At 72.1% G+C, this 43,919-nt stretch carries 39 protein-coding genes, 3 pseudogenes and 1 riboswitch (1 of these 43 only partly in view); of the genes and pseudogenes, 22 read left to right on the top strand and 20 right to left on the bottom strand.

Going from position 1 to position 43,919, the window contains the following annotated elements; all coding sequences use genetic code 11:
* Positions 1-243 precede the first annotated feature (243 nt).
* Positions 244-1,053 (bottom strand): histidinol-phosphatase, encoded by an 810-nt coding sequence (gene hisN, locus IG02_RS0128540; RefSeq protein ID WP_030754230.1) that lies wholly within the window; start codon positions 1,051-1,053, stop codon positions 244-246.
* A 195-nt stretch (positions 1,054-1,248) separates the two neighbouring features.
* On the opposite strand from hisN, the pseudogene IG02_RS0128535 reads away from it, so the two are divergent.
* Positions 1,249-1,728, top strand: a pseudogene (locus IG02_RS0128535) (TetR/AcrR family transcriptional regulator); the annotation flags it as partial.
* A 505-nt stretch (positions 1,729-2,233) separates the two neighbouring features.
* Here IG02_RS0128535 and IG02_RS0128530 read toward each other — a convergent pair.
* From IG02_RS0128530 to IG02_RS0128515, 4 genes are all read right to left on the bottom strand, one after another.
* Positions 2,234-2,557, bottom strand: coding sequence for a DMT family transporter (locus tag IG02_RS0128530; protein WP_030754225.1), 324 nt, complete (start codon positions 2,555-2,557; stop codon positions 2,234-2,236).
* A 138-nt stretch (positions 2,558-2,695) separates the two neighbouring features.
* Positions 2,696-3,706: a ribosome small subunit-dependent GTPase A gene (gene rsgA, locus IG02_RS0128525; RefSeq protein ID WP_030754223.1), complete on the bottom strand. Its 1,011-nt coding sequence runs from the start codon at positions 3,704-3,706 to the stop codon at positions 2,696-2,698.
* Positions 3,707-3,710: 4 nt separating this feature from the next.
* On the bottom strand, positions 3,711-5,111 hold the full coding sequence (gene aroA, locus IG02_RS0128520; protein ID WP_030754221.1) for a 3-phosphoshikimate 1-carboxyvinyltransferase: 1,401 nt from the start codon (positions 5,109-5,111) through the stop codon (positions 3,711-3,713).
* 110 nt (positions 5,112-5,221) lie between these two features.
* Complete coding sequence (locus tag IG02_RS0128515; RefSeq protein ID WP_420707799.1) at positions 5,222-5,944, bottom strand: M50 family metallopeptidase; 723 nt, start codon at positions 5,942-5,944, stop codon at positions 5,222-5,224.
* Positions 5,945-6,007: 63 nt separating this feature from the next.
* Here IG02_RS0128515 and IG02_RS0128510 point away from each other — a divergent pair, with 63 nt between their 5' ends.
* From IG02_RS0128510 to def, 8 genes and pseudogenes are all read left to right on the top strand, one after another.
* On the top strand, positions 6,008-6,823 hold the full coding sequence (locus tag IG02_RS0128510; protein WP_030754219.1) for an SOS response-associated peptidase: 816 nt from the start codon (positions 6,008-6,010) through the stop codon (positions 6,821-6,823).
* Between the two features lie 217 nt (positions 6,824-7,040).
* The gene (locus tag IG02_RS0128505; RefSeq protein ID WP_030754216.1) at positions 7,041-7,664 is read left to right on the top strand and encodes an alpha/beta family hydrolase; all 624 of its coding nucleotides are present in this window, start codon (positions 7,041-7,043) and stop codon (positions 7,662-7,664) included.
* 378 nt (positions 7,665-8,042) lie between these two features.
* A complete protein-coding gene (locus tag IG02_RS0128500; protein ID WP_030754214.1) occupies positions 8,043-8,726 on the top strand; it encodes a sigma-70 family RNA polymerase sigma factor in 684 nt (227 codons plus the stop codon).
* Entirely contained in the window at positions 8,723-9,064 is a 342-nt protein-coding gene (gene rsrA, locus IG02_RS0128495; RefSeq protein WP_030754212.1) for a mycothiol system anti-sigma-R factor, read from the top strand. The genes IG02_RS0128500 and rsrA overlap by 4 nt, the downstream gene beginning before the upstream one ends.
* 334 nt (positions 9,065-9,398) lie before the next feature.
* Positions 9,399-10,772, top strand: a pseudogene (locus tag IG02_RS0128490) (HD-GYP domain-containing protein); the annotation flags it as partial.
* Positions 10,773-11,068: 296 nt separating this feature from the next.
* The gene (locus IG02_RS0128485; RefSeq protein WP_234314939.1) at positions 11,069-12,379 is read left to right on the top strand and encodes an HD-GYP domain-containing protein; all 1,311 of its coding nucleotides are present in this window, start codon (positions 11,069-11,071) and stop codon (positions 12,377-12,379) included.
* A 95-nt stretch (positions 12,380-12,474) separates the two neighbouring features.
* Positions 12,475-13,479 carry a tetratricopeptide repeat protein gene (locus IG02_RS0128480; protein WP_030754205.1) on the top strand — a complete coding sequence of 335 codons (1,005 nt, stop codon included), beginning with the start codon at positions 12,475-12,477 and terminating at the stop codon, positions 13,477-13,479.
* A 215-nt stretch (positions 13,480-13,694) separates the two neighbouring features.
* A complete protein-coding gene (gene def / locus IG02_RS0128475; RefSeq protein ID WP_030754202.1) occupies positions 13,695-14,381 on the top strand; it encodes a peptide deformylase in 687 nt (228 codons plus the stop codon).
* Positions 14,382-14,556: 175 nt separating this feature from the next.
* Here the strand turns inward: def and IG02_RS0128470 are convergent, their stop codons facing one another.
* On the bottom strand, positions 14,557-15,522 hold the full coding sequence (locus IG02_RS0128470) for a helix-turn-helix domain-containing protein (protein ID WP_030754201.1): 966 nt from the start codon (positions 15,520-15,522) through the stop codon (positions 14,557-14,559).
* 92 nt (positions 15,523-15,614) lie between these two features.
* Here IG02_RS0128470 and IG02_RS43985 point away from each other — a divergent pair, with 92 nt between their 5' ends.
* Entirely contained in the window at positions 15,615-15,836 is a 222-nt protein-coding gene (locus tag IG02_RS43985; protein WP_030754198.1) for a hypothetical protein, read from the top strand.
* 22 nt (positions 15,837-15,858) lie between these two features.
* Here IG02_RS43985 and IG02_RS43980 read toward each other — a convergent pair.
* From IG02_RS43980 to IG02_RS0128455, 3 genes and pseudogenes are all read right to left on the bottom strand, one after another.
* Positions 15,859-16,134: pseudogene (locus IG02_RS43980) on the bottom strand (DUF2809 domain-containing protein); the annotation flags it as partial.
* 55 nt (positions 16,135-16,189) lie between these two features.
* Positions 16,190-17,248, bottom strand: a complete 1,059-nt coding sequence (locus tag IG02_RS0128460; RefSeq protein ID WP_051765838.1) for a ribonucleotide-diphosphate reductase subunit beta — start codon at positions 17,246-17,248, stop codon at positions 16,190-16,192.
* Positions 17,248-19,788, bottom strand: a complete 2,541-nt coding sequence (locus IG02_RS0128455) for a ribonucleoside-diphosphate reductase subunit alpha (protein WP_030754193.1) — start codon at positions 19,786-19,788, stop codon at positions 17,248-17,250. Before IG02_RS0128455 ends, IG02_RS0128460 begins: the two co-directional genes overlap by 1 nt.
* A 168-nt stretch (positions 19,789-19,956) precedes the next feature.
* Positions 19,957-20,035: riboswitch (cobalamin riboswitch) on the bottom strand.
* A gap of 121 nt (positions 20,036-20,156) precedes the next feature.
* On the opposite strand from IG02_RS0128455, the gene IG02_RS43150 reads away from it, so the two are divergent.
* The gene (locus tag IG02_RS43150; RefSeq protein ID WP_324604755.1) at positions 20,157-20,291 is read left to right on the top strand and encodes a hypothetical protein; all 135 of its coding nucleotides are present in this window, start codon (positions 20,157-20,159) and stop codon (positions 20,289-20,291) included.
* Between the two features lie 76 nt (positions 20,292-20,367).
* Here the strand turns inward: IG02_RS43150 and mctP are convergent, their stop codons facing one another.
* The 3 genes from mctP to IG02_RS0128435 all read right to left on the bottom strand — a co-directional run bounded on the left by mctP (position 20,368) and on the right by IG02_RS0128435 (position 23,267).
* Positions 20,368-21,999, bottom strand: a complete 1,632-nt coding sequence (mctP, locus tag IG02_RS0128445; RefSeq protein WP_030754191.1) for a monocarboxylate uptake permease MctP — start codon at positions 21,997-21,999, stop codon at positions 20,368-20,370.
* A complete protein-coding gene (locus IG02_RS0128440) occupies positions 21,999-22,253 on the bottom strand; it encodes a DUF3311 domain-containing protein (RefSeq protein ID WP_078854903.1) in 255 nt (84 codons plus the stop codon). The genes mctP and IG02_RS0128440 overlap by 1 nt, the downstream gene beginning before the upstream one ends.
* 249 nt (positions 22,254-22,502) lie before the next feature.
* Positions 22,503-23,267, bottom strand: coding sequence for a GntR family transcriptional regulator (locus IG02_RS0128435; RefSeq protein ID WP_030754186.1), 765 nt, complete (start codon positions 23,265-23,267; stop codon positions 22,503-22,505).
* A gap of 373 nt (positions 23,268-23,640) precedes the next feature.
* Here IG02_RS0128435 and IG02_RS0128430 point away from each other — a divergent pair, with 373 nt between their 5' ends.
* The 4 genes from IG02_RS0128430 to IG02_RS0128415 all read left to right on the top strand — a co-directional run bounded on the left by IG02_RS0128430 (position 23,641) and on the right by IG02_RS0128415 (position 28,392).
* A complete protein-coding gene (locus tag IG02_RS0128430; RefSeq protein WP_030754183.1) occupies positions 23,641-24,915 on the top strand; it encodes an extracellular solute-binding protein in 1,275 nt (424 codons plus the stop codon).
* Between the two features lie 112 nt (positions 24,916-25,027).
* Entirely contained in the window at positions 25,028-26,008 is a 981-nt protein-coding gene (locus IG02_RS0128425; RefSeq protein WP_030754181.1) for a carbohydrate ABC transporter permease, read from the top strand.
* The gene (locus IG02_RS0128420) at positions 26,005-26,835 is read left to right on the top strand and encodes a carbohydrate ABC transporter permease (RefSeq protein ID WP_030754178.1); all 831 of its coding nucleotides are present in this window, start codon (positions 26,005-26,007) and stop codon (positions 26,833-26,835) included. The genes IG02_RS0128425 and IG02_RS0128420 overlap by 4 nt, the downstream gene beginning before the upstream one ends.
* A gap of 6 nt (positions 26,836-26,841) precedes the next feature.
* Positions 26,842-28,392, top strand: coding sequence for a glycoside hydrolase family 3 protein (locus IG02_RS0128415; RefSeq protein ID WP_030754174.1), 1,551 nt, complete (start codon positions 26,842-26,844; stop codon positions 28,390-28,392).
* Between the two features lie 92 nt (positions 28,393-28,484).
* On the opposite strand, the gene nagB is transcribed toward IG02_RS0128415, so the two are convergent.
* Positions 28,485-29,267 carry a glucosamine-6-phosphate deaminase gene (gene nagB / locus IG02_RS0128410; protein ID WP_030754172.1) on the bottom strand — a complete coding sequence of 261 codons (783 nt, stop codon included), beginning with the start codon at positions 29,265-29,267 and terminating at the stop codon, positions 28,485-28,487.
* A gap of 232 nt (positions 29,268-29,499) precedes the next feature.
* Here nagB and IG02_RS0128405 point away from each other — a divergent pair, with 232 nt between their 5' ends.
* On the top strand, positions 29,500-30,570 hold the full coding sequence (locus tag IG02_RS0128405) for an SIS domain-containing protein (RefSeq protein WP_030754170.1): 1,071 nt from the start codon (positions 29,500-29,502) through the stop codon (positions 30,568-30,570).
* 413 nt (positions 30,571-30,983) lie between these two features.
* Positions 30,984-32,483 (top strand): PAS domain-containing sensor histidine kinase, encoded by a 1,500-nt coding sequence (locus tag IG02_RS0128400; RefSeq protein ID WP_030754168.1) that lies wholly within the window; start codon positions 30,984-30,986, stop codon positions 32,481-32,483.
* A gap of 291 nt (positions 32,484-32,774) precedes the next feature.
* Here the strand turns inward: IG02_RS0128400 and IG02_RS0128395 are convergent, their stop codons facing one another.
* Together IG02_RS0128395 and IG02_RS0128390 are read right to left on the bottom strand one after the other, a co-directional pair.
* Complete coding sequence (locus tag IG02_RS0128395) at positions 32,775-33,032, bottom strand: WhiB family transcriptional regulator (protein ID WP_004937597.1); 258 nt, start codon at positions 33,030-33,032, stop codon at positions 32,775-32,777.
* Positions 33,033-33,361: 329 nt separating this feature from the next.
* Positions 33,362-34,330, bottom strand: a complete 969-nt coding sequence (locus IG02_RS0128390) for a diacylglycerol/lipid kinase family protein (RefSeq protein WP_030754164.1) — start codon at positions 34,328-34,330, stop codon at positions 33,362-33,364.
* 270 nt (positions 34,331-34,600) lie between these two features.
* Between IG02_RS0128390 and IG02_RS0128385 the strand changes: the two genes are divergently transcribed.
* Positions 34,601-35,050, top strand: coding sequence for a hypothetical protein (locus tag IG02_RS0128385; protein ID WP_030754163.1), 450 nt, complete (start codon positions 34,601-34,603; stop codon positions 35,048-35,050).
* A 119-nt stretch (positions 35,051-35,169) separates the two neighbouring features.
* Here the strand turns inward: IG02_RS0128385 and IG02_RS0128380 are convergent, their stop codons facing one another.
* The 3 genes from IG02_RS0128380 to IG02_RS0128370 all read right to left on the bottom strand — a co-directional run bounded on the left by IG02_RS0128380 (position 35,170) and on the right by IG02_RS0128370 (position 37,097).
* Positions 35,170-36,162, bottom strand: a complete 993-nt coding sequence (locus IG02_RS0128380) for an RNA polymerase sigma factor SigF (protein WP_078854902.1) — start codon at positions 36,160-36,162, stop codon at positions 35,170-35,172.
* On the bottom strand, positions 36,162-36,575 hold the full coding sequence (locus tag IG02_RS0128375; protein ID WP_030754160.1) for an anti-sigma regulatory factor: 414 nt from the start codon (positions 36,573-36,575) through the stop codon (positions 36,162-36,164). Before IG02_RS0128375 ends, IG02_RS0128380 begins: the two co-directional genes overlap by 1 nt.
* Before the next feature lie 261 nt (positions 36,576-36,836).
* Entirely contained in the window at positions 36,837-37,097 is a 261-nt protein-coding gene (locus tag IG02_RS0128370; RefSeq protein WP_030754158.1) for a UBP-type zinc finger domain-containing protein, read from the bottom strand.
* Between the two features lie 206 nt (positions 37,098-37,303).
* Between IG02_RS0128370 and IG02_RS0128365 the strand changes: the two genes are divergently transcribed.
* Complete coding sequence (locus tag IG02_RS0128365; RefSeq protein ID WP_030754155.1) at positions 37,304-38,902, top strand: Na+/H+ antiporter; 1,599 nt, start codon at positions 37,304-37,306, stop codon at positions 38,900-38,902.
* Positions 38,903-39,107: 205 nt separating this feature from the next.
* Here the strand turns inward: IG02_RS0128365 and IG02_RS0128360 are convergent, their stop codons facing one another.
* Together IG02_RS0128360 and IG02_RS0128355 are read right to left on the bottom strand one after the other, a co-directional pair.
* Complete coding sequence (locus IG02_RS0128360) at positions 39,108-40,061, bottom strand: 1-aminocyclopropane-1-carboxylate deaminase/D-cysteine desulfhydrase (protein WP_030754152.1); 954 nt, start codon at positions 40,059-40,061, stop codon at positions 39,108-39,110.
* A 100-nt stretch (positions 40,062-40,161) separates the two neighbouring features.
* Positions 40,162-40,752: an N-acetylmuramoyl-L-alanine amidase gene (locus tag IG02_RS0128355; RefSeq protein ID WP_030754149.1), complete on the bottom strand. Its 591-nt coding sequence runs from the start codon at positions 40,750-40,752 to the stop codon at positions 40,162-40,164.
* 333 nt (positions 40,753-41,085) lie between these two features.
* On the opposite strand from IG02_RS0128355, the gene IG02_RS0128350 reads away from it, so the two are divergent.
* The 3 genes from IG02_RS0128350 to IG02_RS0128340 form a co-directional block, all read left to right on the top strand.
* Positions 41,086-42,489: a family 2B encapsulin nanocompartment shell protein gene (locus IG02_RS0128350; protein ID WP_030754146.1), complete on the top strand. Its 1,404-nt coding sequence runs from the start codon at positions 41,086-41,088 to the stop codon at positions 42,487-42,489.
* A gap of 120 nt (positions 42,490-42,609) precedes the next feature.
* On the top strand, positions 42,610-43,674 hold the full coding sequence (locus IG02_RS0128345; protein ID WP_030754143.1) for a family 2 encapsulin nanocompartment cargo protein polyprenyl transferase: 1,065 nt from the start codon (positions 42,610-42,612) through the stop codon (positions 43,672-43,674).
* A 91-nt stretch (positions 43,675-43,765) separates the two neighbouring features.
* On the top strand, positions 43,766-43,919 hold the beginning of the coding sequence (locus IG02_RS0128340) for a DUF6304 family protein (protein ID WP_030754140.1). 290 nt of this gene lie beyond the right edge of the window; the window shows 154 of its 444 coding nt (coding positions 1-154); the start codon lies at positions 43,766-43,768; the stop codon falls past the right edge of the window.

The following is a 43,919-nucleotide window of genomic DNA, read 5'->3' as shown; positions in this document are numbered from 1 at the left end:
CGAGTGAGCCGAAGGGGGCGCGGCCGCTGTCGAAAGGGAGAGCGCGCGGAGGTTTGTGAGGTACGAGCAAACCGAGCACGGTCGACCGTCGACAGTGGCATAAAGCGCCCCGGAGGCGAACCGAGCCCTCAAAAAAAGGGGGCTCGCGGCGGTAACCGAAACCTCCCGGGGGCCGTCGGGGGTTCCCCGGCCACCGCCACCGCCACCGCCACCACTCCGCCCCGACGGCCGACCACACCCCGGTTATCGGCCGGCTGTCCCCTCCCGCAGGTAGCCCAGCAGCTCCTCGTGCAGGATCCCGTTGGACGCCGCCGCGTTGCCGCTGTGCGGGCCCGGGGTGCCGTCGAGGCCGGTGAACGTGCCTCCCGCCTCCCGCACGACGATCGCCGGGGCCGCCATGTCCCACAGGGACAGCTCCGGCTCCGCGCACAGGTCCACCGAGCCCTCGGCGACCATCATGTACGGCCAGAAGTCGCCGTAGCCCCGGGTGCGCCAGCAGGCCCGGGTCAGGTCCAGGAAGCCGGGCAGCCGGCCCGTCTCCTCCCAGCCGCTCAGCGAGGAGTACGCGAACGAGGCGTCGCTGATCCGCGCGACCTTCGAGACGCCCAGCCGGGTCGCGGAGGACAGGCTGCGGCCCGTGTAGGCGCCGCCGCCCTTGGCGGCCCACCAGCGGCGGCCCAGCGCGGGGGCGGAGACCACGCCGACGACCGGCTCGTAGCCGCCCTCGGCCGCCACCATCAGGGAGATCAGGGTCGCCCAGACGGGCACGCCGCGGACGTAGTTCTTCGTGCCGTCGATGGGGTCGATGACCCAGCGGCGCGGGCCGGAGCCCTCGATGCCGTACTCCTCGCCCAGGATCGCGTCGCGCGGCCTGGCCCGCTGGAGGTTGCCGCGGATGAGTTCCTCGGCCGCCTTGTCGGCCTCGCTCACCGGAGTCATGTCCGGTTTCGTCTCGACCTTCAGGTCGAGGGCCTTGAACCGGTCCATCGTGGCGGCGTCGGCGGTGTCCGCCAGGACGTGGGCGAGACGCAGGTCATCGTGGTAGTCGGGCATGGTCGTCACAGTATCCACCGCCGGCCGCGCGGGGCCACGGGACCCGTTCCGGAGAGTGACCGGTTCCGGCGGGCGAAGGGCGGTCCGGTGCCCCGGCCCAGGCCTCGCGCGCCATGGCTGATCCATGGCCTTGACAGTGCGCTACCGCCCGTCAACTCTGTGCCCAGAGCTCACCCGGTCCCCGAGGCGGCGACTATGTCTACTGCGTCTACTGCGCGTGAAGCCTTGCTCAGTGCTGCTCTCGCGGCGCTCACCGAGCTCCCCTGGTCCTCGGTGCGCATGGTCGACGTGGCGTCGGCGGCGGGGGTGTCCCGGCAGACCCTCTACAACGAGTTCGGCAGCAAGGACGGCCTCGCCCGCGCGCTGGTGCGCAGGGAGGCCGATCTCTATCTCCACGGGGTGGAACGGCTGCTGGACGGGGGCGGGGACCGCCCCGCTCCCGACCGGCTGGTGGCCCTGGCCGAGTGGACCGTGGGGCAGGCGAGGGCCCGGCCGCTGCTGCGGGCCCTGCTCACCGGGTGCTGGGGGGAGTGGCTGCCCGCGCCGCGCCCCGTGCGGGCCGGGGCCGCGCAGTCGCTCGTCCCGGCCCAGCGCCGGGCGGACGCCGGGGCACCCGCGACCACCGACCTGGTGGCGCTCGTACGGGACAGAACCGCGGCGGCGCTGCGTCACTCCCGTACGGGAGACCACGCACGTCCGGGAGATCGCTCGCGCACCGGCGACCGGTCCTGGCCCACGGACCCGGTCCGGCCCACGGAGCACTCGCGGGCGGCGGACCGTACGGCGGAGCCCGCCCGCCTTCCCAGACGGCCGGTCCGGGGCCGGACGGCCCCCTCCCCGGCTCAGGCACCGGCCCCGCCTCCGGCGGTTCTGGAGCCGGCCGGGAAGGACGCGCCGGGTTCGTGGGGACCTCTGGGACAGCAAGGGCCACAGGGGCAGCAAGGGCTACGAGGGCAGCAATCGCTACAAGGGCAGCAAGAGGCTCAGGCGCCGCAAGGGGTTCAGGGAGCGCCAGGGACTCAGGGAGCGCCGGGGGCGCAGGGAGCGCCGGGCTCGCTTTCTGGCCGGGCCGACCTGCTCCACCGCTGTGAGCTGGCCATACGGCTCGCCCTCGCTCATGTGATCGCGCCGGGCGCGGAGCCGTTCGGGCCCTTCGTCCGTACGGCCGTCACCGCGCGGATCAGTGCGCCGACCCCGAGAGCTGGAGCCCGATGACGCCGACCACCACCAGCGAGATGGAAATGAGCTTGAGCGTGGACACCACGTCCCCGAGGAAGACCATCCCGTAGATCGCGGTACCCGCGGCGCCGATGCCCGTCCAGACCGCGTAGGCCGGACCGACGTCGAGCTTCTTCAACGAGAGCGTCAGCAGCCCGAAGCTGCCCAGCGCGAAGGCGGCGAAGGCGATCGTGGGCCACAGGCGGGTGAAACCGTGGGAGAGCTTGAGACAGACCGCGAAGCCCGTCTCCAGGAGACCGGCGACCACCACCAGCAGCCACGCCATCGTCCAAGACCTCCCCGTTCGTGACCGCTCGGTCCGTCCCGTCCGGTCCGGTCGCCGACGTCCCGTTCGCTCCGTCCCGGCTGGTGCGATTATGCCCTCACCAGCCCTTGCGGGCGGCGATCTCCGCGGTATTCGGTTTCAGTCGCCCTCGCGGCGCTCCCGCGTGGCGAGAAGGCGCCGCAGTGAGTAGAGCCTGGCGGGATCGGCGTGCCCCTCGGCCACCCAGTCGTCGAGCGCGCAGTCCGGTTCGTCGTGGCCGCACGCCCGTGGGCAGCCCTCCGTACCCGGTACGAGATCGGGGAAGGCGAGGATCACCCGGGACGGGTCGACGTGGTGCAGCCCGAAGGAGCGGATGCCCGGGGTGTCGATCACCCAGCCGTCACCCTTGGCCAGCGGCAGCGCGAGAGCGGAGGTGGTGGTGTGCCGGCCGCGCCCCGTGACCGCGTTGACATGGCCGGTGACCCGCCGCCGGTCCTCCGGCACCAGTGCGTTGACCAGCGTCGTCTTGCCGACACCGGAGTGCCCGACGAAGGCGGTGGCCCGGCCGTCGAGGTACTCGCGCATGCGGTCCGCCGCATCCCCGTCCTCCAGCTCGTCGCGCTGGGTGACGACATAGCGGATGCCGAGGGGCCGGTACGTCTCCAGGAGGGCGTCGGGCGGGGCGAGATCGGACTTCGTCAGGACGAGCAGCGGTTCCAGCCCGCCGTCGTAGGCGGCGACCAGACAGCGGTCGATCAGCCGCGGGCGCGGTTCCGGGTCGGCGAGCGCGGTGACCACGGCGAGCTGGTCGGCGTTGGCGACGACGACGCGTTCGTAGGGGTCGTCGTCGTCCGCCGTGCGGCGCAGCACCGAGCGGCGCTTGCCGATCCGTACGATGCGCGCCAGCGTGTCCTTGCGGCCCGACAGGTCCCCGACGAGATCGACCTCGTCGCCCACCACGGCGGCCTTGCGGCCCAGTTCGCGGGCCTTCATCGCGAGGACGGGCCGGTCCTCGACGAGGCAGGTGATCCGGCCGCGGTCGACGGTCAGCACCATGCCCTGGGACGCGTCCTCGTGCTTGGGCCGGATGTTCGTGCGCGGCCGGTTGCCCTTGGGGTTGGGGCGGGTGCGGATGTCGTCCTCGTCGGGGTTCTTGCCGTAGCGCCGCATGCCGTCAGGCTCCCGATCCCGCCAGCATGTCGGCCCACATCCGCGGGAAGTCGGGCAGGGTCTTGGCGGTCGTGCCGACGTTCTCGATCTCCACCCCGTCCACCACGAGCCCGATGATCGCGCCGGCCGTGGCCATGCGGTGGTCGTCGTACGTGTGGAACACGCCTCCGCGCAGCGGGCGCGGGCGGATGTGCAGACCGTCGGCGGTCTCCGTCACATCCCCGCCCAGCCCGTTGATCTCCTTCGTCAGTGCGGCGAGGCGGTCCGTCTCGTGCAGCCGCAGATGGGCGACGCCGCGCAGGGTGGAGGGCGAGTCGGCGAGCGCGGCGACCGCCGCGACACCGGGCGTCAGCTCGCCCACCTCGCTCAGGTCCACGTCGATGCCGCGGATCCGGCCCGTCCCCGTGAAGGTGAGGCTGGAGCCGCCCGCCGTCACGCTGAACTCGCAGGAACCGCCCATCTCGGTGAAGATCTCGCGCAGCGCGTCGCCCGGCTGCGTGGTGCGCTCGGGCCAGTCGGGCACGGTGACCCGGCCGCCGGTCACCAGCGCGGCGGCGAGGAACGGCTGGGCGTTGGACAGGTCCGGCTCCACGGTCAGATCGCGCCCGAGCAGCGCGCTGGGGGAGACCCGCCAGACGTTCGGCTCGCCGCCGGTCTCGGGCTCGTCCACCTGCGCGCCGACGCCGCGCAGCATGTCGACGGTCATCCGGATGTGCGGCAGGGAGGGCAGTACGGCGCCCACGTGCCGCACCTCCACGCCCTGGTTGAAGCGCGCGCCGGAGAGCAGCAGCGCCGAGACGAACTGGGAGGACGCGGAGGCGTCGATCTCCACCGGACCGCCGTCCAGGGCGCCTCCGCCGTGCACGGTCAGGGGGAGCGCGCCCCGGTTGTCGTCGTCGATCCGCGCGCCCAGGGCGCGCAGGGCGTGGATGACGCTGTGCAGGGGGCGTTCGTACGACCGCGGGTCGCCGTCGAAGCGGACGGTGCCGTCGGCGAGCGTCGCGACCGGGGGCAGGAAGCGCATCACCGTACCGGCGTTGCCCACGTCGACCGCGGCCGGCCCGTGCAGCCCTGAGGGGATCACCCGCCATGCCTCGCCGGTGCCGGTGGGCTCGGGGCCGGAGCCCATGCCGCCGGTGGTGGCCGCGCTGGACGACGAGACGGTCTCCTCGATGCCCACTCCCATGGCCCGCAGCGCGTCGGCCATCAGGAGCGTGTCGCGGGAGCGCAGCGGGCGGCGCAGCCAGCCGGGCTCGGCGGCGAGCGCGGCGAGGACGAGGCCACGGTTGGTGACCGATTTCGATCCGGGCACGGCGACCGTCGCCTGGACGGCCCCCTTCGCGTGGGGGGCGGGCCAGAGGGCGGGCTGCACGGACCCGGCGGGCTGCACGGAGCTTTCGGTCATGGCCTTTACTTTAGTGGTTCCCGGATCGCCGCGATCGTGATCAATTGCGGGGAAACAGGGGCGTAATCAGTGAGTGGTAGAGGGGCGGGCGGTGGCCGCCGGACGTACGGTCACAGCCCGAGCAGCCAGCGGCCGCCGCCGATCAGCGAGCAGAGCGACACCGCGTGGAAGAGGAACAGCCACAGCGCGGGCGGGACATGCGTCAGCCGGCCCAGCTGGTCGGCGTCCGAGTCCCCCGCGTGACCGTACCGGCGCTTGGACTGGAGCTCGAACGCCGGGCGCACGCCTCCCAGCAGCAGGAACCAGACACAGGCGTACGCGAACGCCGCCTGCACGTCCGGGCCGGTCAGCCAGGATATGAGCAGGAAGGCGGCGCCGGTGAGGATCACGGTGAGCGCCCCGTACGCATTCCGGATCATCACCAGCATCGCCAGCAGCAGGGCTGTCGTCACCCACAGCAGCAGCGTGATGTGGTGCGCGGCCAGCAGCCAGGCGCCGCCGAGGCCCAGCAGCGGCGGAGCGGTGTAGCCGGCCGCCGCGGTGAGGATCATGCCGAGGCCGGTCGGCTTGCCACGGCTGACGGTCAGTCCCGAGGTGTCCGAGTGCAGCCGGATGCCGTCGAGCCGGCGACCGGTGACCAGGGCGATCAGTCCGTGGCCGCCCTCGTGGGCGATGGTGATCGCGTTACGGGAGAGCCGCCACAGCGGGCGCGGGACGACGACGAGGAGTGCGACGGCGGCGGTCACGTACACCAGCCAGGCCTCAGGGGCGGGCTGCGTTCCGAAGACGCGGGCCCACAGATCTCCGATCGGAGTGGTGTCGATACTGACCATGTGTCGGGCGTGCTCCTCACCTGTGTGCGTCACCTGTGTGCGCGTCGTGGCAGTGTGGCATCTATGTGCGGACGTTATGCGGCGAGCCGGAGACCCGAAGACCTCACCGGCCTGTTCGGGGTGGAGAAGTGGGAGCCCGAGGAGACCCTCGCCCCGGACTGGAACGTGGCCCCGACCAAGGAGGTCTTCGCGGTTCTGGAGCGTCCGTCGAAAGACGCGGCCGAGCCCCGTCCGGTTCGCCAGCTTCGGATACTCACCTGGGGCCTCGTACCGTCCTGGGCGAAGACCCCCGAGGGCGGAGCACGGATGATCAACGCGCGGGCGGAGACCGTGCACGAGAAGCCGTCGTTCCGCAGGGCCTTCGCCGCCCGGCGCTGCATCCTGCCCGCCGACGGGTACTACGAGTGGGTCACCGGCTCCGACGAGCGGCAGCTGGAGGAGCGGGGCAAGCGGAAGCGCCCGCGCAAGCAGCCCTATTTCGTCACTCCGGCCGACGGTTCCGTCATGGCGATGGCGGGCCTGTACGAGTTCTGGCGCGACCGGACCCTGCCGGACGAGCATCCGCGCGCCTGGTGGGTGACCTGCTCGGTGATCACCACGGAGGCGGAGGCCACCCCGCTGGGCGTGGCCCCGGCCGAGGGGCCCGCGTCCCTGGCCGACATCCATCCGCGGATGCCGCTGATGCTGACGCCGGACCGCTGGGACGACTGGCTGGACCCGTCCCGTACGGACCCGGACGACCTGCGGGAACTGCTCGCGCCACCGCCGGCCGGACTGATGCGGGCCTATCCGGTGACGACCGCCGTCAGCAATGTCCGCAACAACGGCCCCGAGCTGCTGGCGGAACTGCCGGCTCCGGAGGAGGCCACGCTGTTCTGACGGCGGTGTCCGTGTGCGTGTGGTGTGTGCGGGGCCTCGCCGGCGGTGCGTCGGCGGTGTTCCGACGGCGGCCTCGGCGGGTGACCTGGGGCGGCGGGGGTGTGTGCGGGCGGCCCCGGGGCGCGCCACCCGGCAGGATGGCCGTGTGACGAGCGAGACAGCAGGCGAGAGCCGGACGGCGGCCGGTGGGCGGTCGGAGCCGCAGCCCCCCGACACCATCGACACCCCCGACACCCCCGTGGGACCGGCCCGGATCACCTGGCACCGGGCGGCGCGCCCCCGGCTGGTCCTGGCCCTGGGGCACGGCGCGGGCGGCGGCATCGAGGCGCGCGACCTGGTGGCCCTCGCCGGGGCGCTGCCCCCGCTCGGGGTGACCGTGGCGCTGGTGGAACAGCCCTGGCGGGTGGCGGGGAAGAAACTGGGGCCGGCGCCCAAGACCCTCGACCACGCCTGGCGGGCGCTGTGGCCCGCCCTGGAGCGAACGGGCCTGCCGGTGGTGGCGGGCGGGCGCAGCGCGGGGGCGCGCGTGGCCTGCCGCACGGCGCGCGAGCTGGGCGCACGGGCCGTCCTCGCGCTGAGCTTCCCGCTGCATCCGCCGGGCAGGCCCGAGAAGTCCCGGGCGGCCGAGCTGCTGGGGGCGGGCGTACCGGCCCTGGTCGTCCAGGGCGGGAACGACCCGTTCGGAAAGCCCGCCGAGTTCCCCGACGAGGCCGGGTACGAGCTGGTTGAGGTGGCGTACGGCGATCACGGGTTCGCCGTACCGAAGAAGGCACCGCTCGGCCAGGACGAGGCGCTGCGGGTCATCACGGGCGCGGTGGCCGGCTGGCTCGACGGCCTGTAGAGGCGCGAGGGTCCCGGCGGCCGCCGGGGGCTCGACGGCCTCCAGGGTTTCGGCGGGCAGCCCGGCTGGGGCGGCCCCCGCGGTGCGGCTCGGCGCCGGGAATGTTACGGGCGGGGTCCCTGTTGTGCTGATCGTCGGTACCGGAATCGGTATCGGCTTCGGCAGGCAGGAACACGAAAGGGAGTCCGTCGTATGGGTTCGACCATGTGCCCGCGTCGTTCGGAAGCCGCTGACCTGGAATGGACGGTGCTTTCCGCGGGCAGGAGCGCTTCCGCCCGGACGTCCGGCGGGGCGAACCGAGAGGCCTCCGGACGGCAAGGTCGACTATTCTCCGACTCACGTGGGTCCGGTTTCGGCCCCGCCACAGCGTTGGAGGAGGTGGGTCAGGTCACTGGGAGCGACGGAGCGACCGACGACGGCCGCGGCGAGATCGAAGAGACGGCGGAGGCGACCGAGACGACCGCCGAGCGCAACGCGAGGTTCGAGCGGGACGCCCTGGGCTACCTCGACCAGATGTACTCGGCGGCGCTGCGCATGACGCGCAACCCGGCGGACGCCGAGGACCTGGTGCAGGAGACCTACGCCAAGGCGTACGGCTCCTTCCACCAGTTCCGCGAGGGCACGAACCTCAAGGCGTGGATGTACCGCATCCTCACGAACACCTTCATCAACTCGTACCGCAAGAAGCAGCGGGAGCCTCAGCGCAGCGCCGCCGAGGAGATCGAGGACTGGCAGCTGGCGCGCGCCGAGTCGCACATGTCGACCGGTCTGCGGTCCGCCGAGTCGCAGGCTCTCGACCACCTGCCGGACTCCGATGTGAAGGAAGCGCTCCAGGCGATTCCCGAGGAGTTCCGCATCGCCGTGTACCTCGCCGATGTCGAGGGGTTTGCCTACAAGGAGATCGCGGACATCATGGGGACACCCATCGGTACGGTCATGTCGCGACTGCACCGCGGCCGCCGTCAGTTGCGCGGCATGCTGGAGGACTACGCCCGTGACCGCGGGCTGGTACCGGCGGGTGTCGGAGAGTCGTCGAACGACGGGAAAGGCTCGGGCTCATGAGCTGCGGAGAGCCGCACGAGACGGATTGCGCCGAGGTTCTCGACCATCTCTACGAGTTCCTCGATCATGAGATGCCCGACAGCGACTGCACCAAGTTCGAGGTGCACTTCGAGGAGTGCTCGCCGTGCCTGGAGAAGTACGGCCTGGAGCAGGCCGTGAAGAAGCTGGTCAAGCGGTGCTGCGGGCATGACGACGTGCCGGCCGACCTGCGGTCCAAGGTGATGGGCCGGATCGAACTGATCAGGGCGGGGCAGACCGTGCCCGAGCATGACGTGACCGCGACAGCGGGCGTCGATTTCCCGGCGTCGCCCGGGGAACGGGGCGCGGGCACGGCGTAACGGGCCGCGGACATGGCGTAACGGGCCGCGGGGCGCGTACAGGGGCGTGTGGCAGGGGGCGGATCGCATCGTGTGCGGTCCGCCCCTTCCGCGTGTCCGTCCGACTCCACCGCTGTTCGCCGTCGGCGTGCCGTCCCGCCGCATGACGTCTTCTGCGCGCCGTCTTCGCCGTCTTCTGTGCCCCGTCTTCTCCATGACGTTGTTGTGCTTATAGCACCGCATGTCGCGGTGTATGTCACTCGAAGGTGCTAATCGCCGCTGTACACCGGTTCCTGATCGCACAACTCGCTAGCCTGACCGTCTGTTTGGGCCCGGCCGAGAGGGGCGAGGACGCGTGAGGGCCATTCCGGGCGTGGCACGGGCGTACATCCTGCTCACCGCCGTATGCGCCGCGGCCTGTGCCGGACCGGCGCTGCGCCCCGGCACCCCCTGGTGGACGGTGGCCCTGCTCGCCGCTCTCTACGCGATCTGCGAGCTGCCCGTACGCCGCCGGCTCCTGGGGCGGGTGCTCGGCGGCGCGGCGCCGGTCATGACCGGCGCGTTCTTTCCCGTCCTGCTCGCGGCGGCCTTCCTGCTGCCGCCCGCGGCCGCGGCGCTCGTGGCCGTGCCCGGCGCGCTCCTCGGCCGGGTCGAGCGGCGGCCGAAGGGCGCCCGGCGTCTCTGGCGGGCCGCACAGCTCTCCGTCGCGACCTGGGCGGCCGCCCGGGCACAGGCGCTGTGCGGCGGGCCGCCTCCGCTCGGCGGAGGCGCCGACGGCGCCGGGGCGCCCGACTTCCCGTACGTCCTGCTGCCCACGGCCGCCGCCGCGCTGACCTTCTGGGCGGTGCTGACCACGCTGGACCGCGGCATCCTCGTCACCGCGGAACGGATGCCCCCGGCCGCCGCCCGGCGCGGGCCGCTGCTGCACTCGCTCGTCCCGCACGGCGTGCACGCGCTCGCCGGGCTGATGATGGCGGTGCTCTGGCGCGGTCCCTACGGCCCGTTGTCCGCGTTCTTCGTGCTGCTCCCGATGTACATCTCGTGCTGGGTGCTCGCCCAGTACCACCACGAGCGCGCCGCCCACCAGGCCACCATCCGGGCGCTGGTCCAGGCGGTCGACATCAAGGACGCGTACACGCGCGGGCACAGCGAGCGCGTGGGCCACGCCTCCGTACTGATCGCCCGCGAGCTGGGCATGGGGAGGGGGCGGATCGAGATGCTCCGCTTCGCCGGGATCCTGCACGATGTCGGCAAGCTCGGCGTGCCGACCCGGGTGCTGCGCAAGGACGGCCCGCTGACGCCGGAGGAGCGGCGGGTGATCGAACTGCATCCCGAGTACGGGCACGAGATGGTGCGCGGCATCGACTTCCTGGGCGAGGCGCGGGCGGCGATCCTGCACCACCACGAACGGCTGGACGGCAGCGGCTATCCGCACGGCCTCGCGGGGCGCCGGATCCCCGAGTCCGCGCGGGTGGTCGCGGTGGCGGACGCCTTCGACGCGATGACCTCGACCCGCTCCTACCGGCGGGGGCGCCCGGTGGCCGCGGCGGTGGCGGAGCTCCAACGGTGCGCGGGGACGCAGTTCGACCCGGACATGGTGGGGGCGCTGGCGCGGGCGCTGGACCGGCACGGCTGGCGGCCGGAGGTGACGGCGGACGAACCGCGGGGCGCGGGGCCGGTGCCGGGATCGGGCGGGGCAGCCGGGACCGTCGGGGGCGTGGGAGCCATGGGGAGCGATCGGTACGGTGGGCCCGGACGGGCCGGGGGGCCGAGAGGAAACGTCCCGGCGGACCGTGCCGCTCCCGGAGTGGCCGAGGACCGCCGCGCCGTCGGCAGCGGCGCGGCGGTCGCGGACGACGGTCGCGCCGGGAACGGCGACGCGGCGGCGAACAGCGGTGCCGCCGGGGACAGCGGTGCCGTCCGGAACGGTGGCGCGGCCCGGAGCGACGGGGCGGCCAGGGGCGGTGACGCGGTCGCGGCCCGTCGTACGGCGGCGGGCGGACCCACTCCCCACGGAGGACCGCGATGAGCGCCGCCCTGCTCGGGACGGTGCCCCGGCGCGGGCGCCGGCGCGCCGTCCTCACGGTCGTCACCGTCCTCACCCCGCTCGGCGTGTACTGCGCCGCCGGCGCGCTCGCCGTCGCCGCGCTCACGCACACCCTCCGGCACGGGCTCGTCGAACCCCGGGCCGCCCTCGCCTTCGGCGTACTGATCGCCCTCGGTGAGCTGGTCCGCGGCGGCGCGCTGCCGGGGGAGCGGGAGCCCGCGCCCCTCGGCGCCGCCGGGGCCCTCGCGTACACCCTGCTCGGTCAGAACGCCGGGCAGCCGACCGGGCACGGCGTGTTCCAGACCGTCGCCGTCGTCCTGGTGGGCTCCCTCGCCGGCGCCGCGCCGCACGCCGTCCGGAGCCGCGGCCGTGGCCTCGACCACCTGGCGCGACGGCTGATCGCCGTCGGATTCGCCGCGGTGTGCTGCCGGCCGCTGTACGGCGCGGCCGGTCTGCGGGAACGGTTCGGCGAGGGCCCGGGCCATGCCGCCGTGCTGCTTCTGCTGCCGGCCCTGACCGCGCTCTGCGACGCCGTACTCACCGCGCTCCTGCTGCGCGCCCGCACCCGCCACCCCTACGGGCCGCTGCTCCGCGACGAGCTCAGGGCGCTGCCGCACCTCGGTTCCGCGGTCTGCGCCACGGGCGTGGTGATCGCGCTCGGCGTCGCCGTCGCCGGGCTCTGGGCGCTGCCGGTGTGCTGTGTCCCCCTGCTGGTGACGCAGCTGTCCTTCCGGCGGTACGCCGCGGTGCGCGCGACGTACCGCCAGACCATCGCGTCGCTGGCGCGGGCCACGGAGATCGCCGGCCACACCCCCGAGGGCCATGCCCGCAGGGTCGCCGAGCTCAGTCTGGCCGTGGGCCGTGAGCTGGGACTCTCAGGGACCGAGCTGACGGTCCTGGAGTACGCGGCCCTCATGCACGACATCGGCCAGCTCTCCCTGGTGGACCCCGTACCGAAGGGCGCCACGGCCCTCCTGCCCGTCGTCGAACAGCGGCGCATCGCCCTGCTCGGCGGCGCGGTGGTCCGGCAGACGGGCGTCCCCGCCGCGGTGGCGGTGGTGGTGGAGCGGCAGGCCGACCCGTACCGGGAACAGCCGTTGCCGGCCCGGATTGTCCGCGTCGTCAATGCGTACGACGACCTGGCCGGGGAATGTGCCTCAGCGAGCGGCCCGCTCGACGCGCTGGAGCGGCTGCGCCTCGGGACGGGGTACGACTATCAGCCCGAGGTGGTGGAGTCTCTTGCGCGGGTCCTGTCCCGAGGCGGTCCGGCCCCAGGTGGGACGGGTTGACCCATGGGTAATGAGCGGGCGTCCGACCGAGCATGGTTGGATGCGAAGAAGAGGATGTCCGGGGCACTGACCCGAGCGACCGGCAGGCGGGAATCGTGAGGATCTTCGGGAAGGTACGGCATCGGCCCTCCGCCTCGTGGCGGCAGGCCACCGACCGCGCGTTCACGCTGATCGGTGACGGCCGGTACGAGGACGCGGGGGCGTTGCTGACGCGCGCGGCGGACCTGGAGCCCTGGCTCTCCGAGTCCTGGTTCAACCTGGCGCTGCTGCACAAGTTCCGGCACGACTGGGAGCAGGCACGCGCGGCGGGTCTGCGGGCGGTGGCGCTGCTGGACCGGGAGTCCGGCGCGCCGGACTGGTGGAACGTGGGCATCGCCGCCACCGCGCTCCAGGACTGGCCGCTGGCACGGCGCGCCTGGCAGGCGTACGGCCTGAAGGTGCCCGGCAACCCGCACAGCGAGGAGGCCAACGGCGAGCCTCTGGGCATGGAGCTGGGCAGTGCGGCCGTCCGGCTGTCGCCGGAGGGCGAGGCGGAGGTCGTCTGGGGCCGCCGGCTCGATCCCGCGAGGATCGAGGTGCTGTCGATCCCGCTGCCGTCGTCCGGCCGGCGCTGGGGTGAGGTCGTCCTGCACGACGGCGTGCCCAACGGCGAGCGCACGACGGCCGCGAGCGCCGACGGCGCCACCCGCGCGTACCCGGTCTTCGACGAGATCGAACTGTGGGCGCCCTCGCCGGTGCCGACCTGGGTGGTGCTGCTGGAGGCGGCCACGGAGGAGGACCGGGACGCGCTGGAACGGCTGGCCGCCGACGCGGGCTTCGCCGCCGAGGACTGGTCGTCGTCGGTGCGGCTGCTGTGCCGGGCCTGCTCGGAGAGCCGGATGCCCAGCGCGGAGGGCGACGGTGAGCACCTCGACCCGCACGACCACAGCGAGCCGGGCCACCCGGGCCCGCTGGGCCACCGCACGCCGGGCGAGCTGTGGGCGCCGGAGCGGGAGTGCGGGATCGCGGCGCCGCCGGGCCTGGTGCGGGGGCTGCTCGACGGATGGGTGGCGGACAGCCCGGACACCCGGGAGTGGCGGGACCTGGAGGAAGTCTGCTGAGACGGGCCGGCCGACCGGCCGTGTCGGGTCGCGAAACCGGTACGGCGGGCCGCCGCCCACCCGGGGAGAGCCGGCCGGCCCGGCGCACGCCATGACGTTCGGTGATACCGCGAACCCGCTGAGCGCCCCCGAGCGCTCCCCGTAGGCTGTACCGGCACCCCACGGATCGTGCGGGTGGCAGCAGCATCGGGTACCGAGGAAGGCGTACTGCGGAGATGGCGCAGCAGGAGACGGACCAGCGGATGGACAGTGAGGCCCCCGAGGCTCCCGTGACCGGGCCGGGGGACGGGACCGCCGTGGACGAGGACGGGTTCGTCGTGGACACGGAGGACGCCGAGGCGCGTGAGCTGGCGCACCGCGAGCGCGGCACATCACGGCCGATCACCGTCGTCGGCAACCCGGTCCTGCACCGGGAGTGCCAGGACGTCACGGAGTTCGACGACAAGCTCGCCGCGCTGATCGACGACATGTTCGCCAGCCAGCGCACGGCCGAGGGCGTGGGGCTCGCCGCCAACCAGATCGGCGTGGACCTGAAGGTCTTCGTCTACGACTGCCCCGACGACGACGGCGTACGGCACGTGGGCGCCGTCTGCAACCCGGTCCTGGAGGAACTGCCGCCCGAGGCGCGCAACCTGGACGACTCCAACGAGGGCTGCCTGTCCGTGCCGACGGCGTACGCGGCGCTGCCGCGCCCCGACTACGCGGTGGTCCGCGGCCAGGACGCCCACGGCAACGCGATCAAGGTGCGCGGCACCGGTTACTTCGCCCGCTGCCTCCAGCACGAGACGGACCACCTCTACGGGCGGCTGTACATCGACCGGCTCTCGAAGCGCGACCGCAAGGACGCGCTGCGGCAGATGGCGGAGAACGAGCCGCGGTACGAGACCGTCCCCAACGACTGAGCCCTGTGCCCCGAGGACTGAGCCGGGCCCGGCGTGCGCCGGGTTCCGCGTGTGCCGCGTCCGGTACGACGTGTGCCGCGTCCGGTACGACGTGTGCCGCGTCCGGTACGACGTGTGCCGGTCCGGTTCCGTGTGCGTGGCGTCCGGTTCGGCGTGCGCGGCGCGCCGGCCGGCGTCACGCGGCGTGGGACGGGCCCCGGAACGTACGCCGGTACGCGTTCGGCGTCGTCCCCAGCGTCCGCAGGAAGTGGTGGCGCAGCCCGGCCGCGTTGCCGAACCCGGCGCGGCTCGCGACGCTGTCCACCGTCTCGTCCGTCGTCTCCAGCAACTCCTGCGCCAGCAGCACCCGCTGACGCAGCAGCCAGCGGTACGGAGTGGTCCCCGTCTCCTGCTGGAAGCGGCGGGCGAACGTGCGGGGCGACATATGGGCGCGGGCCGCGAGCTGCTCGACGGTCATCTCCTGGTCCAGATGCCGCTCCATCCAGCCGAGGACCGTGCCGACCGTGTCGCACCGGTCGCGCGGCAGGGGGCGCTCGATGAACTGGGCCTGGCCGCCGTCGCGGTGCGGCGGGACCACCATGCGGCGGGCGACGGCGTTGGCGGTCTCGGGGCCGTACTCCTGCCGCAGGAGGTGCAGGCACGCGTCGATGCCGGCGGCCGTACCGGCCGAGGTCACGACCGGCCCCTCGTCCACGTAGAGCACGTCCGGCTCGACGATCGCGCGTGGATGGAGCCGGGAGAGCTCCGCCGCGTACCGCCAGTGGCTGGCGCAGCGGCGCCCGTCCAGCAGCCCGGCGGCGCCCAGGACGAAGACGCCGGAGCACACGCTGAGCACTCGCGAGCCCCGGTCCACGGCCCGGCGCAGGGCGTCCAGCAGCTCCGGCGGGAACTCCCGGCGCCCGTAGTCGGCGCCGGCGGGCACGGCGATGAGGTCGGCCTCCTCCAGCCGGTCGAGGCCATGGAGATTGCCGATGGTGAACCCGGCGTGCGTGCTCAGGACGGGCCCTTCGGCGGAGACGACCGCGAAGTCATGGACGGGCAGGCCCGCGTCGCTGCGGTCGAGTCCGAAGACCTCGCAGACCACGCCGAGTTCGAAGGGATGCACTCCGTCGAGGAGGACAGCGGTGACGTTCTGCAGCATGAACTCAGTCTGCCACCGAACTGGCAGCAATTCGAGGTTCGATGACAGTCCTGCCACTGCTCTGCGGCGCTCGCAGCGGCGACAGTAGAGCCATGGACATCCAGACGATTCCCGCCCTCGCCGCCATCTTCGCTCTCCTGACGGTCCCTTCGCTGATCTGGTACCTCAAGGAGCTGTCGATCGACCGGGCTCTGCGCGCCGCCGAGACCCCCGACCTGCCGAAGCGGCCCGTGCAGGCCGCCGCGCGCACACCGCGTGTGCCGTCCCCGCGGCTGCCGCACCGAGCGCGTACCACAGCAGGTCAGGCGCATTGAAAGTGGAGCCGAGGACGAGCCGGGCGACGACACTCCGCCCGGCCAGGTCCGCCGGTACTCCCGTCAGCTGCAACAGTTCGACCGCACAACTGAAGGCCAGCGCCCCCGCCGCCGCGCCCCAGGGCCGCACGCGAGGGAGGGCCAGCACGATGAGGACATGGACCAGCACGGTGTAGAGCGCGTCGCCCCCGTACTTGGCCACGTCCCCCGCCCCGAAGGCCCTGATCCCCAGGCCCGCGGCCACCGTCAGCACCGCAGCCCCGCCCGCCACCAGGCGCGTCCGCGCGAGAGCACTCATGACGAGCACTCTAAGCGGCGGCGAGGGCAGGGTGATTCGCGACGGTCGGCCGGAACTAGAAGTCGTCGTCGAAGCCGACCGTTCCCTCCACCGCCACCTGATACGCGGACGGGCGGCGTTCGAAGAAGTTCGTCAGCTCCTGGACGCCCTGGAGCTCCATGAAGGAGAACGGGTTCTCCGATCCGTAGACCGCCGGGAAGCCCAGGCGCGTCAGGCGCTGGTCCGCCACGCACTGGAGGTAGGCGCGCATCGAGGCCGTGTTCATGCCCGGCAGCCCGTCCCCGCACAGATCGTGGGCGAACTGGAGCTCCGACTCGACGGCCTCCTTCAGCATGTCGGTGACCTGGTGGCGCAGGGTGTCGTCGAACAGCTCCGGCTCCTCCGCGCGCACGGTGTCCACGACGTCGAAGGCGAAGTTCATGTGCATGGTCTCGTCCCGGAACACCCAGTTGGTCCCGGTGGCCAGGCCGTGCAGCAGTCCGCGCGAGCGGAACCAGTAGACGTACGCGAAGGCGCCGTAGAAGAACAGGCCCTCGATACAGGCCGCGAAACAGATCAGGTTCAGCAGGAAGCGGCGGCGGTCGGCCCGGGTCTCCAGGCGGTCGATCGATTCCACCGAGTCCATCCACGTGAAGCAGAACCGCGCCTTCTCGCGGATCGACGGGATGTTCTCCACCGCCGCGAAGGCCGCCGCCCGGTCGTCGGGGTCGGGCAGATACGTGTCCAGCAGCGTCAGGTAGAACTGGACGTGCACGGCCTCCTCGAAGAGCTGCCGGGACAGGTACAGGCGTGCCTCGGGCGAGTTGATGTGCTTGTAGAGCGTCAGCACCAGGTTGTTCGACACGATCGAGTCGCCCGTCGCGAAGAACGCGACCAGCCGGCCGATCATGTGCTGCTCGGCGGGGGAGAGCTTGCCGAGGTCGGCCACGTCGGAGTGGAGATCGACCTCCTCGACGGTCCAGGTGTTCTTGATCGCGTCGCGGTAGCGCTCGTAGAAGTCCGGGTAGCGCATGGGGCGCAGGGTCAGTTCGAAGCCCGGGTCGAGCAGGTTCTTCGGTGTGGTGGGGGCCGTCGCCGCGTCCGGCGTCGTGGTGTCGGTGGTTCCGGTGGTCATCACTGGCAGGCCTCGCAGGACTCGGGGTTTTCCAGGGAGCAGGCGATCGCGTCCGCCTCGGGCGCGGTAGCGGGTGCCGCGTGCTGGGCGGGTACGGGTACGGGTACGGGCACGGCGGGGGCGGAGGCCGGGGTGGCGGCCCGGGCCGCGCGGGCGATGCGGGTCGCCGGGCGCGAGCGCAGGTAGTACGTCGTCTTCAGGCCCTTCTTCCAGGCGTACGCGTACATCGAGCTGAGCTTGCCGATGGTCGGCGTCTCCAGGAACAGGTTCAGCGACTGGCTCTGGTCGAGGAACGGCGTACGGGCCGCCGCCATGTCGACCAGCCCGCGCTGCGGGATCTCCCACGCCGTGCGGTACAGGGCCCGGACCTCCGCCGGGATCCAGTCGAAGCCCGCCACCGACCCGTTGGACTCGCGCAGGGCCTCGCGGGTCCGGGCGTCCCAGACCCCCAGCCGCTTCAGGTCCCGCACCAGGTACGCGTTGACCTGGAGGAACTCCCCGGACAGCGTCTCGCGCTTGAAGAGGTTGGACACCTGCGGCTCGACGCACTCGTACGCGCCCGCGATGGAGGCGATGGTGGCCGTCGGTGCGATCGCCAGGAGCAGCGAGTTGCGCATGCCCGTGGCGGCGACGCGCGCCCGCAGGGCCGCCCAGCGCTCGGGCCAGGCGAGTTCGACGTCGTAGTGGTCCGGGTGCAGTACGCCGCGCGCGGTCCGCGTCCGCGACCAGGCGGGCAGCGCGCCGTGGCGTTCGGCGAGATCGCAGGACGCCTCGTACGCCGCCAGCATGATCCGTTCGGCGATACGGGTGGACAGCGCGGCGGCCTCGGGCGAGTCGAAGGGCAGCCGCTTCGTGAAGAAGACGTCCTGGAGGCCCATCACGCCCAGGCCCACCGGGCGCCACCGGGCGTTCGACCGGGCCGCCTGCTCGGTCGGGTAGAAGTTGATGTCCACCACCCGGTCGAGGAAGGTCACGGCCGTGTGGACGGTGGCGTCCAGCCGGTCCCAGTCGATCTCGCCGGAATCCAGGACGAACGCGCCGAGGTTGACCGAGCCGAGGTTGCAGACGGCCGTCTCGCCGTCGTCCGTCACCTCGAGGATCTCCGTGCAGAGGTTGGACGAGTGCACGACGCTGCCGGGTTCGGCGGTCTGGTTGGCCGTGCGGTTCGACGCGTCCTTGAAGGTCATCCAGCCGTTGCCGGTCTGCGCGAGCGTTCGCATCATCCGCCCGTACAGCTCCCTGGCGGGCAGGGATTTGAGGGCCAGACCGGCGGCCTCGGCGCGCCGGTACGCGGCGTCGAACGCGTCGCCCCACAGGTCGACCAGCTCCGGCACGTCGGACGGCGAGAACAGCGACCAGTCGGCGTCCGCCTCGACCCGGCGCATGAACTCGTCCGGGATCCAGTGCGCGAGGTTCAGGTTGTGCGTACGGCGCGCGTCCTCACCGGTGTTGTCGCGCAGCTCCAGGAACTCCTCCACGTCCGCGTGCCAGGTCTCCAGGTAGACGCAGGCCGCGCCCTTGCGCCGGCCGCCCTGGTTGACGGCGGCCACGGAGGAGTCGAGGGTGCGCAGGAAGGGGACGATGCCGCCGGAGTGCCCGTTCGTGCCCCGGATCAGCGAACCGCGCGCGCGGATACGGGAGTACGGCAGGCCGATGCCGCCGGCGTGTTTCGAGAGCCGGGCGACCTGGTGGTAGCGCTCGTAGATCGAGTCCAGCTCGTCGCGGGGGGAGTCGAGCAGATAGCAGGAGGACATCTGCGGGTGGCGCGTGCCGGAGTTGAAGAGGGTCGGCGAGGACGGGAGGTAGTCCAGCCGGCTCATCAGCCCGTAGAGGGCGGCGACGTCGTCCACGGCGCCGCTGTTCCCGGCCGAGCCCTGGCCTGCCGCGTCCGCCGCGCCGGCGTCGTTCCCGGACGCGGCACCGTCGTTCCCGGACGCGGCACCGTCGTCCTCGGCGAGTCCCGAGGCCACGCGCAGCATGAAGTGCTGCGGCGTCTCGATGACCTGGCGGGTCAGCGGGTGACGGAGCAGGTAGCGGCTGTAGAGCGTGCGCAGGCCGAAGTAACCGAAGCGGTCGTCGGCTGCCGGATCGATCAGCGCGTCGAGGCGGTCCGCGTGCCGGGCCACGAAGGCGGCCGTGCGGTCCGCGATCAGGCCCTCGCGGTGGCCGGTCGCGACGGACGCGGAGAAGGACACCGCGCCCTGCCCCGCCGCCTCCTCGGCGATCGTACGGATCAGCAGCCGCGCCGCGAGCCGGGAGTAGGCGGGGTCCTCGGAGATCAGCCCGGCGGCGGCCTCGGTGGCGAGCTCACGCAGCTCCGCCTCGCCGGAGCGGGCGTGCCGGCCGCGCAGCGCGGCGGCGGCCACCCGGCCCGGGTCGGTGTCCGGCAGATCGGCGGTCAGGTCCGTCAGCGTCCGCAGCAACGCGGTCCCCGGCCCGTCGTCGGCCCGCGCCCCGGCAGAGGCCCCGGCGACGGGGACCTCGGCGGCCGGGGGTGTGACGGCTGTGCCCGGCACCGGATCGGCTGGCGCGATGGTCACGTGGTTGCTCTCCCTCGCTCGGCTCCGGAACGTCGGGAGGAGCAGCGGAGGGCACGCGCGGCCGTGCCGCCCGCGTCGGGACGGCGCACCGTACGGCGTCCACCGGCCCATCCACGAGGCCCGGACGTCCACGCGCCCGGAACGGTCGGACCGGGCGCGCCGTCGGCAGGTGCTCGGACTCGCGGGTACGCCGGAGCGCACCACTGCTCACCGTTGCGGGACAGTCCCGGACTCGCACCGGGTTCCCCTGCGTCGACAGCGGGTCGAGCATACATCTGGTGTCCGGGTGCTGTGACACCCCCCAGATGTTGTGTCTATGGCTGTTTCGACGCTCGGCTGTCGGCTCAGTCGACCGGGAGAACGGCGAAGTGCGGGTGCACAGCGAACCGGACGGTGTGCGGTACGGGACCGTGCGCATCGTGCCGTTCGGCAAGGAGATCACGCCGCCCGAACCCGTGGGCATCCACCTGGAGACCGAGGAGCTCAAGAACTGGGTGCGCTGAATGGACCCCTGACACCGGCAGCGGGCCGCCGGATCGTCCGGCGGCCCGCTGGGGCACAGGAGTGGTGCGGGGGTGGTCAGTGGACGGGGTCGCCCGCCGTGGCCGGCGGGAGTTCCGTCTTCACGCCCGGGTCCCCGGCGTCCGCCGTGTAGTCGGACGGGCTCGTCTCGTCCACGCCGTCCGGGGCCTTGACCGCCCGCAGGACCAGCGTCACCACGACGGTCACGACCAGGTTCAGCACGAACGCGGTCAGGCCGATGTAACCGATCTCCCCGAGTCCGGGGATCTCCGCCGACGAGCCGCCGAAGTGCTTCTGCGTCGGGCTGGCCACGCCGTACGCCGCCACCGTGCCGTACAGCATGCCCACCGCCCAGCCGGCGAGCAGCGCCCAGCGGTGGAACCAGCGGGTGAACAGACCGCCGACCAGGGCCGGCATCGTCTGGAGGATCCAGATGCCGCCCAGCAGCTGGAAGTTGATCGCGACCGTCTTGTCCATGGTCAGGACGAAGACCAGCGCCCCCACCTTCACCAGCAGCGACACCAGCTTGGAGACCTTGGTCTCCTGTTCCGGCGTCGCGTCCGGCTTGATGAAGTCCTTGTAGATGTTGCGGGTGAACAGGTTCGCCGCGGCGATCGACATGATCGCGGCGGGCACCAGCGCGCCGATGCCGATCGCCGCGAACGCCACGCCCGCGAACCAGTCGGGGAACATGTTCTCGAACAGCTGCGGGATCGCCAGCTGCCCGTTGTCCACCTTCACCCCGGCCGCGATCGCCATGAAGCCGAGCAGTGCCAGCAGGCCCAGCATCAGCGAGTACAGCGGCAGGATCGTCGTGTTGCGCCGGATCACCTCGCGGCTGCGGCTGGACAGCGTCGCCGTGATCGAGTGCGGGTACATGAAGAGCGCGAGGGCGGAGCCCAGCGCCAGCGTCGCGTACCCCCAGTGCCCGGCGTCGCCCGGCGCCAGCGCGCCGCGCGGCTGGCCGGTGGCCGGGTTGGTCTCGGCGAAGGCGTCGCCCGCCTTGGCGAAGATCTCGTCGAAGCCGCCCAGCTTGATCGGGATGTAGATGATCGCCACGACGATCACGATGTAGATCAGGGTGTCCTTGACGAACGCGATCAGCGCGGGCGCCCGCAGCCCCGACGAGTAGGTGTACGCGGCGAGCACGCCGAAGGCGATCAGCAGCGGCAGGTCCTTGATGAACCAGTGCGTGTTCTCGCCTCCGCCCACGCCCATCACGTCCAGCACCGCCTGGATGCCCACCAGCTGGAGCGCGATGTACGGCATCGTGGCCAGGATGCCGGTGAGCGCGACCGCCAGCGACAGGCCCTTGGAGCCGAACCGGCCGCGTACGAAGTCCGAGGTCGTCACGTACCCGTGCCGGTGCGACACCGACCACAGCCGGGGCAGGAAGGTGAAGATCAGCGGATAGACGAGGATCGTATACGGCACGGCGAAGAAGCCGGCCGCTCCCGCCGCGTAGATGGCCGCCGGGACCGCGACGAACGTGTACGCCGTGTACAGGTCGCCGCCGAGCAGGAACCAGGTCACCCAGGTGCCGAAGGAGCGGCCGCCGAGTCCCCACTCGTCCAGGCTGTGCTCGTTCTCGGCCTTGCGCCAGCGTGCGGCCATGAAGCCCATGGCCGTCACGGCGACGAAGAAGAAGACGAAGACGGCGAGCGCGACGCCGTTCACACCGTCGTTCATCAGCGCTCACCTCCGTGCCGGGAGCGCTGGTCGCGCTTCCAGAGCTGGTACGCGGTCATGGTCAGCGCGGTGGAGATGAGGACCCACAGCAACTGGTACCAGTAGAAGAACGGGATACCGATCAGGGTGGGCTCGATCCTGGCGTACGAACTCACCCAGAGCATCGCCACGAAGGGCGCGAGGAGACAGAGACCGATCACCACACGTACGGGCGTGATCGTGGGTGGCGGTTTCTCTTCTGGAGCTTCTGACACGGCGGCCCGTCCCCTCGCTGTTCTTCCGGTTGACGCGCAGGAAATCTAGGCGAGGGGTTTGATCACCGTCACCCCCCTGTCCACGTATCGGTACCGAAACGCGACAAGCGCGGGCGCGGACACGTGACGACGTCAGGTCAGGAGGGCGGACGCCGGCCGCCGGGTCACGGTGCCGGCGGCCCTGTGACGGTGCCGGCCGCCGGGGCACGGCGCAGGGTCACGGTGCCGGCGGCCGGGGTACGGCGCAGGTCACGGTGCCGGCCGCTTCAGCCGCGCCACGAACTTGTACCGGTCCCCCCGGTACACCGACCGCACCCACTCCACCGGCTCGCCCCGGCCGTCCAGCGAGTGCCGCGAGAGCATCAGCATCGGCAGCCCCACGTCCGTGCCGAGCAGCCCGGCCTCGCGCGGGGACGCCAGCGACGTCTCGATCGTCTCCTCGGCCTCGGCCAGCCGGACGTCGTACACCTCGGCCAAGGCCGTGTACAGCGACGTGTACTTCACGAGCGAGCGGCGCAGCGCCGGGAAGCGCTTCGCCGACAGGTGGGTGGTCTCTATGGCCATCTGCTCCCCGCTGGCCAGGCGCAGCCGCTCGATCCGCAGCACCCGGCCGCCCGGGGCGATGTCGAGCAGCCCGGCGAGGCGCTCGTCGGCGGTGACGTAACCGATGTCCAGCAGCTGGGAGGCCGGCTCCAGGCCCTGGGCCCGCATGTCCTCGGTGTACGAGGTGAGCTGGAGCGCCTGGGCGACCTTGGGCTTGGCGACGAAGGTGCCCTTGCCCTGGATCCGCTCCAGCCGGCCCTCGACGACGAGTTCCTGCAGCGCCTGCCGCACGGTGGTGCGCGAGGTGTCGAACTCGGCCGCGAGCGTGCGTTCCGGGGGTACCGGGGTGCCCGGCGGCAGTGTGCGCGTCATGTCGAGCAAGTGCCGCTTGAGCCGGTAGTACTTCGGTACGCGTGCCGTACGGGTGGCGGGTCCGCCCTCGGTGTCCGTACCGCTCGCTTCCGTGGCCATCGCCTGTCTCCCCGACTCCTGTGCTGCCGTCACCGGCTCCTCCGTCTGTCGCGGCTCACATGGTGGCACGCTGCGGCCACGGATCGTCGCCGCCCTCCGCCGGTGTCCGGTCACCGGGCCGACCCCGGCCGTGCCACGGCTTGCTTCCGGCCCGTGTCCGATCCGTGTCCGGTCCGTCCCGGAGCCCTGAGATGTCGGTCCGGTAACGGACCTGACGCCCCTTTCTTGTAGCCCTTGACACCCATAAAGGCCTAGGCCAAGCTCCCGTCTACTGGTCTAAACCATTATTGACCAGGTCCCGGCCCCGGCGGTACCCGGCGTTGAGTCTTCGCGGTGGCAGGGGGTTGCATCATTCCCTGAATTGGAGGGTGGCGTGAAGCGCAAGCTCATCGCGGCGATAGGTGTCGTCGGCATGTTGGCCGGTGTCGCCGCGTGCGGTTCCGGTGACGACGGGGACGCGAAGACGGGGGCCGACGGGTTCAAGGGCCAGACGCTGACGGTCTGGGCCATGGACGGTTCCACCCCGGACGGCTGGACCAAGGATGTCACCGCCGCCTTCGAGAAGAAGACCGGTGCCAAGCTGAAGTTCGAGGTCCAGCAGTGGAACGGCATCCAGCAGAAGCTGACCACGGCGCTCTCCGAGGCGAACCCGCCGGACGTCTTCGAGATAGGCAACACGCACACCCCCGCCTACGCGGAGACCGGCGGACTCGCCGACCTGACCGACCTCAAGAAGGAGATCGGCGCCGACTGGACCGAGTCCCTCAACGAGTCGTCGGTCGTGGACGGCCGGCAGTACGCCGCGCCCTGGTACTTCGCCAACCGCGTCGTCATCTACAACAAGTCGGTCTTCAAGGAGGCCGGCGTCACCGCGCCGCCCAAGACCCGCGACGAGTTCTTCAAGGCCCTCGACGCGATCAAGGCGAAGGGCAAGGCCGAGCCCGTCTACCTGCCCGGCCAGAACTGGTACTTCTTCGACGGCCTGCTGATCGGCAAGGGCGCCGACCTGGTCAAGAAGGACGGCGACAAGTGGGTCTCCAACCTGGCCGACCCCAAGGTCGGCGAGGCCATGGCCCTCTACAAGAAGTACGCCGACTACTCCAAGGCGCCCAAGGACAAGGACGAGGCCACCCCGCAGCAGGCCGACGTCTTCGCCAAGGGCAAGACCGGCGCCTTCTTCGGCATGGGCTGGGAGGCGGCCACCGCGATCAAGGCCAACCCGGCCATCGAGAAGGAGATCGGCTACTTCACCATCCCCGGTGACACCGCCGACAAGCCCGAGGGCGTCTTCCTCGGCGGCTCCAACCTCGCCGTCGCCGAGGGCAGCGAGAAGAAGGAACTCGCCAAGGAGTTCCTGAAGATCGCGCTCTCCGACACCTTCGAGGGACAGCTCGCCAAGGAAGGCGGCGTCATCCCGAACAAGGACGCGCTCCAGGACCAGCTGGCGGGCAACGCCGCCGCCGAGGCCGCCGCTCCGGCCGCCAAGGTCGGCGGCACCACGCCGCTGATCCCGGAGTGGGCCGCCGTGGAGAACGCCCCCAGCCCGATCAAGGCCTACATGACGGCCTTCCTCAACGGGAAGTCGCACGCGGAGGCCGCCGCGCAGGTCGAGGGCGAGTTCAACAAGCGCCTCGCGCAGAAGCAGTGACCCCTCCCGCCGCCGGGACGGTTCCGCACCCGGACCGGCCCGGCGGCGGGCTTTCCCCGATTCGTCAGGTACCGACACGCGTCCCGTACCGACTGGTGAAGAGATGGCGAGCATGACCGTGCAGACCGAACGGCCGCCTGCCCGGCCGACGGAGGACACGCAACGCGCCGACGGCGGCCCGCACCCGCGGGGCGCGCGGCGCAGACCCGCGGCGCTCGCGCCGTACCTCCTGCTGCTGCCCGCGGTGGTGGCCACGCTGCTGCTGCTCGGCTGGCCGCTGGTCAAGAACGGCATGCTGTCGTTCCAGAACCTCAACATGAGACAGCTGATCCAGCATCTCACCGAGTGGAACGGCGTCGACAACTACACCGAGGTCCTCGGCAGCTCCGACTTCTGGCGCGTCACCGGCCGCTCGCTGCTGTTCACCGCCACCAACGTCGTACTGATCATGGTGCTCGGCACCCTGACCGGGCTGCTGCTGGCCCGGCTCGGCCGGCGGATGCGGGTGACCCTGCTGATCGCCCTCGTACTGGCCTGGGCCATGCCGGTCATCGCCGCCACCACCGTCTACCAGTGGCTGTTCGCGCAGCGGTACGGCGTCGTCAACTGGCTGCTCGACCGGGCCGGCTTCCACTCCATGGCGGACTACAACTGGACCGGCGACCAGCTGTCCACGTTCTTCGTGATCACGGTCCTGATCGTCTGGCAGTCGATCCCGTTCGTCGCGATCAACCTCTACGCCGCCACCACCACCATCCCCAAGGAGCTGTACGAGGCCGCCGCGCTCGACGGGGCGGGGGCCTGGCAGGGTTTCACCTCGGTCACCCTGCCCTTCCTGCGGCCCTTCCTCTACGCGACCACGTTCCTGGAAGTCATCTGGGTCTTCAAGGCGTTCGCGCAGGTCTTCGCCATCAACCAGGGCGGCCCCGACCGGCTCACCGAGATCCTGCCCGTCTACGCGTACATCGAGGGCATCGGCAACCAGCACTTCGGGATGGGATCGGCGATCGCGCTGCTCACCATCGTGATCCTGCTCGCCATGACCTCGCTCCATCTGCGGATCGTTCTCAAGCAAGGGGAGGACGAGCTGTGAACCGCTCGCTTCTCGGCCGCATCTGGCCCAACGCGACAGCCGTCGTCCTCGTCGTCCTCTGTGTCTTCCCGGTCTACTGGATGTTCGCGACGGCCTTCAAGCCGACGCCCGACATCGTGGCCGAGGACCCGGTCTTCTTCCCGACGGACATCACCTTCGAGCACTTCGAGACGGCGGTGAACGCCGAGAACTTCCTCACGCTGGTGGGCAACTCGCTCACCGTCACGGTCCTCGCCGTGCTGTTCTCCCTCGTCCTGGCGCTCGCTGGTTCGTTCGCGCTCGCCCGGATGCGGTTCAAGGGCCGCCGGGGCTTCGTCGTCGGTTTCATGATCGCGCAGATGGCGCCCTGGGAAGTCATGGTGATCGCGATCTACATGATCGTGCGCGACGCCGACATGCTCAACAGCCTGGTCCCGCTGACACTCTTCTACATGGTGATGGTGCTGCCCTTCACGATGCTCACGCTGCGCGGCTTCGTCGCCGCGGTGCCCCGTGAGCTGGAGGAGTCCGCCATGGTCGACGGCTGCACCCGGCCGCAGGCGTTCGTCCGGGTGATCCTGCCGCTGCTCGCCCCCGGTCTGATGTCGACCTCGCTGTTCGGCTTCATCACCGCCTGGAACGAGTTCCCGCTGGTGCTGGTCCTCAACAAGCAGGCCGAGGCGCAGACGCTGCCGCTGTGGCTCTCCCAGTTCCAGAGCCAGTTCGGTGACGACTGGGGCGCCACGATGGCCGCGTCCTCGCTCTTCGCGATTCCGGTCCTGGTCCTCTTCGTCTTCCTCCAACGAAAAGCGGTCAGCGGTCTCACCGACGGCGCGGTGAAGGGATAGCCCGGCATGACGACTGTCGCACGCGGTACGGACACGCTCACCCGGGACGCCCTCGCCGTCCTCCAGCCCGGCTTCCGCGGCACCACGCCGCCCGACTGGCTGCTGCGGCGCATCGACGAGGGCCTGACCTCCGTCGGCCTGTTCGGCCGTAACGTTTCCTCGCCCGAGCAGGTCGCCGCGCTCACCGCGCGGCTGCGCGCCGAGCGGGCGGACGTCCTCGTCGCGATCGACGAGGAGGGCGGCGACGTGACCCGCCTGGAGACCCGGCAGGGCTCCTCGTTCCCGGGCAACTACGCGCTCGGGACGGTGGACGACCTCGCCCTGACCCGTGCCGTGGCCCAGGAGCTCGGGCGGCGGCTGGCCGCCTGCGGGGTCGATCTCAACTGGGCCCCCTCCGCGGACGTCAACTCCAACCGGGACAACCCGGTGATCGGCGTCCGGTCCTTCGGCGCGGACCCGGAGCTGGTCGCCCGGCACACCGCCGCGTACGTCGGCGGACTCCAGAGCGCCGGTGTCGCCGCCTGCACCAAGCACTTCCCGGGGCACGGCGACACCGCCACGGACTCCCACCACGCGGTGCCGCGCATCGACGTGGACACGGCCACGGTGCGCGCCCGCGACCTGCGGCCGTTCCGTTCGGCCATCGCGGCCGGCTCCAAGGCCGTCATGAGCGCGCACATCCTGCTCCCCGCGCTGGACCCGGACCGCCCGGCGACGCTGAGCCGGCGGATCCTGACCGGTCTGCTGCGCGAGGAGCTCGGGTACGACGGGCTGATCGTCACGGACGGCATGGAGATGCTGGCCATCGCCGAGACGTACGGCATCGAGCGCGGCTCCGTCCTCGCGGTCGCCGCGGGCGCCGACGCCATCTGCGTGGGCGGCGGTCTGGCGGACGAGGCGACCGTACTGCGCCTGCGGGACGCGCTGGTCGCCGCGGTGCGCGGCGGTGACCTGCCCGAGGAGCGGCTGGCCGACGCGGCCGCGCGGGTGCGCGCCCTCGCCGACTGGACACTCCGGGCGCGGGGGGCCTCGGGGCCGGCCGCGGCCGGCCCCGAGGGGAGCGCGTCCGGCCCCGCGATCGGCCTGGTCGCGGCCCGGCGCGCGCTACGGGTGACGGGCTCGGCCGGCCCGCTCACCGAGGCGCCGTACGTCGCCGCCCTCGCGCCCGTCGCGAACATCGCGGTGGGCGACGAGACCCCCTGGGGCGTCGCGGCGGAGCTGGAACGGCTGCTTCCGGGTACGGAGACGGGCTCGTACAGCGGCGGCGACGGCGCGGCCGCGAACCCGGAGCGGGAAGCGGACCCGGACGCCCTGGCCGCGCGGATTCTCGGGGCGGCCGGGGAGCGCCCGGTCGTGGCCGTCGTACGGGACCTCCACCGGCACGCCTGGATGTCCCGCGTACTGGACCGCATGCTCGCCGTGCGCCCGGACACGGTGGTGGTCGAGATGGGGCTGAACGGGGCCGGACCGAGAGGCGCCCTGCACATCGCCACCCATGGCGCGGCACGCGTCTGCGGCCGGGCGGCGGCGGAGGTCATCGCGGGCCACGGCGGGTAGCCCTGTGCGGGCCCGGCTCCGGACGGGGAACCTGCCCCGGAGCCGGAGCCGGAGCCGGAGCCGGAGCCGGAGCCTGGCCGGCGTCCGTCGGCTCAGATGCCCTGCCAGTCCGGCTTGGCCGCGAACGTGGCGCGGAAGTAGTCGGCGAGCTTCAGCCGGGACGCCGCCGCCTCGTCCACCACGACCGTGGCGTGCGGGTGCAGCTGGAGCGCGGAGGCCGGGACGAAGGCGGCGACCGGGCCCTCGACCGCCTGGGCGACCGCCTCGGCCTTGCCCTCGCCGGTGGCCAGCAGGACCAGGTGACGGGCCTCCAGGATCGTGCCGATGCCCTGGGTGATCACGTGGTGCGGCACGTCGTCGAGGTGGTCGAAGAAGCGCGCGTTGTCCTCGCGGGTCTGCCGGGTCAGGGTCTTGATCCGGGTGCGGGAGGCCAGCGAGGAGCAGGGCTCGTTGAAACCTATGTGTCCGTCCGTGCCGATACCGAGCAGCTGGAGGTCCACCCCGCCGGCCTCGGCCAGCGCCCGGTCGTAACGCTCGCACGCGGCCTGCACGTCGGTGGCGCTGCCGTCGGGGCCCATGAAGGCGTCCGGGGCGAGGCCCAGCGGCTCGACCACCTCCCGCTCCACCACCGAGCGGTAGGACTCGGGGTGGCCGGGCGCCAGGCCCACGTACTCGTCCAGCTGGGCGATCCGCGCGCGGGACACGTCCACCGCGCCGTCCCGGACCCGCGCCGCGAGCGCCTGGTAGACGGGCAGCGGGGTGGAGCCGGTGGCCACCCCGAGCAGCGCGTCGGGCTTGCGGCGCAGCAGGTCGGCGATGCTGTCCGCGATGAGCTGGCCGCCTGCTGCGGCGTCCTGAACGATGACGACTTCCACGCTGGGCCTGCCGATCTGATCAGAGGGCTCGTACGACTCTTCCCACGATATGGTATAGACCAATTCTATCAGAGGGGCGGCCGTCCGGCAGTGGGGTGGCGTCCCACCGCCAGGCCGCGGCCTCCGGCGGCGCACCGTGGCGGCCCGCCCCCCCGGCCCGGTGGCGGCCCCCTTGGCTCCATGGTCGACTGGGAGGGCCCGTGCCGTCGCCCGATGTGGAGGCACTCAAGCCATGTCTGCCGCCTTTCCGGCCGGAGCCAGCGAGCGGCCGGGCCGGATTCTGGCCGCCGAGGTCGCGGAGCAGCCTGACGTCCTGCGCCGGGTCCTGACGGACGGGGCGGGTCCCATCAGGCGGACGGCCGAGGCGATCGCCGCCAGGCACCCCAGGTTCGCCCTGCTCACCGCCCGGGGCACCTCCGACCACGCGGCGCTCTACGGCAAGTACCTGCTGGAGATCCGGCACGGCCTGCCGTGCGGGCTGGCCTCCATGTCCACGGTCACCGTGTACGGGGCGCGGCCGCGACTGACCGACGTACTGGTCATCGGGGTCAGCCAGTGGGGCGGTTCGCCGGATCTGGTGAGTACGGTGTGGGCCGCCCGCAACGCCGGCGCCATCACGCTGGCGCTGACCAACGACCCGGACTCGGCGCTGGCCGGGGTGGCCGAGTTCCACATCGACGTACGGGCCGGCCAGGAACGGGCGCTGCCCGCCACCAAGTCGTACATCGCCTCGCTCCTCAGCCTCTACCTGCTCAGCGAGGGGCTGCGCGGCGGCGACGGGGTGGCGGCCCTCGCCCTGCCGGACCTCGCCGAGCGGATCCTGGCCCGGCGGGACGAGGTGCGCGCACTCGCCAACCGCTACCGCTTCGCCGAGCGGATGGTCGTGGTCTCCCGGGGCTACGGCTACCCCACCGCCCGGGAGGCGGCGCTCAAGCTGATGGAGACCTGCTATCTGCCCGCTCTGCCCTACTCGGGCGCGGATCTGCTGCACGGCCCGCTCGCGATGATCGACCACCTCACTCCGGTGATCGCGGTCGTCCCGGAGGGCAGGGCCCGCGACGCGCTGCGGCCGGTTCTGGTCCGGATCCGGGGCAGGGGGGCCGATCTCGCGGTCGTCGGGCCCGAGGCCGAGGTGAACCGGGCGGCGGCGGGGTTCGTCCTGCCGACCGAGGGGATCCCCGAGGATCTCCAGCCGGTGCTGGAGATCCTTCCGCTGCACGTCCTCGCGTATGAACTCGCGCTCATCCGGGGGCAGGACCCGGACGTGCCGCGCACGATGGCCAAGACTCCGCAGACCCGCTGACATCCTGAACCCGCTGACGTCCGAACCCGCCGACGCCCTGGGCCCGTCGGCGTCCCGCATCCGCCGGCGTCCCGAATCCGCTGGTCACCACGCACACCCGCGGGCCGCGGCGCCGCGACGGGACCCTCAGCCCGTACGGCACCGCAGCCCGGAGTTGCTACGGCCGTCGGGTGTGCGGTCCCGCGCGGCCGTGGAGGAGGTCCCGTCGCAGTCAGGGCAGAGAGCGCCGGATCCTCGGTCCGCTCTCCTGTGCGGGGAGGGCGGAGGCTTCTGTGACCATTGTGGACTAGACCACTTCGTGGTGTCCATGCTTAGATCGAGCTTATTTCGCCTGGCCCCGTGGAGAACAGACCCCGGAGGGCCGTGGTTCGTGCCCGTTTCGCGCCGCGGGTACGCTCGCGTGTGTGCCCTCCATGAACGACCTCGTCCGCCAGCACACGGCCCTCGGCGAATCCGACCTCGAATGGCTGCACCTGCTGGTCTCGGAGTGGCAGCTGCTCTCCGACCTCTCCTTCGCCGATCTCGTGCTCTGGGTCCCCACGCGCGACGGCACCCGCTACGTGTCCGTCGCGCAGATGCGCCCCAACACCGGGCCCACCTCCTACCAGGACGACATGGTCGGCCACCTCGTTCCGCGCGGACGCCGGCCCCTGCTGGACGCCGCGCTCGACGAGGGGCGGATCGTCCGCGAGGGCGACCCGGAGTGGCGCGAGGAAGTGCCCGTACGGGTCGAGTCCATCCCCGTGCGCCGCGAGGGCCGGGTCCTCGGCGTGATCGCCCGCAACACCAACCTGCTGACCGTCCGTACCCCCAGCCGGCTGGAGCTCACCTACCTCCAGTCGGCCTCCGACCTGGCCCAGATGATTGCCGCCGGGTCCTTCCCCTTCCCCGGGCAGCAGGTCGACATGGACGCCTCGCCCCGGGTCGGTGACGGGCTGATCCGCCTCGACGCCGACGGGGTGGTGCAGTACGCGAGCCCCAACGCGCTGTCCGCGTACCACCGCCTCGGCCTCGCCTCCGACCTCGTCGGCCACCACCTGGGCCGGACCACCGCCGAACTGGCGCCCTCGCGCGGCCCGGTGGACGAGGCCCTGGTCAAACTGGCCAGCGGCTACGCGCCCCGGGAGACCGAGGTGGAGGGGAGCGACGGCGTGATCCAGCTGCGTGCCATCCCGCTCAAGCCGAAGGGCGACCGGATCGGTTCGCTGGTGCTGCTCCGGGACGTCACGGAACTCCGCCGCCGCGAGCGGGAGTTGATCACCAAGGACGCCACCATTCGGGAGATCCACCACCGGGTCAAGAACAACCTCCAGACGGTGGCGGCGCTGCTCCGGCTCCAGGCCCGGCGCATGGACTCGCCGCAGGGCCGGGAGGCGCTCGACGAGGCGGTACGGCGCGTCGGTTCCATCGCCATCGTGCACGAGACGCTGTCTCAGAATCTGGATGAGCGGGTCGAGTTCGACGAGATCGCCGACCGGGTGCTGGCCATGGTCACCGAGATCGCGCCCGGCACCGTGGTCTGCCGCCGGACCGGGAAGTTCGGCATCCTCGACGCCGAGGTGGCCACTCCGCTCTCGATGGTGCTGACCGAGATTCTGCAGAACGCCCTGGAACACGCGTTCGCGCCGGGGGAGCAGGGCCGGGTCGACGTCATGGCGGTCCGCAGCGGGCGCGGCCCCGCGAAGGCGAAGCGCCGCGCCGGTGTTCGCGAGGGGGCCCGGCTGCTGGTCACGGTCCAGGACGACGGGCGCGGGCTACCCGAGGGCTTCGACCCGAAACGGGCGGGGAACCTGGGGCTCCAGATCGTCCGCACTCTGGTGGAGGGGGAGTTGGGCGGCAGCTTCGACATGGTGGCCGCCCCGGTGAGCGGCACGCGCGTCATCCTGGAGATCCCGGTCGAATCGGAGAAGTGACGTCTTCCCGCGGCGGTCGCCGGGGCGGCCACCGAGAGCCGGCCCGCCGCTTCGAGAACGTTCCCGCCGGCGCCCGCCCTTGGCACAGCAGCGAGCCCCGGACCGTGGTGACGGTCCGGGGCTCGGCTCGAAGCTCACGTTGCGATGCGCATCGGGGGGGGGGTACTGCGCGCTGCGGTTCGGGGGCGGGTCCATGCGTACACGCTGTACGCTCCGCCGGCCAGGCCCCGACTCCTCGGTTCCTCGGGTGAGGACCGGTGAGAGCGAGGCCCTGGGCTCGTGGCAGGGGCCTCAGGCGGTCGCGTTGCGCGCCCGGTTGCGAGCGGCGCGGCGCTTCATGGCGCGGCGCTCGTCCTCGCTGAGGCCACCCCAGACGCCGGAGTCCTGGCCGGACTCGAGCGCCCACTGCAGGCACTGCTCCATGACGGGGCAGCGACGGCAGACGGCCTTGGCTTCCTCGATCTGCAGCAGCGCAGGACCGGTGTTGCCGATGGGGAAGAACAGCTCGGGGTCTTCCTCGCGGCAAACGGCGTTGTGACGCCAGTCCATGGCTGCTACCTCTCTTGGTATGACGTGCATATGTCGTGCGGATTGCTTGTGAATGTGAACGCTTTCACGAATCCCCCGACAAGTGAAGGGCCGACCACCAGCTGAGACAGGTGTGGTCCTTGTGTTTGAGGAGGGGTTCTGGCTCTCAAGGGGGCCGGTGGTGCGGGCCGTCCCGATCGCCATGTAGAGATTCGCAAACCTCGGCGGCGGATACAACCCCTTCTGGAAAGTTTTTTTTGATTCCTCGGTGTCGACTAGGTCACAGCCGTACTTCCATGGGGTGGAGCCCAGGGTAAACGTTCGAGTGAAAGGACTTTGGCCCCTTCTACTCACACAATCACACGCAGTGCACGGCGTACGCCTGTGAACGTCACGCTCGTACGCACTCCGAGGTGGTCGCCGTCCATCTGGAACGGGAGGGGCGCCTTCGAATGCAAGGTGAAGTCCGTCAGATCGTGCAGGGAGACGGCGTGACGTCCCTGGGGGCCCCTGGTCGGGGTCGATGTGAGCAGTTGCGTCCCATATCGGGCCGCCGCGGACGTCGACATTCTGGACAGCCCGAGTACGTCGAGCGCCAAGTCGAAGGACGCCGTGGGGGAGGAGTAGAGCGGCCGGTTGCCCAGGTAGGTGTAGGGCGCGGTGTTGCAGATTATGGACAGCACCAGGTCCTCGACCGGCTCCGCGCCGGGGCGCTCCAGGGTGATCAGGCCGTGCCGGCGGTGGGGCTCCTCCAGGAACTGGCGTATGACCTGGCGCACATAGAGGGCGTGCGTCGAACGCTTGCCGCGTTCGCGGTGCTGTTCGACCCGGCCCACCACTCCCGCGTCGAAGCCGAAGCCCGCGTTGAAGGTGAACCAGCGTGCGGGGACCGCCTCGTCGTCCGAACCGGGGGTCCCGGCCGCCAGTCCCAGACCGATCGTCCGTTCGCTCCGGGTGGCCAGCGCGTCCAGGATCGCGCCGGTCGCCTCGACCGCGTCGTTGGGCAGCCCGAGCGCGCGGGCGAACACATTGGTCGAGCCACCGGGGACCACCGCGAGACGGGGGAGGAGGCCGGGGTCGGGGCCGTTGTGCAGCAGGCCGTTGACGACCTCGTTGACCGTGCCGTCCCCGCCGAGGGCGACGACCAGGTCCATCTCCCCGGACTCGGCGGCCCGCCTGGCGAGGTCCCGCGCGTGGCCCCGGTACTCCGTCGTCACGGCCTCGAGCTTCATCTCGCTCGCGAGCGCGTGGATGAGGACGTCCCGGGTGCGGGCACTGGTGGTGGTGGCTGCCGGATTGACCACGAGAAGCGCGCGCATGCTCAGCAGGTTACCGGCAGGGCGTCGGCGGGGTCGCGCCCGGTGGTGCCGCCGCACGCGGGGCATCGCCGCCGGTCGGGCGGGGTGGCGCGGCGCGCGGAGCCGCCCGGCCGTACGGGGCGGGCTCGTCGCGTGGGGCCGTCCGGCCGCGGGGGTCTCGGCCGTACAGGCTCGCCGCGTCGGCCGCGCCGGCTTCGGTGGGACGCGGCCGTACGGCGACCGGGCGGGACGGGCCCCGGCTCCGGGACACGGTCCGGCTACCCTGCAAGGGTGAGCAGCAGCCAGCGGACCACGCAGCAGTCCACGCCCGAACCGGCCCCCCGCCCCGGCCGCCTGACCGCCGCCGCGGCCGTGTGCGGCCTGGAGGCGCTCGCCCTGGTCGTCGGCGGGGTGTACCTGCTGGTCATGGGGCTGCTCGGCAGGCCCGACAGCCCGCAGCAGGCGGAGACCGGCGGCGTGACCCTGATCGTGCTGGGTGCCTTCCCGCTGTTCGCCGCGCGCGGTCTGCTGCTGCGCCGCGGCTGGAGCCGGGGGCCCGCGCTGATCACCCAGATCATGGCCCTGCCCGTCGCCTACACCCTGCTGACCTCCGAGGGCGCGTTCGTCCCGGCGGGCATCGCCCTCGCGGTGGTCGCCGTGTCGGGGCTGGTCCTGATCCTCAACCCGGAGACCACCGAAGCCCTCGGCATCCGCGGCCCGGGCGGCGACTCCCGCCCGTAGGCCCGTACGACCCGAAGGCGCCGTACGACCCGAAGGCGCCGTACGCCCGAAGGCCTTGCGCGCCCTGCCGCCCGTACGGTCCTGTCCGCCTTGTTCGCCCTGCTGGGGGCTTTCGCGTCCTACTCCTCCACCAGCAGCCGCTCGCGCAGCTGCGCCAGCGTTCGCGCCAGCAGCCGCGAGACGTGCATCTGCGAGATGCCGACCTCCTGCGCGATCTGCGACTGGGTCATGTTCCCGAAGAAGCGCAGCAGCAGGATCCGCTTCTCGCGCGGCGGCAGGTCCTCCAGCAGCGGCTTGAGGGACTCGCGGTACTCGACGCCCTCCAGCGCCTCGTCCTCCGCGCCCAGCGTGTCCGCGACCGCCGGCGACTCGTCGTCCGTGTCCGGGACGTCCAGCGACAGTGTCGAGTACGCGTTGGCCGACTCCAGGCCCTCCAGGACCTCTTCCTCCGAGATGCTCAGCCGCTCCGCCAGCTCGTGCACCGTCGGCGAACGGCCGTGCAGCTGCGAGAGCTCGGCGGTGGCCGTCGTCAGGGACAGCCGCAGCTCCTGGAGCCGGCGCGGCACCCGCACCGCCCAGCCCTTGTCGCGGAAGTGCCGCTTGATCTCGCCGACGACCGTCGGTGTCGCGTACGTCGAGAACTCGACCCCGCGCTCCGGGTCGAACCGGTCCACCGACTTGATCAGGCCGATCGTCGCGACCTGGGTGAGGTCGTCCAGCGGCTCGCCGCGGTTGCGGAACCGCCGCGCGAGATGCTCGACCAGCGGAAGATGCATCCGCACCAGCTGATTGCGCAGGTCGGCGCGCTCGGGCGAGCCGTCGGGCAGCTTGCGCAGCTCGATGAACATCGCCCGCGCCCCGCTGCGATCCTGTGGATCGTGGTGTTCTTCGCTCATAAAGGCCGCCCGCTCTGCCTGCGCCTGCTCCACCGCGGCCATCCGGTCCGCCGCGGTCGTCTGGCCCTCAAACCCGTCCTCCGGGTGGGGACGGGCCTGCTGCTCCGGGAGGCCCGCGCGGGTGAGCACCGGCTCCGCCGCCGGAGCCTCGTGCCCGCCGCGCGGGTCCCGTTGGATGCGCCCCTCGTCACGCACCGGACCGCCCCCGTTCTCCATCACGCCGGCCCGGGGCCGGCGCCGCGCTGCTTGTAGAGGCTGATGGCGACCGTGTTGTCGTCGGCGACGGTCGAGTCGACCTTGCCGGCCAGCGCCGAGAGCACCGTCCAGGCGAAGGTGTCGCGCTCGGGCGCGCGCCCGTCGGTGGTGGGGGCCGAGACGGTCACCTCCAGCGAGTCCTCGACGAGGCGGAAGACGCAGCTGAGGACGGAACCCGACACGGCCTGCTGGAGCAGGATCGCGCAGGCTTCGTCCACCGCGATGCGGAGGTCCTCGATCTCGTCGAGGGTGAAGTCCAAGCGCGCCGCGAGGCCGGCCGTGGCCGTACGCAGCACGGACAGGTAGGCACCCGCAGCGGGCAGCCGGACTTCCACGAAGTCCTGGGTCCCGGGCTCGCCTGCGATCTGGGACACCCTCACCTCCAAGGTGGCACAAGCTCTTCAGGGCTCCGGGACGGGGAATGTCCCGGGCCTCGCGGTACGCGTCGGTACGTAGCCGGTCTGGACTGGCGACGCTATCGCGATCGACGGTGCCGTGTCGCCGGGACCCCCATTCGAGGCCCGTCACTCATGGTAAGCATATGGGCACAGAACGTGGCTAGGGGTCGGTCGGGCCCAATTATGAAGAACTGGCGGAGGGTTGATGTACCCGCAGGGAGTTGACGTACCCAGCCATCACACGATCGAACCGTCCTCGTAGCACCAGCGCCAGCGTTCCCCCGCCTCGAAACTGCGCATCACCGCGTGCCCGGTGTCCTCGAAGTGCTGTGTCGCGTGCCGGGACGGCGAGGAGTCACAGCACCCGACGTGCCCGCACACCAGGCACAGCCGCAGCTGCACCGGGTGGCTGCCGGTCGCGAGGCACGCGGCGCAGGTCTCGCCCAGCGGTGCGGGCTCGGGGCGCGGCAGCTCCCTGATGTGGCGGCACTCACTCATGATGACCAGGTTACGACGCCTCGGGGGTCCGCGAGGACGGCTCCGGACGCTGTTCCCCGCACCACACACGCCGGTCGCCACACCGCTCGGGGCACTGATCGACTCGGTGATCGGGCATGCTCGGGGGCCGGCTCGGGTTACCGCCCGGGAGAGGGTCCGGGGCGCGGCCCACGGGATGGGCCCAAGGCACGGTGAGGGACGGTGTGATGGACGTATTGCCGCTGGTGGCCCTGGTGGCGGGAAGCGCGGCGACCGCCGGCGCGGCCCGCCGGACCCCGGTGCCCGCGCCGCTGCTGCTGGTGGCGGTCGGGCTCGGTGCGTCCTACGTACCGGGGGTGCCCGCCTACACACTCGACCCGCACGTCGTGCTGCCACTGATCCTGCCGCCGCTGCTGTACACGGCCGCGGTGGACAGCTCGTACCTCGACCTGCGGGCCAACCTCCGGCCCGTCGCGCTGCTGTCGGTGGGCTACGTCCTCTTCGCCACCGTCGCGGTGGGCTGGCTGGCGTACGTCTTCGTGCCGGGCCTGCCGCTCGCCACCGCGCTGGTGCTCGGCGCGGTGGTCGCGCCGCCGGACGCGGTGGCGGCGACGGCCGTCGCGCGGAGACTGGGGCTGCCGCACCGGCTGACGACCATCCTCCAGGGCGAGTCCCTGGTGAACGACGCGACCGCGATCACCGCGTTCAAGGTGGCGCTGGCGGCGGCGGTGGGCGTCGGCACGGGCTGGGGCGCCGGGATCGGGGAGTTCGCGCTGGCCTCGCTCGGCGGTGTGGGAGTGGGGCTGGTGCTGATGGTGCCGCTGCACTGGCTGCGGACCCATCTGCGCGAGGCGCTGCTGCAGAACACACTCTCGCTGCTCATCCCGTTCGTCGCGTACGCGCTGGCGGAACAGGTGGGTGCGTCGGGGGTGCTGGCCGTGGTGGTGGTCGCGCTCTACCTCGGCCACCGTGCCTGGCAGGTGGAGTTCGACACCCGGCTCCAGGAGGCCGCGGTGTGGAAGATGATCGCCTTCGTCCTGGAGTCCGTGGTGTTCGCGCTGATCGGCCTCCAGCTGCCGGTCGTCCTGGAGGGGCTGGGCGCGTACGGCGTGGGGAAGGCGTTCCTGTACGCGGCCGGTGTGTTCGCGGCGGTGGTGGTGGTCCGGTTCGTCTGGGTCTTCCCGGCGACGTTCCTGCCGCGCGCGCTGTTCCCGCGGCTCAAGGAGCGCGAGCCGGACACCGACTGGAAAGCTCCGGTGATCATCGGCTGGGCCGGCATGCGCGGGGTGGTGTCCCTGGCCATCGCGTTCTCCATCCCGCTGGTGGCCGAGGACGGCAGTCCCTTCCCGGGGCGGAACCTGGTGCTGTTCCTGACCTTCACCACGGTGATCGGCACGTTGGTCGTGCAGGGGCTGACCCTGCCGTCGCTGATCCGGCTGCTGCGCCTGCCGGGCCGTGACCGGCAGGCGGAGACACTGGCCGAGGCGCAGGCGCAGAACGCGGCGTCGACGGCGGCGGAGCGGCGGCTGGAGGAACTGCTGGCCGACGAGCGCAACGAGCTGCCGCCCCCGCTGGCGGACCGGCTCCGGGCGGTCATGGAGCGCCGCCGCAACGCGGTGTGGGAGCGGCTGGGCGCGGTGAACGCGGTGACGGGGGAGTCGGCGGACGCCACCTACCGGCGGCTCTCGCGGGAGATGATCGCGGCGGAGCGAGCGGTGTTCGTGGAGCTGCGGGACCAGCGCCGGATCGACGACGAGATGATGCGGACGCTGCTGCGCAGGCTGGACCTGGAGGAAGCGGTGGCGTACCGGGAGGAGGCCGACTGAGGACGCGGGCGAGGGGGGCCTGCAGCGGGGAGTCACGGGAGGGGGAGGTCCCGGTCGGGGAGTCAGGGCCGGTCGTGGGCGTCGCGCCGCATGGGGGAGGGGCGCGACGGGCGGCGCCACCGGGTGAACGGGGCGGCGCCACCGGGCGTACGGCATGGCGTCACGGGGCGTGCGGCCGGGTCCTCGGGCCGGTCCCGTACGGCCGTCACGCACCGTGTGCGGAGCCCGGCTCCGGCGGTCCCGTGACGACGGCGGCCACGGCGGTGCCCGGCGCGAAGGCGCCCTCCCGGGCGAGCACACCGAGGCCGTAGAGCATTTTGGCGACATAGAGACGTTCGACCGGGAGGCCGTGCCGGTCCTCGAACTCCTCGGCGAACGCGTCGAGCTCCCCGGTCGTACGCGCGAATCCACCGCAGTGGAAGCGGCCGTCCAGCCGCCAGTCCCCGGCCGGGCCGCCGAAGGCGGCGCGCTGGAGGCCGCGCACCTCCCCCTCCAGGAAGTCCCCCTTGAGCACGGGGAATCCGAGCGCCCGCCGGCCCGCGCCGAGCCCGGCCGCGAGCCCGGCGAGCGTCCCGCCGGTCCCGCACGCCACGGCGACGGTGCCTGCCGCCGCGGGCAGTTCCCGCTCCAGCTCCCGCCCCAGCTCGGCGCACCCGTGGACGGCGAGCGCGTTGCTGCCGCCCTCCGGTACGACGCAGACGTCCCCGGACGTCAGTCCGAGCCCGGCGAGCAGGCCGGCCACGACCCCGGGCTCGTCCTTGCGGCGGTAGGTGGCACGGTCCACGAAGGACAGCCGCATCCCGTCGGCGGCGCACCGGGCGAGCGAGGGGTTGAGCGGCCGCCCGGCCAGCTCGTGTCCCCGTACGATCCCGACCGCGCGGATCCCCAGCAGCCGCGCGGCGGCGGCCGTGGCCCGCAGGTGGTTGGAGTAGGCGCCCCCGAAGGTGACCAGGGTGCCGCGCCCCTCCGCCGCGGCGGCCCGCAGGTTCGGCACGAGCTTGCGCCATTTGTTGCCCGGGATCTCCGGATGCGCCAGATCGTCCCGCTTGAGCAGCAGGCGTACGCCGTGCCGGTCGAAGCGCGCGTCCCTGACCTCCTGGAGCGGGGACGGCAGCCGGGGCCGGAGCGCGGCGGCGGGATCTGCGGACGGACGACTCACCCGGCCATTGTCGCCCTCCCCCGGTGTCGCCCGCCCTCCGGTGCCGCCCGCCCTCCGGTACGTACCGGACGGCGGGCGGCCCGGGTGTCGCGGCCGGGGGTCACTTCAGCCGGTCGCGGACGCGGCTCCTTATCTCGTCCATCGTGAATCCGCGCGGGTCGATCTTGCCGGGCTGCCATTCCAGATGACCGATCACGGAAGGGGCGCCCCAGCCGTGGAATCGGCAGATCGCCGCCGCGGCCCGTTCGACGGCTTCCCGCTGGGCCTCGGGCCACGGGTCCTTTCCGTCACCCAGGTTTTCGCATTCGAAGCCGTAGAAATGGCGATTTCCGTCGGTGTCGGCCGCGTTGTCGGGGGGAAGGGCCTTTTCCGCTATCACGGCCCGCAGGACGTCGGAATCACCGGATCCCGCGTGGTTGGCGCGGCCGTGTCCCACCAGGTGGACCGTGCCGTCCTTGGCGATCACGCCGTGGCACAGCGGCCCCGGCAGGTCCGCGTGGCCGTCCCGGCAGAGGCGTACGGTCGCGGCGGTGCCCCGGGTGACCGTGTGATGGATCATCACCCCGTGCACGGGGCCCCAGGCGCCCACGTGGTTCCGGTTGTGCGTACGCCAGTCGCCGACCTCGACGACGGTCAGTCCCTCCTCCTTGAGGGCCTTGAGGAACGTGCTCGCGGACATGGGTGGGGCCATGGCCGACTCCTTCTGTTCGAGTGCGCGCGTGCGTGTGCAAGTGCGTCGCTGGTGGGGCGGACAACGCGTTCCGCCGGTGTTCCGGAGAAACGGGCAAAACCAGAGGAACCAAAGAACCCGAAGAAAACCCGCAAGGCGTCACGCGTCATCCGTAACGGCGTTCGAACCGTTCCGGACAGTGTGCCGTCCGTTTGAGCCGGGCGGGCGAAAATACGTTTCTTGTGCCCCGTCACACGCGATTCAGTCCCACTCCTTCGTGTAATGGCGCCCGCACGCCACCCGCTGGAAGTGTTCTCCGAGCAGGTCAGCACAAGGATTTGAGAGGGAGACTCCATGTCGGTTGGCGACGAGGTTCGCGAGGTGCGGCTTCCCCAGCAGAGTCTGGGCACGGCCGCGGCCAGGAACCTGGCGACCACCACCAAGTCGGTACCGCAGATGCAGGAGATCAGCTCTCGGTGGCTGCTGCGGATGCTGCCGTGGGTCCAGGTCCAGGGCGGCACGTACCGGGTGAACCGCCGCCTCACCTACGCGGTCGGCGACGGGCGCGTGACATTTGTGCAGACCGGGGAGCGGGTGTCGGTCGTCCCCGCGGAGCTGGGCGAGCTGCCGCCCCTGCGGAGCTACGGGGACGAGGGAGTGCTGGCCGAGCTGGCGCGCCGCTGCGAGCAGCGGGAGTTCGCGCCCGGCCAGGTCCTGGCCACGGCGGGCGAGGTCGCGGACCGGGTCTTCCTGCTGGCGCACGGCCGGGTGGAGAAGGTCGGCGCGGGGCCGTACGGGGACGAGGCCGTGCTCGGAGTCCTCGCGGACGGGGCGTACTTCGGCGACGGGGCCCTGGTGGACGGGGAGGCCACCTGGGGATACACCGCACGCGCCGCCACGGCGTGCACGGTCCTGGTCCTCACCCGGGCGGACGTGCGCAACCTCGCGGAGCGCGAGGCGTCCCTGAGCGAACACCTGCGGGCGGTGGCCGCCGTGCCGCACCAGCGGGCGAACAAGTACGGCGAGGCCGAGATCGACCTGTCCGCCGGCCATGTCGGCGAGGCCGTCGTGCCGCACACCTTCGTGGACTACGAGGCGGCGCCCCGCGAGTACGAACTGAGCGTCGCGCAGACCGTGCTGAAGGTCCACAGCCGGGTCGCCGACCTCTACAACCAGCCGATGAACCAGACCGAGCAGCAGTTGCGGCTCACGGTCGAGGCGCTGCGCGAGCGCCAGGAACACGAGCTGGTCAACAACCGCGAGTTCGGACTGCTGGCCAACTGCGACTACGGGCAGCGGCTCCAGCCCCACGCCGGCGTGCCGAGCCCGGACGACATGGACGAACTGCTCTCGCGCCGCCGGGGCTCGAAGCTCTTCCTGGCGCATCCGCGGGCCATCGCCGCCTTCGGCCGCGAGTGCAGCAGGCGCGGGCTGTACCCGGACACCGTGGAGGTCGGCGGCCACCACGTGCCCGCCTGGCGCGGGGTGCCGATCTTCCCGTGCGACAAGATCCCGGTCTCCGAGTCCCGGACGACCTCGATCATCTGCATGCGTACGGGCGAGGCCGAGCAGGGCGTCGTCGGGCTCCAGCAGTCCGGTATCCCCGACGAGATCGAGCCGAGCCTGTCCGTCCGCTTCATGGGCATCGACGAGCAGGCGATCATCTCGTACCTGGTCACGGCGTACTACTCGGCGGCGGTTCTCGTGCCCGACGCCCTCGGCGTGCTGGAGAACGTCGAAGTGGGCCGCTGGAGGTGACCTGACCGACCGGACGGTGCCCGGGCGGGCGGCCGAACTGAGCCCCGGCCGCCCGCCCCCTCTCCTCGCAGCCTGCCTCTCCTCCAGCCCTGCCTCCCCACGCGGGAAAGGAAGTCGCCCGTGACCACGACGACCAGCACGGACACCGCCATCGAGGGGCGCGGGGCCACGGCGCTCCTGGAGCGCACCCGTAGCGTCGTCCAGCCCGAACTGCGCGCCGCCGTCGCGACGTTACCCGGCCCCATACGCCGCGTGGCGATGTACCACTTCGGGTGGGAGCACGCCGACGGGACGCCGTCCTCCGGGCGGGAGGGCAAGGCCGTCCGGCCCGCGCTCGTCCTGGCCGCCGCGCGTGCGCTCGACGGCGGCCGTGCGGGCGACGCCGTACGGGACGCGATCCGGCCCGCCGTGGCCGTCGAACTGGCCCACAACTTCACCCTGCTCCACGACGACGTGATCGACGAGGACCCGACCCGGCGCCACCGGGCCACGGCGTGGACGGTCTTCGGCACCCCGGACGCCATCGTCGCGGGCGACGCCATGATGGCCCTCGCCGTGCGGCTGCTGGCCGAGGACCCGCACCCCGCGGCGTCCGCCGCGTCCGCCCGGCTCGCGGCCTGCGTCGTAGAGCTGTGCGCGGGCCAGCAGGCGGACTGCGCCCTCGAACGGCGAGACCCGCGGCAGGTCTCGGTGACCGAGTGCGTGACGATGGCGACGGCCAAGACGGGCGCCCTGCTCGGCGCGTCCTGCGCGCTCGGCGGGCTGTACGCGGGCGCGACCGCCGAACAGGTCGCCGCGCTGGACACGTTCGGCCGCGAGGCGGGGCTCGCTTTCCAGCTCATCGACGACCTGATGGGCATCTGGGGCGACCCCGCCAGGACGGGAAAGCCCGCGGGGGCCGACCTGGCCGCGCACAAGAAGTCCCTGCCGGTCGTGCACGCTCTCGCCTCCGGCACCCCGGCCGGCGCGGAGCTGGCCGAGCTGTACCGGCGGCCGATGGACGAGACGGCGGTCCGGCGCGCGGCCGACGCCGTGGAGCGGGCCGGCGGGCGCGACTGGGCGCAGGAGCAGGCCGCCGACCGGATGGCCGGGGCCGTCCACCAGCTCTCCAGGGCCGTGCCGGACCTCGCGGCCGGAGGTGACCTGCTGGCGCTCGCGGAGTTCGTCACCCGCCGTACGAGTTGAGTGACGGCGCGGGCGCACAACCACCCCTGGTACGAGCGGAACTGACGACCCGTGCTGCGGCGGAAGCCGCGCTACCGCTACAGTCCGCGCCATGACAGCGGAGTCGACGGATTCGTGGGCGGGTTGGTATCGCGACGGCCAAGGTGCCGAAGCGATCACCCTCGCCGCGGGTGGGCGTCATGTGCGCACCCGAATAAGGGGAGTTGAGTACGAGGGGGCGGATTTCGCCGCCCTGGAGGCAGTGG

The organism is Streptomyces sp. NRRL F-5135, from assembly GCF_000719775.1.
GTDB lineage: Bacteria > Actinomycetota > Actinomycetes > Streptomycetales > Streptomycetaceae > Streptomyces > Streptomyces hebeiensis.
This window is presented reverse-complemented; position numbering and strand designations above follow the sequence as displayed.

Excerpts from the sequence above, each read along its gene's own strand:
- IG02_RS0128435 (WP_030754186.1), bottom strand. The coding sequence starts at position 23,267 with ATGGCCACGGAAGCGAGCGGTACGGACACCGAGGGCGGACCCGCCACC.
- IG02_RS0128510 (WP_030754219.1), top strand. The coding sequence starts at position 6,008 with ATGTGCGGACGTTATGCGGCGAGCCGGAGACCCGAAGACCTCACCGGC.
- rsgA (WP_030754223.1), bottom strand. The coding sequence starts at position 3,706 with ATGCGGCGCTACGGCAAGAACCCCGACGAGGACGACATCCGCACCCGC.
- IG02_RS0128355 (WP_030754149.1), bottom strand. The coding sequence starts at position 40,752 with ATGGCCCCACCCATGTCCGCGAGCACGTTCCTCAAGGCCCTCAAGGAG.
- IG02_RS0128485 (WP_234314939.1), top strand. The coding sequence starts at position 11,069 with ATGAGCGCCGCCCTGCTCGGGACGGTGCCCCGGCGCGGGCGCCGGCGC.
- hisN (WP_030754230.1), bottom strand. The coding sequence starts at position 1,053 with ATGCCCGACTACCACGATGACCTGCGTCTCGCCCACGTCCTGGCGGAC.
- IG02_RS0128365 (WP_030754155.1), top strand. The coding sequence starts at position 37,304 with ATGGACGTATTGCCGCTGGTGGCCCTGGTGGCGGGAAGCGCGGCGACC.
- IG02_RS0128395 (WP_004937597.1), bottom strand. The coding sequence starts at position 33,032 with ATGGACTGGCGTCACAACGCCGTTTGCCGCGAGGAAGACCCCGAGCTG.
- def (WP_030754202.1), top strand. The coding sequence starts at position 13,695 with ATGGCGCAGCAGGAGACGGACCAGCGGATGGACAGTGAGGCCCCCGAG.
- IG02_RS0128405 (WP_030754170.1), top strand. The coding sequence starts at position 29,500 with ATGTCTGCCGCCTTTCCGGCCGGAGCCAGCGAGCGGCCGGGCCGGATT.
- IG02_RS0128530 (WP_030754225.1), bottom strand. The coding sequence starts at position 2,557 with ATGGCGTGGCTGCTGGTGGTGGTCGCCGGTCTCCTGGAGACGGGCTTC.
- IG02_RS0128350 (WP_030754146.1), top strand. The coding sequence starts at position 41,086 with ATGTCGGTTGGCGACGAGGTTCGCGAGGTGCGGCTTCCCCAGCAGAGT.
- aroA (WP_030754221.1), bottom strand. The coding sequence starts at position 5,111 with ATGACCGAAAGCTCCGTGCAGCCCGCCGGGTCCGTGCAGCCCGCCCTC.
- mctP (WP_030754191.1), bottom strand. The coding sequence starts at position 21,999 with ATGAACGACGGTGTGAACGGCGTCGCGCTCGCCGTCTTCGTCTTCTTC.
- IG02_RS0128425 (WP_030754181.1), top strand. The coding sequence starts at position 25,028 with ATGACCGTGCAGACCGAACGGCCGCCTGCCCGGCCGACGGAGGACACG.
- IG02_RS0128515 (WP_420707799.1), bottom strand. The coding sequence starts at position 5,944 with ATGGTCAGTATCGACACCACTCCGATCGGAGATCTGTGGGCCCGCGTC.
- IG02_RS0128390 (WP_030754164.1), bottom strand. The coding sequence starts at position 34,330 with ATGCGCGCGCTTCTCGTGGTCAATCCGGCAGCCACCACCACCAGTGCC.
- IG02_RS0128460 (WP_051765838.1), bottom strand. The coding sequence starts at position 17,248 with ATGACCACCGGAACCACCGACACCACGACGCCGGACGCGGCGACGGCC.
- IG02_RS0128380 (WP_078854902.1), bottom strand. The coding sequence starts at position 36,162 with ATGGAGAACGGGGGCGGTCCGGTGCGTGACGAGGGGCGCATCCAACGG.
- IG02_RS0128415 (WP_030754174.1), top strand. The coding sequence starts at position 26,842 with ATGACGACTGTCGCACGCGGTACGGACACGCTCACCCGGGACGCCCTC.
- IG02_RS43985 (WP_030754198.1), top strand. The coding sequence starts at position 15,615 with ATGGACATCCAGACGATTCCCGCCCTCGCCGCCATCTTCGCTCTCCTG.
- rsrA (WP_030754212.1), top strand. The coding sequence starts at position 8,723 with ATGAGCTGCGGAGAGCCGCACGAGACGGATTGCGCCGAGGTTCTCGAC.
- IG02_RS0128470 (WP_030754201.1), bottom strand. The coding sequence starts at position 15,522 with ATGCTGCAGAACGTCACCGCTGTCCTCCTCGACGGAGTGCATCCCTTC.
- IG02_RS0128400 (WP_030754168.1), top strand. The coding sequence starts at position 30,984 with ATGAACGACCTCGTCCGCCAGCACACGGCCCTCGGCGAATCCGACCTC.
- IG02_RS0128370 (WP_030754158.1), bottom strand. The coding sequence starts at position 37,097 with ATGAGTGAGTGCCGCCACATCAGGGAGCTGCCGCGCCCCGAGCCCGCA.